The organism is Mesorhizobium sp. SEMIA396, from assembly GCF_024518615.1.
In the GTDB taxonomy this organism is placed as follows: domain Bacteria; phylum Pseudomonadota; class Alphaproteobacteria; order Rhizobiales; family Rhizobiaceae; genus Mesorhizobium.
This window is the reverse complement of record NZ_JANIFC010000001.1, coordinates 906,814-962,537: the sequence shown is the minus strand read 5'-3', so window position 1 is coordinate 962,537 and position 55,724 is coordinate 906,814. Positions and strand designations below refer to the sequence as shown.

Genomic DNA, 55,724 nt, shown 5'->3' with positions numbered 1-55,724 from the left:
CGAGTTCGGCAACCGAATCATTGGCGAAGGCGGGCGCGGGCGACAGGGCCAGCACGGCGGTCAGAATATATCGCAACATGGAAGCCCCTCGGCTGGAATGCTTGCAGGACCCTAGCGGTTTCAACGTGGCGTTCAAAGCCCTTCCGCATCCGCTAGCGCACCATAGGGAGCTGGACTACGGTCTGGACACGCGCCAGCGCGGTCTGGACTAACAGGTTCCGATCGGGCAGGAGTTCGCCCATGCGCAAGCTTCTCGTCATCGGCATCGGCGCCGGCAATCCCGACCACATGACCGTTCAGGCTATATCAGGCCTGAACCAGGCGGATGTGCTGTTCATTCCCGACAAGGGTGCGAAAAAAAATGAACTGGCCGAACTGCGCCGCCGGATATGCGACCGCTTCGTCACCAATCCGAAGTCGCGCCGCGTCGAATTCGACGTGCCGGTGCGCGACATGCCGGTAGAAGATGGGCCGGAGCCCTCCTACCGCGCGACCGTCGATGACTGGCACGAAGCCATCGCCGCCATTTACGAAGGCCTGATCCGCGACGAGATTGCAGGCGATGGCTGCGGCGCCTTCCTGATCTGGGGCGATCCTTCGCTCTACGACAGCGCGTTGCGCATCCTCGAGCGCGTGAGCCAGCGAGGCAATGTGGCGTTCGAACTTGAGGTGATCCCCGGCATTACCGCCGTCCAGGCGCTTGCCGCCAGCCACAAGATGGCGCTGAACCGCATCGGCGATTCCGTCCTCATCACCACCGGCCGCCGCCTGACCGAGGAAGGCATGCCGGACAATGCCGGCAGCGCGGTCGTCCTGCTGGACGGCAAATGCGCCTTCAACACGCTGGCCGACAAGGATGTCGTCATCCATTGGGGCGCCTATCTCGGAACGGAAGACGAGATTCTCATCTCTGGCCGTCTCAGTGATGTCGGCACCGAGATCGAGAGAACCCGTGAAGAAGCGCGCCGGAAAAAGGGCTGGATCATGGACACTTACCTGCTTCGCAAGCCAAGCGCAGAGGATTAGGCCCTACTGCCCTACTGCCCTACTGCCCTCACCCAGCATCAATCTCCGCCTGCAATGCCTCCATATGCGCCGCCGCCGCGGCCGAGGCTGCGCGCTCGATGGCGCGGAAGCGGCTGACCACAGCCAGGCCGACCGCCGTCAACTGTGCGCCGCCGCCCTTGCGGCCGCCGGTCTGTGCCGCCACCAGCGGTTTGCCGAACACCCGGTTCATGTCCTCGACCAGGTCCCAGGCGTGCTTATAGGACATCTCCATGCCGCGAGCGGCGGCCGAGATGGAGCCGAAGGCGGCGATCTGTTCCAGGAGTTCGATCTTGCCCGGCCCGACGCGCCCGTCGGGATCGAGATTTATCCGCAAGCTCAGCGACGGCATCTTTGCTCTCCGCGGTCACAACCCAACCTCATACTAGAAGCTCCCTGGCGAAACCGCTATTCCAAAAAGACATAGCGGGATCATCCATCCGCCTCGGCGGGCAGGCCGGCGCCGGTGTTTGCCCGATCGAAGCTCACCGTCTTGATCACCGCGAAAACCTTGCCGCCAAGATGAAGCTTCAGCGCCTGCCGCGACTGTTCGGTGATGCGGGCAAGCACGGTTGCGCCATTGCAGTCGATACCGACCTCGACCGCGGGCCCTTCGCCCGGGCTCATCGCGGTAATGGTCCCCGGCAGGATGTTGAGCGCGCTGAGACCCGTCGGCTTTTCGGTGGCGATCATCACATCGCGGGCGCGAATACGGATGCGCACCGGCGTACCTGCCTTCATCGCCAGCTGTGGCACCCGGAGCTCGCCCGCGGCCGAGCCGAGCACGGTCATGCCGAAAGCCTCGTCGTGATGCAGCACCCTGGTGTCCAGCACGGCGCCCCCCTCGCCGCGCTCCTCTGCCGGCAACAGGTCGAGCCTTTGCATCACCGCCTCGGTCGGCCCGCTGGCAACGACATTGCCCTGTGCCAGCATCACCACGTCGCTGGCCAGCCTCGCCACTTCGGCGACCGAATGACTGACATAGACGATCGGGATTTTCGTCTCGTCGCGCAGCCTTTCGACATAGGGCAGGATTTCGGCCTTGCGCGCTTCGTCGAGCGAGGCCAGCGGTTCGTCCATGAGCAGCAGTCTGGGGCTGGCAAGCAATGCCCGGCCGATCGCCACGCGCTGTTTCTCGCCGCCCGAGAGCTTTGCCGGCCGCCTGTTCATGAGCGGCCCGATGCCGAGCAGGTCGACGACGGCATCGATATCGGCGTAGCGCTCCGCCGGCGGCGTGAACCAGCGGCCGTAGCGAAGATTGCCGGCAACGCTCAAATGCGGAAACAGCCGTGCGTCCTGGAACACCATGCCGATGCGGCGCTTGTGCTTCGGCACGAAAATGCCGGCACCGGTATCGACCAGCACACGGCCGTCGACCTCGATGCGTCCCCTGTCGGGCCGGATCAGCCCGGCAATCATGTTGATCAGTGTCGTCTTGCCCGACCCAGACGCGCCGAACAGCGCCGTCAGCCGCCCGGCGCTTTCGAAGCGGGCGTCGATGGCGAAACCACCCAGCCGATGACTGATGTCGACGAGAACGCTCATTCGATGTCCAGTCGCCGGCCGACACGCCGCGCCAGCACCTCCGAAGCCACAAGTGCTGCCATGGAGATGACGATGGAGATCAGCGTCAGGCGGAGCGCCCCTTCATCGCCACCCGGCACCTGCGTGAAGGTGTAGATCGCCGACGGCAATGTCTGCGTCTCATTGGGAATGTTGGAGACGAAGGTGATGGTGGCGCCGAACTCGCCCATCGCCTTGGCGAAGGCCAGGATGGCGCCGGCGATCAGCCCGGGCAGGATCAGGGGCAGCGTGATGGTGACGAACACCCAGAGCGGATTGGCGCCGAGCGTTCCCGCCGCCGCTTCCATCTTGCGGTCCACCGCCTCGATCGACAGCCGGATCGCCCGCACCATCAGGGGAAAGCCCATGACGCCGCAGGCCAGCGCCGCACCTGTCCAGCGGAAGGAGAAGACAATGCCGAAATGCTCTGCCAGGAAGGCGCCGGCCGGGCCGCGCCGGCCGAAGGTCAGCAGCAGCAGGTAGCCGGTCACCACGGGCGGCAGGATCAGCGGGAGATGCACCAGCCCGTTGAGAACGGTCTTGCCCCAGAATTGTCCCCGGGCAAGCAGCAGCGCGATCAAGATGCCCGGCGGCAGGCTGGCAAGCATCGCCACCATTGCCACCTTGATGGACAGCCGGACCGCATTCCATTCGTCGGGAGTGAGGTCCAGCAGCCAGTTCATTGTGCCCCTTGGAACTCAGTTGCTCGGCGCGAGCACGGTAAATCCCTGATCCTTGAACAGCGCGGCCGCCTTGGCCGACTGCAGGCATTTCAGGAAAGCCCGCGTATCCTTGTCCTTCGAATCGGCGGTCTGGGCAACCGGATAGATGATCGGCGGATGCGAATCCTCCGGGAAGGTGCCGACCACCTTGACGCCCTTTTCGGCATGCGCGTCGGTGGCATAGACAATGCCAAGGGCGGCTTCGCCCGTCGAAACCAGCTTCAGCGCCGCGCGCACGTTTTCGGCCTGCGCCACCTTGCCCTCGACCGAGGACCAGACGCCGAGCGATTCAAGTGCGGCCTTGCCGTATTTGCCGGCCGGCACCGCCTTGAAATCGCCCATGGCGAGCTTGCCGTCGCCGATCAGCTTGGCGAGGTCGAAGCCCTTCTCGATCCTGGTGTCGACCGCCGAGTCCTTCGGCGCCACCAGCACGATCTGATTGCCGAGCAGCTTCACTTCGGTGTCCGGCTTGGTCAGCTTCTTGTCGGAGAGATATTTCATCCAGTCGAGGTCGGCCGAGATGAAGACGTCGGCAGGCGCCCCGCCCTCGATCTGCTTGGCCAGCGCCGAGCTCGCGGCATAGGAGACGGTCGCCGCCTCGCCGACATCGGCCTCGCAGGCCTTGTTCACGGCGTCGAGCGCATCCTTGAGGCTGGCCGCGGCAAACACCACCACCTTGTCTTCCGCATGTGCTGCCGGCACCGCCGCCATCAACATCGCCGCAAAACCCCCAATGGTGATCGCCCTCGATGCAAAACCTATGCGCGTCATGGAAGACTCTCCCTGGTTTGAAATCCGGCCGGCTCGAAGCCCGCTAACCGATATATCCGTATGAATATAACAAGGGAAGGCCCGGCGCCCCATGAAAGCGCCTGTACGACACCGATTGTTCTGATGAGACCGGCAAAGAAAACCCTGGAAAGGAAACTCCGATGAAGATCAGCGCCCGCAACGTCCTCAAGGGAACGATCGCCGAGATCGTCAAGGGAGCCACCACCTCGCATGTCAGGATCGACATCGGTGGCGGCGCCATCGTCACCGCCTCGATCACCAACGAGGCCGTCGCCGATCTCAAGCTCGAAAAGGGCAAGCAGGCCTATGCCGTGGTCAAGGCCTCGGACGTGATGGTCGGCATCGACTGAAATTTGCGGCCTTAGACCGCGATCGGCGCCTTGATCGACGCATCGGCGACGTAGTTTTCCAGCCGGAAATCCTCGAAGCGGAAGGCGAACAGATCCTTCACCTCCGGATTGATCCACATCGTCGGCAGCACCTTCGGCGTGCGCCGCAGTTGTTCGCGTGCTTGCTCGAAATGGTTCGAGTAGAGATGCGCATCACCGAGCGTGTGGACGAAATCGCCGGGTTTCAGCCCGGTGACCTGCGCCACCATCAAGGTCAGCAGGGCATAGGACGCGATGTTGAACGGCACGCCGAGGAAGATATCGGCGGAACGCTGGTAGAGTTGGCAGGAGAGCCGCCCTTCCGAAACATAGAACTGGAACAGGCAGTGGCAGGGCGGCAGCGCCATCGCTTCCACCTCGGCTGGATTCCATGCCGAAACGATCAGCCGCCGCGATTGAGGATTTTTGCGTATCTCCTTGAGAAGATTCGCGATCTGGTCGATCGAGCCGCCATGGCCATCCGGCCAGGAGCGCCATTGCTTGCCGTAGACCGGGCCGAGATCGCCATTCTCGTCGGCCCATTCGTCCCAGATCGAAACGCCGTTATCGGTGAGATATTTGACGTTGGTGTCGCCGGCCAGGAACCACAAAAGCTCATGGATGATCGACTTGAGATGCAGCTTCTTGGTCGTGGTGACCGGAAAGCCGCGCGCCAGGTCGAAACGCATCTGGTAGCCGAAGACGGAGCGCGTTCCGGTGCCGGTGCGGTCGCCGCGATCGGCGCCGTTGTCCAGCACGTGCTGCAGGAGGTCGAGATACTGGCGCATCGGTTCCGGCTCGATTCGGTTGTCCAGCCATCATAGCTGACGGACAGGCAATCGAACACCACAAAGCAGCGCAAGCCCTGCCCGAAGGCTGCCAGTCCCCAACAACATCAGGGCTGACGCATGGACCGCGCCAGCCCCTGCAAATTGACGTGCGGTCGTCAGAGGGAGCCGAGTTTACCCAGGTCCTTGGCAACCAGATAGTAGAAGGTAACCCGGTTCTTGGTACTGTCGGCGGCCATCGCCTTGCAGACCTTCTCGATCGAAGCGTCGGCCTTGTTGTCGTCCGATATGCCGAGCTTCTTCGCAACCCAGCCAGCCTTGACGCGCTCTAGCTCCTTCGGATCGGTGCAGGACACCAGCGAGGAATCGCGGTTCCGGAGCGCAATGCCAAGATGCTTCACGATTTTGTCGACCACGTCGGCACTCGCCGAGGCATCGTATTTCTTCACGTCTGCAAGATAGTCGGCCATCAAAATTCCCCTCGTCGGCGCCACGGATCCGATCGATGAGGGCTGTGGCGCGCTGCTGCAACATGTGCGCTAGGTCGGTAACTCCTCACCGGGGCAAAGCTTCGGTTGAGACCGCGCCCAAGTCAACCCTTTGGACTTGCGGTTTTGTCAGGGGGACAAAGTGCCATTGCGGCCTTCCATTTCTTGCGATGGCCCCCTATATTCGGTTTGTCGGCTTGACCGACTATGGCGATAAATGGGCGATGAAATAAGCCGTTCGGACCCGGGGGCGGTACCCGGCGCCTCCACCAAAAGCCGCTGCTGATGACAGAGCGGTTTTTGCTGGGGGCGAAATAGGATCGACGAAGGTGTAAAGATCGTACTTTTGCCCGGCATGGTACCACCGTCATCGGGCTAAACCTGTAGTTGCAAATGACAACTATGCGGAAGCACGTCTCGCCGCGTAAGCGGTGCGATAGCTTCAAATCAAGCCCTAGAGGTTCGCACTTCTAGGCGGGGTTCGGAGGTACCTGGCAACAGAAACCTCCACTTCTCCCCTCCTCCTCAACATGCGTTACGCACAACGGCAGCTCCCGCCGGCCAACTTCGCACGCCCTCGGCCGCGAAGCCGCCCTGCCGCGTGCCACCTCTCCAAAAGATGCAAGACGATTCCGATCGATTCTTCGTGCTGACCGGCGGTCCCGGCTCCGGCAAGACCACCCTGATCGAAGCCCTGCGCCGGGCAGGCTTTGCCACCTCGATCGAAGCCGGCCGCGGCATCATCCGCCACCAGTCCGATATAGGCGGACCCGCTTTGCCCTGGCATGATCGCGCCCTGTTCGCCGAGTTGATGCTGTCATGGGAGATGCGCTCGTATCAAATCGCGCAAGAACAGACCGGGCGTCCTGTTTTCTTCGATCGGGGCGTTCCGGACACGCTTGGCTACCTCAGGCTGAGCGGCCTGCCGCTACCCGAACACATCAACGCCGCCGCCAAGCGTTTCCGCTACAACCCCCGCATCTTCGTCGCCCCGCTTTGGCCGGAGATCTTCGCGCAGGACGAAGACGCAAGCAGACGCTCGACGAGGCCGAGCGTACCCACCATGCGCTGGTCGGCATCTACACGGAACTGGGCTATGAGATGATTCCGTTGCCGCTGGCACCCGTCGAGGCGCGGCTGCGCTTCGTGCTGGCCGAGACAGGATTGGCGTGAAAAAGGCCGGGATGAACCCCGGCCTTTTTCATTTGTTTTGGTTGCTTATTCCGCCGGCGCCTCGACGGCCTCGCGCGAGCGGCCGAGCGTGACCTTGGCCAGCGTGAAGGAAATCACCGCACAGAGCGTGATGCCGGCCACCATCGGCAGCGGCGTGCCGTCGAAGAACACGCCGGCAACACCCATGGCGAGTGCGCCGATGGCGAAATGCAGCGTGCCCATCAGCGCCGACGCCGTGCCGGCGATCTCGCCATGCTCTTCCATGGCCAGCACCGAGGTGGTCGGGATGACCAGGCCGAGAAAGCCGTAGCCGACGAACAGCAGGGCCGCCATCACGTCGAGCCGGTCGACGCCCGTCGCCATGATCGCCAACAGCACCACCATCGTCGAGGCATAGCCGGTCACCGCGACGCGCACCACGCGCCTCAGGCCGAAGCGCTCGGCCAGCAGCCCCGTCATCTGCGACATGCCGATGAAGGCGACCGCGTTGATCGAGAAGAACACGCTGTAGACCGAAGGCGACAGCCCGTAATGGTCGATCAGAATGAAGGACGAGCTCGACAGATAGACGAAGAAGCTCGCAATGCCGAAGCCGGCGATCGCCACCAGGCCAAGGAAATTGCGGTCGCCCATCAGGAAGCGATAGCCGGCAAGCGCGGTTCCGAAGGAGGAACCGACGCGTTCTTCAGCCGGCCGCGTCTCCTTGAGCGAGGTTGCGAGCAGCACCGTGGCAAGGGCGGCCGCGCCCGTCACCGTCCAGAACACGGCGCGCCAGCCGAAACTCTCGATGATCACGCTGCCGGTCAGCGGCGCCAGGATCGGCGACACCGAGAACACCAGCATCAGCAAGGACATCAGCTTGGCGGCCTCATTGCCGGTGTGCAGGTCGCGCACAATGGCGCGCGGAACGGCCATGCCGGCGCTGGCGCCAAGCCCTTGCAGGAAACGGAAAGCGATCAGCCATTCGATGGTCGGCGCCATTGCCGAACCGATGCCGCCAACCATGAACAGCGCAAGGCCGCCATAAAGCGGCAGCTTGCGGCCGACCATGTCGGAGATCGGCCCGACGACGATCTGGCCAAAACCCATCGACAGGAAGAAGATCAACAGGCTCATCTGCACGGCAGCGGTGCTGGCATGCAGATCCGCGCCGATCGACGGCAACGCGGGCAGATACATGTCGATGGCGAACGGGCCGATGGCGGACAACAAGCCGAGCACGACCGCGATGCGGAGGAATTTGGGACTCATGATAAAGGCTTCTTTCAAATCTGGTTGCCGCCGCCAGGCGACGTCTAACCTAGGACGTTCCATCCCGTGAGATTCCGACACCTCAAGAGCGAATCCTATTCGTCTCTCTCACGCGAAATCTCTTTATCTTGTGTCCACAAATTTAGACACTCTTGTCTAAATCGTCAATCACCTCTATATAGTTTTTTATGAAGCTGCACGTTTCTCCTGACATTTTCCCGCCACGCGGCCATGAGGCCAAGCGCCTCTCGATCGTCGACTCCGCCGCCACCGTGTTTTGCCGCGAAGGTTTCGCCGGCGCCAACATCGATCTGATCGCGGCCGAAGCCGGCGTTTCGCGCCAGACGATCTACAACCATCATGGCGACAAGGAGAAACTGTTCGTCGCCGTGGTCCGCGACCTCACCGAACGCTGCAATGCCGGCATCTTCGCCACCATTGCCACCTTCCCCGACCAGCCGGGGGATCTCGAAGCCGACCTGATCGGCTTTGCCGTGCGCCTGAACCAGAACTGCATCTGCAACCGCGACGGAAAATTCCTGCGCAAGCTGATCCAGACCGAAGGCGAGCGCTATCCCGAACTGTTTGCCGAATGGCGCGAACAGGGTCCGGGCAGGACATGGCCGGCAATCGCCGCCCGCTTCGCCCGCCTCGCCTATGGCGGCCATCTCACGATCGAGGATCCCGACGTGGCGGCACGCCAGTTCCTTGGCCTCGTCAATGCCGAACTGCAGACCACCTTCATGCTTGGCGGCTCGCCTCGCGAGGACGAGGTGCTGCAATCCGCGACCAATGGCGTGCGCACCTTCCTGCGCGCCTTCGGCAAGCGCCGGTCCGCGGCCTCGTCCGAAAAGCAAAGCGCGCTCACCAGCGCCTGAGCGATCAAATCGCTGGCAATAGTCTTCGCTTCCGCGCAAGGGTCATCTATATGCGGTTTACGCCGCCCTCAAGCTTGATTACAGCTATGCGGACGATTCAACGGAACCCGACCGCCACATGGCCGACGACCACATCCGCTACGACATTCTGGCCCAGGAGGCGTTGCGCGGCGTCATGCGCAAGGTCCTGGCCGAGGTCGCGCGCACCGGCCTCCCCGGCAACCACCACTTCTTCATCACCTTCCTGACCGGCGCGCCGGGCGTACGCGTGTCTTCGCGGCTGCGCGAGCGCTATCCCGAGCAGATGACCATCGTCATCCAGTTCCAGTATTGGGACCTGAAGGTGACCGATACCGGCTTCGAGGTTGGCCTGTCCTTCTCCGATGTTCCGGAAAAACTCGAAATCCCGTTCTCGGCCGTGCGCGGCTTCTATGATCCCTCGGTCAATTTCGAGCTCGAATTCGACGTCAAGACGGATGGCGCGGCAGCCGAGGAACCGGCTGCGCCAACTCCGGAGCCGCTGACCATCGTCTCCGAGAAAAAGCCGAAGGCCGAGAAGAAGGCCGCCGCCGAGGCGGAGAAGAAGCCTGCGGCCGCGGACGCCGCCACCAAGGGCGCCGAAGTGGTCTCGCTCGACGCCTTCCGCAAGAAATAGGCCGGCGACTTACGCCGTGGCCGAAATCGTCAATCTCCGCCAGGCCCGCAAGCAAAAGGCGCGGGACGAAAAGCTGCGCGCCGCCGAACAGAATCGCGCGCTGCACGGCCGCTCCAAGGCCGAAAAAGAACGCGACCGCATCGCCGCCGACAAGAGTGAAAAATTCGTTGCCGGGCATCGTCGTGAAAAGCCCGGCGACCCTGACCACCTATGAGCCCGGTCGAAAAGCGTTCGGTGACCATTCGCGGCCACCGCACCAGCTACTCGCTCGAAAAACCCTTCTATGACGACCTCGTCGCGATCGCGGCGACCAGAAAGCTGACGCTTGCCGCGCTTGTCGCCGAAGTCGACGTGACAAGGCCCCGCGACACCAACCTGTCCTCTGCGTTGAGGCTCCATGTCCTGGAGTGGGCGAAGCGCGGAACGGATTTCTAGAGGCCCTCGACCGCCGCTTCCTTCTTCCTGCGTCTGGTGCCGAAGCCAAGCAAGGTCGAACGTTCGCGCTCCTCGGCCTGTTTCCTGGACCGCACGCGCATCAAATCCTTCCAGCCGACATAGCCGACCAGCAAAGAGCCTTCGCGAGTGACGACGGGCAGATGAGAGACGTTGGCCGTCAGCAGCTTGTCGGAGAGGCCTTCGAGATATTCGTCCGGATAGGCCAGCGTCACCTTGCTGCCGGCCAGCAGTTCGCCAAGCGTGGTGGTGCGGTGCGTGCCGGCGCGTCTCCAGCGCAATATCGCCGGCGGATCGATGAGGCCCAGCACATGGCCGTGCTCATCGACCACCGGGAAACTCGGATGCCGTGTTTCCGGCGCTGTCAGGAATGCCGCAGCGCCATGCAGCGTCATCGTCGCCGGCACGCTTTCGACCTGTGGGGTCATCACCTCGCGCACCCTGGTCAGGGCGAAAGGGTCGACGCGGTATTCGCGAACCAGATGATGTCCCCTTCTGGCGATCTTTTCGGTCAGGATCGACCGCTTCATCAGAAGCACGGTGACGGCGTGCGCCGCGGCGCAGGCAGCAATCAGCGGCACCAGCATATGTGTGTTGCCGGTCAGTTCGACGGCGAAGAACGTGGCGGTCAGCGGCGCACGCATCGTGCCGCCCATCGTGGCGGCCATTGCCAGCAGCGCCCAGAAACCGGGATCCGCGGCAGGCAGAACGCCGGCGAGCACAGCGCCCATAGCCCCACCCATGATCAACAGCGGCGCCAGCACACCTCCCGACGTTCCCGAGCCGAGCGCTGCCGACCAGATGATCGCCTTGACCACCAGCAGCAGAAGGGCCGCTGTCGCGACGGTGCGGCCATCCAGCATGTCGGTGATGTTGTCATAGCCGACACCGAGCGCGTGCGGTTCGATCAGCCCGCCTATGCCGACCACCAGGCCGCCAAGCATCGGCCACCACATCCAGTGGATCGGCAGCTTCTGAAAACCGTCCTCGCAGGCATAGACCATCTGCGTCAGCAGTCCCGACAAAAGTCCTGCACAAACGCCGATCGCCACCCAGCCGGCAAGGCCGACAAAGGATACCTCCATGCCGCCCTGAAACGGAAAGATCGGCCCGGGCAGATGCAGCATGGTGCGCTCGACCTCGGCGATAACAGCCGCCACCGCCACCGGGATGAAGCTGCGCGGGGTCCATTCGAAAAGCAGCAGTTCGACCGCCAGCATGATGGCTGCAATCGGTGTTCCAAAAACCGTAGTCATGCCCGCTGCCGCACCAGCCACCAGCAGTGTCTTGCGCTCGTTGTCGCTGACCGGCAGCATCTGCGCGATCAGCGAGCCGATGGCGCCGCCAGTCATGATGATCGGGCCTTCGGCGCCGAACGGCCCGCCGGAGCCGATCGAGATCGCCGACGACAGCGGCTTCAGGATCGCCACCTTGGCGTCGAGTTTTGAGCGCCCGAGCAGGATCGCCTCGATGGCCTCGGGAATGCCATGGCCGCGGATCTTCTCGCTGCCGAAGCGCGCCATCAGGCCGATGATCAGCGCACCGATCACCGGGACGATGACGGCGGCAAGCCCAAGCGGTGTGTCCTCAAGCTTCAGGTCGGCAAGCGAGAACTGGCCGAAATAGGCGATGTTGGTGGCCAGCCGGATCAGCTTCAAAAGCGCGATGCCGGCAACCAGTCCGGCTGTCGCCACCACCACGGCAATGGCCGCGACGAGCAGCACCCTGGCGTCCGTGGTGAAATCACGCAGATGCTCCGGGTTCGAGTGAGGGGTCTTCATGGCGGGCTTTGCTTCCTGGCGGCGGGCCGAATGTGGATATGCGGCACGGTCGAAGCGGCCAGCCGGGCTTGTCGGTGGCTATGTATCGTAACACGATATAAATATTCAAGCCGGTTTCGCCCGAAATCCGTTTGAGCTTTCGCCGGAAAACGAACACATGTCTGATATGTCGCAGCCACAAAAACCACGCCCCGCCATCAGCCAGGCCGATTACCAGCGACTGTCGGAGTTTCGCTATCTGATCCGCCGCTTCCTCGAATTCAGCCAGGTCCAGGCGGAAGACGCCGGCCTGACCCCGCGCCAGCATCAGGCGCTGCTGGCGATCAAGGGATTCCCCGGCGGCGGCCCGGTGACGGTTGGCGACCTCGCCGAGCGCCTGCGCATCCGCCACCACAGCGCCGTCGAGCTGGTCAACCGCCTCGGCGAGGCGGGGCTGGTTACAAGGGATCAGGATAAGGACGACCACCGCCGCGTGCTGCTGCAGCTGACCGAGCGCGCCGACGATTGCCTGGCCGAACTGTCGGCGGTGCATCTCGACGAACTGTCGCGTATCGAACCGATGCTGCGGCGTCTGCTCGATCGAGATGGAGGGTAGTCGTATCGCCCAGAAAGCTCAGCCTACTGCAGTGACTTCAGCAGATTGTCGATCGTGAACGGATTGGACTTCGGCTTGGCCGGCGGCGGATTGTCGTTGGCTTCCGGCAGCGGCGCACGCTCCACTTTCGGAGGCTGCTGCGCGGCCTTGCGTTCGGCCTCAAGCCTTGCCTTTTCCTGCGCCGCGATGCGCACCGCCTCTTCCGCCTTCTGCCGCTCCTGCTTGTCGACCTGCGCCTTGGCCGCCTCGTCGGCGGCTTGCTGTTCGGCAGCGGCCTTGGCGTCGGCGTCCGCCTTGGCTTTGGCATCGGCGTCCGCCTTTGCTTTCGCCTCCGCGTCGGCCTGAGCCTTGGCATCGGCATCGGCTTTCGCCTGGGCATCCGCTTCGGCCTTGGCCTTGGCGTCAGCCTCGGCTTTCAGCCGTGCTGCTTCCTCCTGCTTGCGCAATTCCTCGGCGGCCTTATCCCGTTCGGTCTTCAACGCCGCGTAGTAGCGCACCTCGCGCCGAAGCCGCTGCTTTTCGAGCAGCGCGGCCTGCATCGCCTCGACGCGCTGCTGCTCTTTCTCCAGCGCGCGCTGGGTCAGGAACTGCGCCAGCGGCTCACTGTCGAATGCTCGTTTGACCGCGCCGAACGGCCCCTCGGCGGTGAAATTCACGACCGGCTCGGAGCCGACCAGTGCCTCGTCGCCAGGCCGATAGGTGATCGCACCCTTGGCCGACACCGTGGCCGCGTTGAGATCCGCCGTGACGTCGGCGGACAAGGTCGCCGCCGGATTTTCCAGGCTGACCGGTGGCGCCCGCAGCGTGCCGCCGGCAACCGTGAAAGCTATGTCGGCATCGCCAGCGGCAAAGCTGCCGTCAGCGGCGATGTCGGGCGCAAAGCCGGCGGTCTTGGCCGTATCGATATCGCGCCCGATCGCATCCGCCTTGGCGAGGAATGCACTGAACGCATCTGGATTGACGCCAGCAACTTTCACGCCCTTCAACGCCGCCGTGCCGGAGCCGGACAAGGCGGCCACCATCCCTTCGACCGATTTGCCGCTGCTTGACAGCGCCGTCGAGAAATCGCCGATGCCGCTGATGCCGGCATCCGGCAGCACGGTCGCCAGATCGGCGCCCGCCAGTTTCATCTGGCCAGAGAACAGGCCGGTTCCGTCATTGTTCTTCAGTTCGAACAGGCCGGTGAGCGCCCCGCTCAGCAATTTCGCCTTCAAATCCGAAACGCGGATGCCTTCCTGGTCGAGCTTGAGCGAAAAGGCGGCATCATAGGCGGTGGCGAACCGACCGGCGGCGAGCGCTGCCGTCGTCAGGTCTAGGTCGGCGGTGAACGGCAGGTTGGATTTCTGGCTGAACGGTGTCGCCGGCCACACGCCACCCTTGTTGGTTTCTTCCTTGTCGGCAAGAAAGGCGGAATCGCCGAACAGCGCCACCGCCATCGGATCGAGGTCGAGTTCGTCGAGCATCAGCGCCCCGGCCAGATGCGGCACGCCGGCCTTGCCGTCGACCCCCTCCTTTACATCGATATTGACGTCGCCGGACACCGCCGCTTCGTTGATAGCGCCGTTGAGTTCGTCCAGCACCAGCAGACCGTTGCCATAATCGCCCTGCGCCGAGAACGACGTCGACATGCCCGCCCCCATGCCCGGCAGGCCGATACCTGTCGTCATCAGCCATGGCTCGATGTCGGCGGCGTCGAGGCTGAGCTTGCCCTTGGCGGCGAAGCCTTGCGGCGTATCGGCGATCGTCCCCTCGAAACCCGCCTTGAAGTCGTTGCCGGCAAGGCTGAAATTCGTCGTCAGGCCGCCGCCGAGCGTACCCTTGGCCTGAATGTCGGTGCTCGCCTCGCCCAGCATGCCGAGCGGCAGTGCCGGCAGGCCGTAGAGGGCCAGCAGCGTGGTGGCATCAGGGTTTTTGGCATTGAAGGTAAGCGCCACCGGCGCTTCGAGAAGCTTGTCCACCGCCCCCTTTCCCGACAGCGATGCGGAAAAGGCCGAGCCGCCGGCCTTGCCTTGTCCGCTCACCGCCAGGCCCGTGGTGCCGTCGCCATTGTCGGCCGCACTCGCCACGAGGTCGACACGCGCATCCTGGAACAGCTCGGGATAGGCTGCGGCACGGCTCGCCAGTCCCTTGAGCACGGCGCTGTCGGGATAATGCCGGGCGGCGACGTCGATCAGCGGCTTCAGATCGACGGCAACCACCGATGCATCGAGCTTGCCGGTCGGGCTCGCCGGGAAATCCTTGATCCTGCCGGTGGCGCTGATCGAGGCGCCGGCCAGCCCGCCCACCGACAGCCGGTCGATTTCGAGCAGCCCGTCGCGCAGCCTGAGCGCCGTGTCGACGGTATCCGCGGTCAACCCGCCAGCGTTGACCGGCCCTGCCTTGATCTGGAAATCGAGGTCGCGGTCGGCAAAGCGATTGGCGCCCTTGTCGCTGACGAAGATCGAGGCGAAGGCCGCCAGCCCGTCGACATCGAGGTCGCCCCCTTCGAGACGCATCAGCACTGAGGGCTTGGCATCGTCGGGCTGGCTGGAATCGATGCGGCCGGAAAACTTCGCCTTGCCCAGGATCAATTCGAGATCGCTGAAGGCCTGGCGCTTCTGCGAGAGGTCGACCTTGGCCTTGAAGCCGGCGGCAGGGAGACGGCGGATCGCCTCGTCGACATCCTTCGACAGCCAGGCGGCAAAGCCGGAGGGTTGCGCCACGGCCAGCAGCAGCGAGCCGTTGAAGCCGAAATGACCCTCCAAATTGAGCACGAGCATGCCATCGGCTTCCAACGTGGTGCGGCCGGGCAAGGTCGCGGCAAGCGATTTCACCGACCAGCCGCCATCGACCGGCTCGGCGGAAAGATGCACGTCGCGCACCGTGGTGTCGCCGACCACCACCGCCGGCAGCTTGACCTCGACAGTGCCGGGAATGGTCGGCCTCGGCATGTCGAGCAGCGCCTGCTCAAACGCCGCGATGCGCTGATCCAGCGTCAGACCGGCGCCGGCTTCGGCGCCCACCGCCTCGTCGAACTGCACCTGCGCGCCATTGGCCTCGATGGCGAAACTCGGCTTCAGCCCGAGATCGACAGAAGCCTTGCCGTCGGCGGTGTAGGGGTTGTCGAGCGGCCCGGTCTCGAAGCGGAATTCGTCGACGCCGAGTTTCTGGTGGTCGAGCGAAAATTTGCCGTTCAGCCGAAAGCCCGGATCGGGCTTGCCGGCGGAAACCCTCACCGTCTCGCCATCGGTGCCGCGCAGCTCGGCGCTGTTCTTGTCGGCACCGGAGATCTTGAACTGGCCGGAATAGGCGGCAGCGCCATTGACGATGCCGGCATTGCCGTCGGTTTCGATGACCAGCGGATAGGCGTCCGGATCGGCCTTCAGCCGAAGCCGCATCTGCCCGTTGCCTTCGGCCTTGCCGGTGGAGGCAGTGACCGTGGTGCGAAGACCGTCGAGCCGCAGCGTGCCGTCCATGCGCCATGGCCCGGCCAGAGACTTGGCCGAGATGGTCGAATTGATCTCGGAAAACAGGTGGCTGCGCCCGCCGGCGGCATGGCGCAGTTCGATCTGCCCTTCCGTCACCGTCAGCTTCTCGATCGAGATCTGATTGAGGTCGAAGGGAGAGGACGGCCGCATCGCCCAGTCGACGGTGCCGTCATTGGCGATATCGATGGTCGCTTTCGGCCGCACCAGCCGCATGTCGAAGATCAGCACTTCGCCGCGCAGGAAGGGCGCCAGTTCCGCATCCATCGAAAACGTCTCGACGGTCATGGCCGGCTGGCCATTGGGGCCGCCGGCGACCGCGACGTTCGAGAAGGTCACCGAGGGAAACGGCAACAGCCTTGCCGTGGCGTCGCCCTGCACGGTCACCTTGCGGCCGAGGATGGCGCTGGCCTCGCGCTCGAATTGGGCGCGGTAGCCGGTCCAGTCGATAAAATACGGCACCACCAGCGCCGCACACAGCACCAGCACAAAAAGGCCACCGAAGATCACGAACAGGCGAGCGAGCATCAGCTCCGAATGGGTTGATTGAAATTCTGCCGCACTCTACCCGCATCCGCGTGTCGATAAAGAGGCAATTCATCCAGTGTTGCGCGATGTCTCATCCGCAGTTGCGTGATATCGGGCGATCTGAAACAAATCCCGGCGAAGCGGAGAATTCGGATGTCTGGAAAGAACTGGGATCGCGTGCCGATCGATGCGCAAAGTGTCGACGCCCCGCTGTCGCTTTCGGCGGTCTTTCTTGTCGTCACCGTCGCCAGCGGTCAGACCGCGCTCGCCAAGATAGCCTCCGTGCTCGGCGGCCTCGATGATCTCGTCAAAACCGTCGGGTTCCGCGATCTTTCCGGGCGGCTTTCGTGCATTGCCGGCATCGGCCGCGATCTCTGGGATCGTCTTTCCCCAGATCGGCGACCGCTGGAACTGAAACCGTTTGCGCCGATCAAGGGTGCCGTTCATTCGGCGCCTTCGACCGCCGGCGATCTTCTCTTCCACATCCGCTCCGAGCGGCCCGATATGTGCTTCGAGTTCGAGCGCATTCTGCTCGACAATCTCGGTGATGCCGTGAACGTCGTCGACGAGGTTTCCGGCTTTCGGTACTTCGATGCGCGTGACCTGCTCGGCTTCGTCGACGGCACGGCCAACCCGACCGGGCTGGACCTTCCGGCCTCGGCACTCGTCGGTGATGAGGACGCCGACTTCGCCGGCGGCAGCTATGTCGTCGTCCAGAAATACCTGCACGATCTCCAGGCCTGGGCGCGCATTCCGACGCCCGAGCAGGAAGCGATCATCGGCCGCACCAAGATCGACAACATCGAAATCGATGATGACGAGGCGCCGCGCAAATCACACAAGTCGCTGGCCACCATCGAGGATACCGATGGCAACGAGTACGACATATTGCGCGACAACATGCCGTTTGGCAGGCCGGGGCAAAAGGAGTTCGGCACCTACTTTATCGGCTACAGCAGGTATCTCTGGGTGATCGAGAGGATGCTGCAGCGAATGTACATCGGTGAGCCGCCGGGCGCTTACGACCGGCTGCTCGATTTCTCGACGCCGCACACCGGCACGACGTTCTTCGCGCCAACCCGCCCCATGCTGCAAACCCTTGTTGAGGACGCATAGAAGACGCCTGCGGCCGCACGGCAGGCCGGCGCCCCAACGATTTCACCCGGCGATTGTCAGAACCCTCAGCGTGCGTCGCGCTTTGCTTGCGCCACCTTGGCCGCCTTGCGCTGCCGGCCAAGCTCCATCGGTCGGACGAGGTCTTGCGCCCTCTGGTTTGCCACCGACCGCATCCCCTTGCGCGCGGTGCGCGAATTGAAAGCAGGGCCTTCCGGCGTCGCCCCTTGCTTCATGACAAATGCCTTGCGCGCGTTTTCGATCAGCGAAACGCTGGCCGCCAGCTGCCGGCGCCGCTCGGCCTCGCCATTCAGCCGCCGCATGGCCATGGCCAGCACCGCAAGCTTTGTCTGCGAACCGCCATCGGACTTTGAGGGCGCAGCGCCTTTCGGCGCTCCTTTGCCGCGTATCTCACGCTGGCGGCGGTGTGCTTGGGTTTGGGCCTTGTCGCGCCGCTCCCGCAACAGCTTGACCAGGCCGGCAAGATCGGCGTCGGAAAGCTCCTGCACCGCCGGATGGTGCGATTTCTCCACCAGTTCCTGTTCGTCCGCGCTCAGCGCACGCGCCGCTTCCTTGCGTGAAATCGCCATGGCATTCCTCCTCCGCTGGCACGCCTGTCTGTTTCAGGCCATTCGCATGAGTTTCTGCCCCAAAACCGCGTCGGTCAAGAATAGCCCTGCTGACGATGCCGGATGGTCGAATACCGAGCCGCTCAGCCTGTGCATCGGCTGCGCAGATAGGCGCAGACCAGCTCGATGAGTTCCGCTCGCAATTCCGGCGATTGCAGTTCGCCATGTCGCGCTGCGGCATGCACGACCCCTTCGACCGCACCCGACAGCACACGTCCGGCAATGTCGTCGCGCTTGGGATCGGGCTTGCCCGAGGCAGATGCGATCACGGCTTGGTAGCGGCGCAGATACTCCGCCTCGAACTGATCCTGTGTCGAGCGTGCGGCAAGCGGCACCTCGTCGAGCAGGACGCGATGCAGTTCCTGATCGACGCTGTGGGCGGCGACGACGCCATCGACAAGCTTCGCCGCCCGCTGTTCCACCGTGATCACTGCGTCACGCTCATCCGAACCGGATATGGCCGCGAGCACCGCGTCGAGATGGCGTTTTCGGATCTCCTCCGCCAAGGCCAGCTTGTTGGGAAAATACTGGTAGATCGAGCCGACGCTGACACCAGCCGCCGAAGCCGTCTCGTTGGTGGTGAAATGCGCCCACCCACGCCGAGCCAGAACGCGAGCCGCGGCTTCGACAATCGTATCCACGGTTGCGCGGGAACGCTGTTGCCGTGGCGCTTTGCGCACGCTTCCATGCTCTGAGGGAACGCGAGTAGCCATATCAGGGCCTTTTCACCAAAATGCGAGTGTCCGCTCACATTTATCGAGCCAAGCCTGCCACGCAAGTCAATGAGAGGTCGCTATGAGCAACAAGACACTGCTTTTATCCCTGTTCCGCTACAAATCCTGGGCCGACAATGAACTCCTCGCTCTTTTGGCAGAGATCGAAAACGAGACAACCGAGAAGCAGCTTGGCGCGATCCTTGAGACCGTCAATCACGCGCATGTCGTCGACCGGATCTTTGCGTCGAACCTCCAGCAGCAGAAGCACTCCTATCGAGACACGGGCACGAGCAGCACACCGACGCTCGCGGAGCTGTCCAAGGCGATCAAGGAAACCGACCGGTGGTACCTCCGCTACGTCGAACAGGTCGACCCCGAAGAACTGGCGGAGGCGATCCGTTTTGCCTTTACGGACGGCGCCCCCGGGCAGATGTCACGAGAGGAGATGCTGGCACATGTCATCACCCATGGCGGCTATCATCGCGGTGAGGTCGGACGCATAGTGACACAATTGTCGAAGCCATCGTCGCCCGACACCTTCACGGGTTATCTCCATCAGGCAGAGCCCGCCCGCCGAGCACCGGTGTAATCGGAAACCTTACATTGGAGATGCCGGTCCGGCTCCTTCATTGCTGTGGCGGGATAATCCCTACCCTGCTGGCAAGATCTTGCCCGGGTTCATGATATCAAGCGGATCCAGCGCCTGCTTGATCGTGCGCATGATGTCGACGCCGTGGCCGAGCTCGTGGCGCAGGAAACCGATCTTGCCCTGGCCGATGCCGTGCTCGCCGGTGCAGGTGCCGTCCATGGCGATCGCCCGCATGTTGAGCCGCGCGACGAACTTTTCCGACAACGCGATCTCCCTGGGATCGTTGACATCCATCAGCACCAGCACGTGAAAATTGCCGTCGCCGGCGTGGCCGACGATCGGCGCGATCAGACCCATCTCTTCTATGTCGGCTTCGGTTTCCATGACGCATTCGGCAAAGCGCGAGATCGGCACGCAGACATCGGTCGACAGCCCCTTGGCGCCCGGCCGCAGTGTCAGCGACGACCAGTAGGCGTCATGCCTGGCCTTCCACAGTTTGGTGCGCTCCTCGGCGACGCTGGTCCACAGGAACGGCCCGCCGCCATTCTCTTCCGCGATCATGCCAAAGGTCTCGGCCTGTTCGGCAACACCGGCATCGCTACCATGAAACTCGACGAACAGGCACGGGCTCTCGGGATAGTCGAGCTTGGAATAGTTCTTCATCGCCCGCATCTGCAGCGCGTTGACCAGTTCGATGCGCGCCACAGGAATGCCCATCTGGATCGTGGCGATGACCGCGTTGCAGGCCGCCTCGACGCTCGGAAACGGGCAGACGCCGCCCGAAATCGCCTGCGGGATGCCTTGCAGCTTCAAGGTCAGCGAGGTGATGATGCCGAGCGTGCCTTCCGAGCCGACCAGCAGCCGCGTCAGATCATAGCCGGCCGAGCTCTTTTTCGCCCGCTTGCCGGTCGTCACGGTTTCGCCGTCAGCCATGACGGCGGTCAGCGACAGCACGTTCTCGCGCATCGTGCCGTAGCGCACCGCATTGGTGCCGGAGGCCCGCGTCGCGGCCATGCCGCCCAGCGAGGCATTGGCGCCGGGGTCGATCGGAAAGAACAGTCCGGTGTCGCGCAGATGCCGGTTCAAATCCTCGCGGGTGACGCCGGGTTCGACCGTGCAGTCGAGATCCTGTGGATTGACCGCCAGGATACGGTTCATGCGCGATGTGTCGACCGATATGCCGCCGCCCGGTGCGTTGGTGTGGCCTTCCAGCGAGGAGCCGACGCCAAAGGCGATCACCGGCACGCGGTGCGCGGCACAGGCCCGCACGATGTCCTGCACCTCGGCGGTCGTCTCGGGAAAGGCGACGCCGTCCGGCGCCTGCGTCGGAATATAGGTGGTGGTGTGGGCATGCTGCGAGCGGATCGCCTGGCCGGTCTGGAATCGCTCGCCGAGCCGTTGCTTGAGGATGCCGAGCACCGCCGCGATGCCTTCCTCGTTACGTTCGACCGGGTTGAGGTCGCTCAGAGCCATGAATTCCTCCGCGAATGGACCAGCGTCCACGCTTGTTATGCGTCTATGGATGCGTAAAGCAATTCCAGGAAAAGTGTGAAGCGGTTTTCCGTCCGGAATGCGTCAGAACAAATAGAGTCTCCGGAGCCAAGCTCTGTCCAGCGCCAGAACAAGGAAGTTTCGATGCCCATCCCCACTCCCTTCGTCTCGAAACCCATGGACATCGAGAAGGACTGGATCGACTACAACGGCCATCTCAACATGGCCTATTACAACGTGCTGTTCGACCGCTGCTCGGACGACGCCTTCGAGGCAATGGGCATGGGACCGAACTATGCCAGGGATCGCCGCCTCACCATCTACACGGCCGAAGTCCATGTCTGCTACGTGCAGGAGCTGCACCTCGAGCACAAGGTCACGGTCTCCTTCCAGCTCATCGACCACGACGACAAGCGGCTGCGGGCCTACCAGGAAATCCGCCATGTCGACGGCTGGCTGGCCGCGACTTCCGAATCGCTGTCGCTGCATGTCGACATGTCCGGGCCGAAGGTCTCACCCTTCCCCGCCGATGTGCTGGCCAGGGTCGAAGCCATGCGCGCCGCCCATTCGGCACTGCCGATGCCGGTACGGGCCGGCCGTTCGATCGGCATCAAACGCAAATAGGGCGAAGCCGACACCTTCTCGTTCCCGGCGTCAAAGCCACACCGGCAATCTAAAATCGCAGAACCCTCCCATCGGCCGGCAGCAGTGCTTGAAGCGGCGCGGCGCCCTCGTTAACCTTACCAAGGTTTTAACGGGAACAAGCCATCTGAGCCGTTGCGCGACTCAGCGGGTCGGTCGAAAACGATCCGCATCGAGGTAGCGACACGGGCGGCGCGGCGCCGGTTCGAGGAAAGTGCATGAAAACCGACATCAAGGTCGAGGTGGACAGGCTGGCTGCCGATCCGCGCATCACCGACTATGATTTCTGGCGCTCGCTCAAGAACGTCAACAACGAGATCTTCCACATCGCCAACAACAACGAGCCGATCCCGTTCGACATGATCCGCTGGCGCGCCATCCTGAAGCAGGCGCGCATGAAGCGCGGCCACGCATAGGTTCCTCTCCTGTAGGTCAAGCCTGGCGCCTCAACGCTCCCAGCGCCGAGCGCGCCACCACCGGCGACGACTGGATGATCGCCGTATTGGTCATCGCATAAGGAATGATGCGGTCGATCACCCGCTCGAGTTCGGCCACCGAGCCGACATGCGCCAGCGCGATGAAACAATCCTCTCCGGTCACCCGGTCGCATTGCACGATCTCCGGCAGTTCGCGGATGATCTCGGCCACGAGGGCCAGTTGCCCCGGCACCGGCCGGATGCGCAGCCACGCCGACAGCGGCAGGCCGAGTGCCGCCGGGTTGATCCTGACCGAATAGGCCTCGATGACGCCGCTTTCCTGCAGCCGCTTGATGCGCTCGGCCACGCTCGGCGCCGACAGACCGACTGAGCGTGCCAGCTCCGCCGTGCTGGTGCGCGCGTCCTTCTCCAGCAGACGCAGGATCTTCATGTCAGAGACATCGAGGTCGGCACTTTCAGTTCGAAGGCGCTTCATGGGAAATTCCTTGCTTCTGAGAGAAATCTCGCCAGACGAGCCCATCATCACTCATATAAACCGGCAAATATGCCTGCGATACTGAGCCGATGAATGATCAAACGCAAGCTCTTACGGCAGATCCTGCCCCCGGCAACCCCACCCTGGCCAGGCTGACGGAAAAATTGCCGCCGCATGTCTGGTTCGCCGTCAGCGCCGTCTTCCACTATCTCGGGCCGGCTTTCGCCGTGCTGCTTTTCCCGCATGTCGGCGTGCTCGGCATGGCGTGGCTGCGCATCGCCACGGCAGCACTCATCTTCGCACCCCTGACCCGTCCATGGCGAAGCTTCGCCCGCGCCGATCGCTCGACAAGGCTGCTGTTGCTGGCCTTCGGCGCCTGTCTGGCGGTGATGAACTGTTCGTTCTACCTGGCGCTCGACCGCCTGCCGATCTCGCTGGTGGCGGCGATCGAATTCGTCGGCACCATCGGCGTCGCGGCGATCGGCCTCAGGAGCCCGCGCAATCTTGCCGCCCTTGTCGTCGCCGTCGCTGGCACCTTGCTGCTCATCGACGTCAGATGGTCCGACAATCCCATCGGGCTGTGCTGGGCCTTCCTCAACGGCGCGCTGTTTGTCGGCTACATCGTGCTCGGCCACCGCGTCGCCGCGTCAGGCGTAGGCGCCGGCATCGCCGGCCTGGGTGCCGCCATGGCGATCGCCTTCATCGTCGTGCTGCCGATCGGCCTCACCGATGCGCTGCCGGCCTTTTTCTCACTGCCGCTGCTGTTCGCCGCCATCGGCGTCGGCATCTGCTCCTCTGTCATTCCCTGCATCTGCGACCAGCTCGCCATGTCGCGGCTGCCACGCGCCAGCTTCGCGCTGATGCTGTCGCTGCTGCCCGTCACCGCGACGCTGATCGGCGTCGTCGTGCTGCGCCAGATGCCAAGTTTTACCGATTGCCTCGGCATTGCGCTGGTGGTCGCCGGCGTCGCCTTCCACAAGCCGGCGAACACGGATTAGACGAACGCCCTATGCCAGTTTCTGCTTGAGGAAGGCGATCGTTCTGCCCCAGGCCAGGTCGGCCGCCTTCTTGTCGTAGCGCGCTGCCGACGTGTCGTTGTTGAAGGCATGGTTGGCGCCTTCATAGACATAGACCGTGTATTCGACATGCGCCGCGTCGAGTTCCTTCTTGAAGGCGTCGATGCCGGCATTGATGCGCTCGTCCAGTCCGCCATAGTGCAACAGCAAGGCCGCCTTGATCTTGGATACATCGGCGGCCTTCGGTTGCATGCCGTAATAGGCAACGCCGGCACTGAGATCGGGCGCGTTGATGGCCAGCATGTTGACCGTGCCGCCACCCCAGCAGAAGCCGATGGCGCCGACCTTGCCGTTGCCGTCCTTGTCGCTCTTGAGGAAAGCGACGGTCGCGACACCGTTGGCGATGGTCTGCGCCGGATCGAGCTTGGCGAACATGTCGCGCGCCTTGTCTTCATCGGTTGGCGTTCCGCCGAGCGGCGACAGAAAATCCGGCGCCAGCGCCACGAACCCCTCCAGCGCCACGCGTCGCGTCACATCGCGGATATGCGGGTTGAGCCCCCTGTTCTCATGCACGACGATCACCGTGCCGAGCTTGCCCGCCTTGTCCACCGGCTTGACCAGGTAGCCCTTCATTTCGCCGCTGCTGCCGGGATAGCTGATGTCCTCGCCCTTCACCCGCGGATCGTTGTCGGCGACAACAGCCGCTTGCGCCGAATTTGCCGCCAGAAGCGGCGCGATCGCGGCCGCCGCCGCACCCGATCCGGCAAGCCGGGTCAACTGCTCCATGAACCGGCGGCGATCGAGCGTCAGATGCGTGTATTCGTCATAGGCGTCGATCATCGCCTGGGTGATGGCGGGCTTGGCGTCGGGTTTCGTCATGGATAGGTCCTCTGCTTCGGGCTTTAATTCCCAGCTACATAGGGACCAAGCCGGCATGATCCAGTCGAGCACTCATCGCGGCCGCCGATTGCCTCAGGGCGCAGGGCGCCGGCCGCGCCCGAGCAGTAAAGCCGGCGCCATGCGCGGCCGTGTCATCACTTTTTGGTCATTGGCGATAAATCCTGCTGGCGCTGCCACAATCGTGAGGGAAGGTGGCTATCGCCCAGTATCTTGGCCGTGTGCCCACACGTCAGACCCAGAAGGAAGCGATGACCATGACCATGCCTTCCCCGATCCTCGCCAGCGCGCTCGTCCTTTCGGCGAGTGCCGCTTTGGCCCTGTGCTCGATGGTTCTGAACGCAGGCAGACGATCGTTGATCAGGGTCCGCACTGAGCGGAACCGCAACACGAAAACCCAGGGCTGAGTGACGCCATGAACGTCCAGGACATCGTCAACACCGTTTCGCAGAAGGCGGACCTCGACCAGGCGACGACGGAGAAAGTCGTCGGCACCATCTTCTCGGTGCTCGAACACGAGGCGGAAGGCACCAGCGCCTCGGCGTTCTTCGCCAGGATCCCCGGCGCCGACGACCTCGCCCATCAATATGACGTCATGGCTGCCGCTCCGGCCGGCGGCGGCGGTTTTTTGTCGTCGTTGCAGGGCGCGCTTGGCGGCGTTCTCGGCGAGAAGGCCGGCGCGCTGATCAACGGCGTCGCCGCGCTCAAGGCATCCGGGCTCGACATGGCGCAGATCCAGAAGGCCGGCGCGACGCTGATCCAGCAGGCCGAAGCCGCCGCCGGCCCCGACCTGACCAACAAGGTGCTCGGCTCGGTGCCCAGCCTGAAGGGCCATCTGGGGATTGGCTGATCGACAATCGGGCCGATCGGAAGATTTGCCGCCCCTCATCGCCCAGTCGGGCACTTTTCCCCGTCACTATGCGGGGAAAAGATACCGGCACAGATGATGGGCGGCGCGACCTCTGAGAGATCGCGCGCCCTGCGCCCCTACTTCGGCAGCGCGTAGGCGATCACATAGTCCCCGGGCTTGGTGCCGACCGAACCGTGGCCGCCGGCGACGATGACCACGAACTGGCGGCCGTCGGCCACCGTATAGGTCATCGGCGTCGATTGCCCGCCGGCCGGCAGCCGCGCCTGCCACAGCTGCTTGCCCGATGTCAGGTCGTAGGCGCGCAGATAGTCGTCGACCGCCGCCCCCAGGAAGGCGACGCCGCCAGCGGTGATCATCGGCCCGCCAATGCCCGGCACCCCGACCTTCAGCGGCAGCGGCAGCGGCGTCATATCGTAGACGGTGCCGTTGCGATGCATGTAGGCGATCTTGCCGGTCCTGAGATCGGCGCCGGCGACATAGCCCCAGGGCGGCGCCTGGCAAGGAATGCCGAGCGGCGACAGGAACGGTCCCATCACCACCGCATAGGGCGCGCCCTCGTTGCGGTTCAGCCCCTGCTCGCTGCCGCGCCCTTCGTCCGGTGGCGGCACCTGATCGCGCGGAATGAGCTCCGACTTGAACGCCAGATAGGTCGGCATGCCGAACAGCACCTGCCGGACCGGGTCGACGGCGACGCCACCCCAGTTGAAGGTGCCGAAGTTGCCGGGGTAGATCAGCGAGCCCTGGACGGAAGGCGGCGTATAGCGACCCTCATAGCGCAGGCCCTGGAATTCGATCCGGCAGGCCAACTGGTCGAACATGGTTAGGCCCCACATGTCGGCACCGGTGAGCGGCTTCGGCATGAAGGTAAGGTCGGAGACCGGCTGCGTTGGCGATGTGTGGTCACCTTCGATCGCGCCGCCGGGCGCCGGCACTTCGTTGACCGCAATGACCGGCTCGCCGGTGCGGCGGTCGAGCACATAGAGGTCGCCCTGCTTGGTCGGCCCGACCAGCGCCGGCACCACCGTGCCGTCGGGTTTGGTGATGTCGATCAGGCTCGGCTGCGCCGGCACGTCCATGTCCCAGAGATCGTGGTGCACGGTCTGCCGCACCCAGCGCACCTGCCCGGTGTTGAGGTCGAGCGCGGTGATCGACGACGAGAACTTCTCGACATTGGCGCTGCGCCCGGCGCCGAGCTGGTCCGGCGTCTGGTTGCCGAGCGGCACGTAGAGCAGGCCGAGCTTCTCGTCGGCGCTCGGCGTCGACCACATGTTGGGCGAGTTGGCGGTATAGGTCTGGCCGGCCGGCAGCGGCGTTATCTGGTCCGGATTGCCGGAATCCCAGTTCCACACCAGCGCGCCGGTGGCAGCGTCGTAGGCGCGGATGACGCCGGATGGCTCCTGCGTCGAATAATTGTCGTTGACCGCGCCGCCGACGATGATCTTGCCGGCTGAGATCAGCGGGGCCGAGGTCGAGTAATAATAGCCCGACTTCGGATAGGGCATGTTGGTCAGAAGGTTCAGCGTGCCGCCCTCGGCGAAAGCCGGGCAGATCTGCCCGTTGGCGGCATCGAGCGCGATCAGCCGCGCATCCGAGGTCGGCAGATAGACGCGGGTCGCACAGGGCTGCCCGGCGGCGCCGGCGGCATCGGCGTAATAGGCCACGCCGCGGCAGGTCTGGTGCTGGCGGTCCTTGTCGAGCTTGACCTTGGGATCGAAGCGCCATTTCTCCTTTCCGCTCGCGGCATCGATGGCGATGGCGAAATTATGCGGCGTGCAGATGTAGAGTGTGTCGCCGATCTTCAGCGGCGTCACCTGATAGGTGGTCTCGCCGACATCGTCGGGACCCTTCACATCGCCGGTCTGGTAGGTCCAGGCAGGCTGCAGCTTGGCGACATTGTCCGGTGTGATCTGGTCGAGCGGCGAATAGCGCTGGCCGAACTGCGTGCGGCCGTAATAGTGCCATTCGCCGGCCGGCACATCATTGCCGAGATTGGCGTTGGCGACCACCTTGTCGGTGCCGAGTTCGCCGGCAATATCCTTCGGATCCGAAGTCATCGAATAACCGGCGACGGCCAATGATGCCAGCACGGCAAGGATCAGCGGCGCGCGCCCGTCAGGGCCGACGAGACCCCGCCTCGCCCACGGCGTCAGCAGCCAAAAAGCGAGAAGCACGATGATGCCGCCGCGAGGCCCGAGTTCCCACCAGTCGAAGCCGGTTTCCCAGACCGCCCAGGCCAACGTGCCGAGCACGATCACCGCGTAGAGCCACAAAGCAGTCGACCTGCGCCGGTAAAGCAGCCAGGCGGCGATCAGGAAGGCAAGGCCGGCAACGACATAGTACCAGCTGCCGCCCAGCATCGCCAGGCGGATGCCGCCGCCGCCGAGTGCCAGGCCGATGAGGAAAAGAATGAGGGAGGTGATGGTGACAGCCAAGATGATACTCCTTCGACTGTTGCGCTTTGCGGCGCTGCCATGGCAACCCGGCATTGCGTCGCTGCCCGAAGCACAACTTTCTCCCGACGGTCCCGCCTGTCAAGCATGGGCCTCAAGCGCAGGCGGTAATGGTCCATCGCCATTGGGATAACATCGACCGCACTGGGAGCGTGGGCAGCAATCGGGCACTTTAGCGGAACAAAACGTAGACAGTTCTGGTCTTTCCCCACCGAATCACTACATTCGGGGCGATGTCCGGCTTTTCCGAAGACATGCCCTTTTTCGACGAACCCAATGCGCGGCCCACGGCCCCGTCGGGCATCGCCGCGCGCGCCATGGCTGCCCGCAGCGGACACAACAACGCACCCGACTATCTGAAGGGCCTCAACCCGGAGCAGCGGCTGGCGGTGGAAACCACCGAAGGCCCGGTTCTGGTGCTGGCCGGAGCCGGCACCGGCAAGACCCGCGTGCTCACCACCCGCATCGCTCACATCCTCGCCACCGGCAAGGCGTTCCCGTCGCAGATCCTCGCGGTGACCTTCACCAACAAGGCCGCGCGCGAGATGAAGATCCGCATCGGCGTCCTGATCGGCGAAGGCAACGTCGAGGGCATGCCATGGCTCGGCACCTTCCACTCGATTGGCGTGAAGCTGCTTCGCAGACATGCCGAACTCGCCGGTTTGCGCTCCGACTTCACCATCCTCGACACCGACGACGTCGTGCGGCTGATCAAGCAGCTGATCCAGGCCGAAGGTCTGGACGACAAGCGCTGGCCGGCCAAGCAGTTCGCCCAGATGATCGACGGCTGGAAGAACAAGGGACAAGGCCCGTCCGACATCACCGAGGGCGACGCCCGCGCCTTCGCCAACGGCAAGGGCCGCGAACTCTACAAGGCCTATCAGGAGCGGCTGAAGACGCTGAACGCCTGCGATTTCGGCGACCTGCTGTGCCACCCGATCCGCATCTTCCGCGCCAATCCGGACGTGCTCAAGGAATACCACAAGCGCTTCAAATACATCCTCGTCGACGAGTACCAGGACACCAACACCGCCCAGTACATGTGGCTGCGCCTCCTGGCGCAGCGGCCTCAAGGCAAGCCGATCTCCCCCCTTGAGGGGGAGATGTCCGGCAGGACAGAGGGGGGCGCCTCGCGCCGACAGGCTGGAGGGACAGCGCCCCCCTCTGTCGCCTCCGGCGACATCTCCCCCTCTAGGGGGGAGATTGGGCGCTCTTCGGCCGAAACCCGCGCCACCGTAAACATCTGCTGCGTCGGCGACGACGATCAGTCGATCTATGGCTGGCGCGGTGCCGAGATCGACAACATCCTGCGCTTCGACAAGGATTTTCCCGGCGCCACCATCATCCGGCTGGAGCGCAACTACCGCTCGACCGCGCACATCCTTGGCGCGGCCTCCCACCTCATCGCCCACAATGAGGGCCGCTTCGGCAAGACGCTGTTCACCGACCGGAACGATCCGGAGGACGGCAAGGTGCATGTCCACGCCGCCTGGGATTCCGAGGAAGAAGCGCGCGCCGTCGGCGATACCATCGAGACCTACCAGCGGCAAAAGCACAATCTCAACGACATGGCGATCCTGGTCCGCGCGTCCTTCCAGATGCGCGAATTCGAGGACCGTTTCGTCACACTCGGCCTCAACTACCGCGTCATCGGCGGCCCGCGCTTCTACGAGCGCATGGAAATCCGCGATGCGCTGGCCTTCTTCCGTGTCGTCGCCCAAGGCGCCGACGACCTCGCCTTCGAGCGCATCGTCAATGTGCCGAAGCGCGGCCTTGGCGAAGCCACCATCCGCCAGATCCACGACACCGCGCGTGCGCTGCGCATCCCGATGCTGGAGGCCGCCGCCAAGCTGGCCGAAAGCGACGAGTTGAAGCCGAAGCCGCGCGCTGCCTTGCGCGAGGTGTCGGCCAATTTCGAGCGCTGGCAAAAGGCGCTGGAAACCACGCCGCACACCGAGCTCGCCGAGACCATCTTGGAAGAGAGCGGCTACACCGACATGTGGAAAAACGACCGCTCGGTCGAAGCCCCCGGCCGGCTGGAGAATTTGAAAGAGCTGATCCGTTCGATGGAGGAGTACGAATCGCTGCGCTCCTTCCTTGAGCATGTCGCACTCGTCATGGACGCCGAGCAGAATGCCGGGCTCGACGCCGTCTCGATCATGACGCTGCATTCGGCCAAGGGCCTCGAATTCGAGACCGTCTTCCTGCCCGGCTGGGAGGAAGGCCTGTTCCCGCACCAGCGTGCGCTGGATGAAGGCGGCCGCTCCGGGCTGGAGGAAGAGCGCCGCCTTGCCTATGTCGGCCTGACTCGTGCCAAGAAGAACCTGCATCTTTGGTTCGTCTCCAACCGCCGCATCCACGGCCTGTGGCAGTCGACCATCCCGTCACGCTTCCTCGACGAACTGCCGGAAGCCCATGTCGAAGTCGCCGAAAGCGGTAACTCCTATGGCGGCTACGGCAATTCCTATGGCGGCGGTTCTTTTGCCTCCGGTCGCGGCGGCCAGGGCGCGGGACGGCAAAACCCCTATGGCGCCTCGCGCTTCGACAATGTCGGCGCCGATACCGAAAAATCCGGCGCCTTCTCCAACACCTATGCAACGCCGGGCTGGCAGCGCGCGCAGGCCAACCGCACCGAGGCGACCGACCGCAACTGGGGCTCGCGCTCCGGCCACCAGGTCGAGCGCATCGGCTATGGCGAGACGGACAGCGGCTACGGCGCCGGCCGCACCTCGGTCAAGGGCCGCACCATCGATGGCGAACTGGTCGCCAAATCCGTCGCCGACAAGCCATCGCCCTTCAACGTCGGCGACCGCGTCTTCCACCAGAAATTCGGCAACGGCAACATCTCGGCCATCGAAGGCAACAAATTGACCATCGACTTCGACAAGGCCGGCCAGAAACGCGTTCTGGACGGGTTTGTCGCGGCGGTGTGAAGATGGCGTTTTCCCGCGGACAGCTCCCACCTTCGTCATCCACGGGCGGAGCAGGAGCGAAGCGACGTCGCGGAGACCCGAGGATCCATGCCGTGACCTTGGCCGTGGAGTGCAGCGGAGCAGAATTCTGCACCGTAGTGACGCGTTGAAGTTGCGGCATGGATCCTCGGGTCTGCGCTGCGTCGCTACGCTCCTTGCTTCGCCCGTGGATGACGAAAACGATGAGCGCCGGCGCCAATCGTCAAGGCATGCGATCCTCCAACGAAACCCTCACCGATACCGCGCCTGGTTCCACTTATGACCGAGCAGCGACAGGATGATGATTAGGCCGTTGAAGAACTGCACGTAGAAGCCGCTCAATCCTGCCGCCACGACGCCGGTCTGGATGAAGGACACGGTGACAGCGCCGATGGCGCCTCCGACCACGGTGCCGATGCCGCCCCAGGTCGGCGTGCCGCCGACGAACACCGAGGCCAGCACCGGCAGCAGATAGCCATCACCGGCGGTCGGCCACCAGGTGAAGTTGATCATCACCGAGAAGGTGCCGGCGATCGCGGCCCCGATGCCGACGAAGACAAACACTTTCACCCGCACGCGCTTGACGTCGATGCCCATCTGCTGGGCGCTGTCGGGATTGTCACCGACCACCCTCACCTGCGCGCCGAAGCGGTGGCGGTTGTAGAGCATCGCCGACAGCACGACGAAGCCGATGGCCCAGAAGATCTGCACCGGAATGCCCAGGAGCTGGCTGGAGAAGATCGTATAGGCCCAGCTGTCGCTGAGGCTGGTCAGCGCCATCGACTTGCCTTCGTTGATGATCTGGATCAGGCCTCGCAGCAGGAAATTCATGCCGAGCGTCGCGATCAGCGACGACAGCCCGCCATAGACCACCAGCGACCCGACCAGGAAGCCGAGCAGCATGCCGGTGACGAGTGCGGCGGCGATGCCGAGGAACGGATTGTAGCCGGCCTGCACGACCAGCGCGAAGACCCATGAGGCAAAACCCATCGTCGCCGGAAACGACAGGTCGATCTCACCGCAGGTGACGACGAAGACCAGCGGCACCACCACGAACAGCGCAACGGGGAGCGTGGTCAGCACCGAGCGGTAGAGATACCAGGTGGTGAAGACGGTCGGGTTGGCGATCATGAACACCGTCATCATGACGATGAACACGGCGAGCGTGCCGAGCGCGGCACGGTTGTCGAGGATGAAGCCGCGCATCCAGTGATCGGAAGGGTGTTTCCACTCTTTCTGGGCACTGGGGCGGGCAATGCCGGCGGACGGCTCGTGCAGATCTGGCTCCATGGTCTTGCTCATCGTGCTCTCTGCTCCGCGTCGCCGGCATCGTGCAGTCCGGCCAATCCGCCGGGATGCGCGACCTCTTCCATGAAGTTGATGAGATCTTCGGCCGACTTGACCTCGCTGCGGTCGGTCGTCAGTGCGACCTTGCCGCGATCCAGCACGACGAAGCGATCGGCGATGTCGAAGACATGATGGATGTTGTGGCCGATGAACAGGATCGAGCGGCCGCTCGCCCGCACCTGGCGCACGAAATGGAACACCTTGGCGGTTTCGGTCAGCGACAGCGCCGTCGTCGGCTCGTCGAGGACGATCAGCTCGGCCTGCTTGTAGATGGCGCGGGCGATCGCCACGCCCTGGCGTTCGCCGCCCGAAAGCTGGCCGACGATCGACTGCGGCGTGAACACTTTCGAGGTGAAGCCGATCTCGCGCATCAGCCGGCTCGCTTCCTCGATCTCCTTGTTGACCCTGAGAAAGCCCATGAAGCCGGTCAGTTCGCGGCCCATGAAGATGTTGCGAACGATGGTCTGCTGCACGGCCAGCGCCCGGTCCTGGAACACCGTCTCGATGCCGGCCTCGCGCGAACGCGCCGCACTCCACCCGGTCACCGGCTTGCCGCGCACGAGGATTTCGCCGCTGGTCGGCTTGACCACGCCGGAGAGGATCTTGATCAGCGTCGACTTGCCGGCGCCATTGTCGCCGAGCAGGCCGACGACCTCGCCGCGGTCGACGCTGAGATTGACCCCGCCCAGCGCATAGACCTGGCCATAGGACTTGCTGATGTCGCGCAGTTCGATGAGGCGTTCTGCCATCGGATCCTCGCTTGATTGTCTGTTGCCGGCTTCGTCGCCAGCGGTCCCGCCGGCCGGGGCCTGAGATCCCGGCCGGCGGCTTGGGAGGTCAGCGCAGCGCCTGCTTGGCGAGCTCAGCGACGATCTCGTAATTTTCGGGCGTGACGAAACCGGCGCCGGTGTCGACATTCATCGGCGCCAGCCCCAGAACAACCTGCTGGCAGAGGCTGAGGATCGGCAGATAGCCCTGCAGGAACGGCTGCTGGTCGGCGGTCAATTGCACCCAGCCGCCCTTGAAGCCCTCGACGATCTGCGGGCTGGTGTCGAAGCCGAAATTGAATATCTCGCCCGCCTTGCGTCCGGCCGCCTGCATGTAGGTCGATACATTGCCGAGCATCTGCCCGCCGGGATAGCCGACCGCCTTGACGTCGGGATTGTTGAGCAGCGCCGCGGTAATCACCGGAATGGCCAGATTGGGATCGGACGCCCATTCGCCGCTCGGCGGAGAGGACAACTGGATGACCTCGACGCCAGCGTCCTTGAGCGCCGCCACCGTGCCGCGCTCGCGCGCGCCGCGGCTTTCGTTTTCGAACGGACCGATCATGATCGCCTTGTCGCCGGCCTTCAGCTTGCCCAGCTTGAACGCCTCGGCGCCGAGCGCGCGGCCCTGCTGCTCCTGCTGGGCGCCGACATAGCCGCCGCCGAATGCTTCCACCACCTTCGGCACCGGCACGTTCTGGTACATCATCTTGATGCCGTCCTTGTGCGCCTGTTCGGCCAGCGGCATGATCGACGCGTCGCCCGGGTGGCCCATCATGGCGATGCCGTTGGGCTTGACCGCGACGGCCTCACGCAGTTGCTGCACCATCTTTTCGATGTCCCACTGGGAGAAGATGTAGTCGACCTTCGGCCCGAGATCGGCCTCTGCCTGCTTGGCGCCATTGTAGACGATGGTGCCGAAAGCGTCGCCCTCGGCGCCGCCGACGAAGAAGCGGATGTGGACGTCCTTGCACCATTTGGCGTCGAGCGCCCGCGCGGGCAAGGTGGAGATCGCAGCGGCAAGCATCGTGGCGGCGGCCACGACGGTCGAGCGCAGAACTGTCCTTCTCATCGTCATGCTCATGCACTTATCCTCCCTTTTTGTCCTCGCAAGCGAGGAGTTCGACATTCGCTTCGGCAATGTGCGTTGCAGACATCCCGGCCGGCTCCTCCCGCCGGCCGATCCTCACATCGGGTTCGGCAGGTAGGTGGCCCCTCCTCTGCATTGCTTCAGATATTCCAGCGCCCGCACCTGGCCGGTGATCTCGAGATCGCCGCGATAGACCGGGTCGTGCCAGCCCTCGATGTCGATGGCGCCCTTGTAGCCGGCCAGCCGCAACTCGCTGATCACCCGCGTCCAGTCGCTGTCGCCAAAACCCGGCGTGCGCATCTGCACGAAGGGCAGTCGGCCGAACACGCCATGCTCGCGGATCACGTCCCAACGCACCGTCGCGTCCTTGCCGTGGACGTGGAAGATGCGCGGCGCCCATTTGCGGATCTGCGGCATCGGGTCGATCAGATAGACGAGTTGATGGCAGGGCTCCCATTCCAGCCCGAGATTGTCATCGGGCACTTCGTTGAATATCAGCTCCCAGGCGTCCGGATTGTGGGCGATGTTCCAGTCGCCGGCGGCCCAGTTGCCGTCCATGGCGCAGTTCTCGAACGCGATGCGGACGCCCTTGTCGGCGGCGCGTTTGGCCAGCGGTCCCCAGACCTTCTTGAAGCGCGGCAGGCTGTCCGGCAGAGGTTTGCCGCGCAGGCGGCCGGTGAAGCCGCTGACCATCGAGGTGCCGAACAGATGCGCGTTGTCGATCACGGTCTCCCAGGCCTTGAGCACGCCGCGATCGACCTCGCCGTCTTCCAGCGGATTGCCGAACACGCCGAGCGAGGACACGGTGACGTCGGCATCGCCGATCGCCTCGCGGATCTGGCCGGCGAGAAGCGCCAGGTCCTTGCCGCCAAGCGTCTGCCAGAAGAAGGGTTGGATGCTCTCGAAGCCGAGCGGCAGGATCTGTTTGACGTAAGCCGCCGGGTCGTCGAGATTGGCCCGCACCATGGTGCCGATCCGGATGTCGAGAAGCGGGTTCGGCGTCATTGTGCGTCCTCTGCGATTGTCACGCGGCGGCCGGTCTCGGCGCTTTCGATGGCGCCAAAAACCATGGCCAGGCTCTTGATGTTGTCGGCGCCGCGCGTTTCCGGCTCGGTGCCGGTCTGGATGGCGTGCACGAAATCCTGGAGAATGCCGAGATGGCCGCCGACGCGATCGGACGCATCGAGCGGCGGCACCGCGATCGGCTGGGTTTTGTCGAACATTCCGTCGCGGCCCGGCATCACTGCTTCTGCCCTCAGCTCGTCATTGCCGTCCCAGAGCAGGCTGCCGCGCTCGGCGACGATGCGCCATGTACTTTCCCAACTGGTGCGGAAGCCGGCGGCGCACCAGCTCCCGGCATAGGTGAAGACCTTGCCGCGGCCGAGATCGAAGACGGCGCTGGCCGACGATCCCTGCCGGTACCAGGAATTGGCCGGCTCCCATTCCTGGCAATAGACGCCGGCCGGCTCGCCGGCGACCATATAGCGGGCGGCGTCGAATGTGTGGATCGCCATGTCGAGCAACAGCACATGCGCCATCTCCTCGCGAAAGCCGCCGAAATGCGGTGCGACGAAAAAGTCGGCGTGGATGCTGGTAGGCGTGCCAATGGCGCCGGAGTCCAGGAACCTGCGGATGCGCCTGACATTGGCGACATAGCGGCGGTTCTGCACGACCGCATGGATGCGCCCGGCGCGGTGCGCGGCCTCGACGATGGCGCGCGCATTTTCCCGACTGTCGGCGAGCGGCTTTTCCGTCAGCAGATGGCAATTGTGGGCAAAGGCGGAAAAAGCGACTTCGCGCCGTGCAGCTGGAACCACCACGTCGAACACTGCTTGCGGTTTGGTCTGGTCGAGCACGGCGTCGAGATTGCTGCCGATGACGGCATTGGTGAGGTCGTATTCGCGCGCCCTCGCCCGTGCCCTGTCGGCATCGAGATCCACTAGGCCGATAAGGGTGAGCCCGTGGATCTGCCTGATGGCATCGAGCCAGGCCTTGCTCATCGCTCCGCAGCCGACCAGGACGACATCGATCATCCAGCGCTCCTCCTCCGCTCGGTCCCTCCAGACCGATCGTCACGGCATCCACGGCAGGACCGTAAACGTTTTTCCGTAAACGTTTACGAGAACACACCCGAAGGCGTAGAATGTCAATCGGCCCTTGGCGAAATTCGTCTTACCGCCTTGGCCTGAGCGGCTACCGGTGCTAGCCAAGCAAGGGGGAGAACAGTCTCTTGGCGTCCAGCATTCACGACCTTGCCCGTCACTTGAACATATCGATCGGCACGGTGTCGCGGGCGCTGAACGGCCGCGCCGACGTCAATGCCGACACGCGCCAGCGCGTGCTCGAGGCGGCCAGGACGCTGAACTATTCGCCGAACCAGTCCGGCCGCAGCCTGAGGCAAGGCGCCACCCGTTCGATCGCCTTCATGCTGCAGCCGCATCCCGGCGACCAGCAATATGGCGAGCCGTTCTTCATTCCGTTTCTGATCGGGCTGCAGGCCAGGCTTGCCGAAAGCGGGCTCGACCTGACCGTGGTCATGGGCGCGCCGGGCGACTACCAGCAGGAGCGCCTGCGCCGTGTCGTCGAGACGCGCCGCGCCGATGCCGTGCTGCTGGCCTGGACGCGGCGCGAGGACGAGCGCATCGACTATCTCACGCAAGCCGGCTTTCCGTTCGCCACGCTCGGCCGCAGTCGCTCCGGGGCCAAGTCCTATCCTTCCCTCGACCTCGATTTCGAGAAGGCCGGCGCCGACGCCGTCGACCGCCTTGTGGCGCGCGGTCACCGCCGTATCGCCGCTATCCGCCCGTCGCTCGACCTCAATTTCGGCTATCTGTTCCTCGCCGGCTACCGCAAGGCCTTGCGGCGGCACGGCATCGAGGTCGACCCGGAGCTGATCGCGTCCGGCTTCATCAACGAGGCCGGCGGCTACAAGGTGACGCCCCAGGTCATGCGCTCCAAGGCCCCGCCGACCGCCATCATCTTCAACAATGATGCAATGGCGCTGGGCGGCTGCAAGTCGCTGGCCGAGATGGGCATCAGGCCGGGCCAGGACATGGCGGTAACCGTCATCGTCGACACGCCGCTCTGCCGCTATTTTTCCCCGGCGTTGACCGCCTTCCGCCCGGCGCTGGAGCCAATGGGACAACGGCTTGCTGAAATGCTGCTGGCGTCGCTTCCCGCCTTCGCCGGCCCGGAGGGGCCGCGGATCATCCGCGAAGTCTGGCCGCTGGAACTGGTGGCGCGCGACAGCGATTGATGGTGGCAGCAGGGCCGCCGATGTCGTCTCCCCTCAAACAGCACACCGGTGCCGCAGTGCACCGGCCGCAACCTTGAATGCGCGGGAGGCGCTGCAGGTTCCGGATCGCGCCACAACCAGGGCGATCAGCGATAGCCGGCCTTAAGACACTGGCGCCGCTCCGCCCTCTGCCGTGCGCCGTGCGATAAACTCATCCAGCACGCCTGATGTGGCGGCAGCCGTTGCCGGCGGCGCGAAATCGGCAAGCACCCGCCTCCAGACACCGGTGGCGCGCTCGCTCGCTGTCTTCGAGCCGCTTTGCGTCCAGTTGCCGAAATTCGACCAGTCGGCCACCAGCGGTTCGTAGAAGGCGGTGCGGTAGCGCGCCATGGTGTGACCGGCCGAGAAGAAGTGGCCGCCCGGCTGCACCTCGGCGATCGCCTCGAAGCCGATCGTATCGGTGTCGCCGGGCGTCGCGGCACAAAGTTCAGCCACCGTCTGCAGCGCCTCGATGTCGGTGATCAGTTTCTCGAAGGAGACACTGAGGCCGCCCTCCAGCCAGCCGGCGGCATGGATGCACATCGTCGCCCCGGCCAGCACCGAGCCCCACAGCGCGAACTGCGTCTCGTGCGCGGCCTGCGCGTCTGAGATGTTGGCGGCACTGCCGCCGCCCGATCGCCACGGCAGTCCGGTGAAGCGCGCCAGCTGACCGGCGCCCAGCGTCGCCTTGACGTGCTCGGGCGTACCGAAGGCCGGCGCGCCGGATTTCATGTCGACATTGGAGGAGAACGAGCCATAGACGACCGGTGCGCCGGGCCGCACGATCTGCGCCAGCGTCAGCCCGGCGAGCGCCTCGGCATGCTGCAGCGTCAGCGCGCCGGCGACCGTGATCGGCGCCATCGCGCCAGCCAGGCAGAACGGCGTGATGACGGAGATTTGGCCCGCGCGGGCGAAATCGATGATGCCTTGCGCCATCGGGATGTCGAGCTGGCGCGGCGAGTTGGTGTTGATGACGGTGTAGCAATATGCATTTGCCAGAAACTCGTCCTGCGACAGGCCGCGCGCCAGACGAATCATCTCGAACCCGTCCTCGACCTGCGGCGTGCCGCGCGCGAAGACGAACGGGAGCTTGTCCGACAGCGTCAGCTGCGCGCGGTTGACGGCATAGTGGCGAAAGCGGTTGTCGACATCCTGCGGTTCGATGCAGGGCCCCAGCATATGCAGCACGTCGAAATGCTGCACCAGCCGCATGAGATCCTCGAAATCCGCCAGTGTTCCCGGCCGCCGGCCGCGCTCGAGATCGGTGACGTTCGGCGCCCCGCATCCGGCGAGGAAGGTCATCGAGCCGAGCTCCAGCGTCAGATCGCGGGCGCGCGAACCGGCGTGAGCGTGGATCGATCTCGGCGCCGAGGCGAGTGCCGCCGTCACCATGTCGCGGCCGATGCGCACCATGTCGGTGTCCGGATCGACCAGCGCGCCGGCGCTGGCGAAGTGCTCACGCGCCTGCGGCAGCAGCACCTTGATGCCGAGCTCTTCCAGCACCCGCAGCGCCGTTTCGTGAATCGCGGCCACCTGATCATCAGAAAAGATCGGCTGTGGCAGGAACGGGTTCTTCAGCGAATGGTAATTGGGACGGCGGCTGCTTTCGCTGCCGGCCTCGCCCGTGCGTCCACGCCGGCGCTCGCGCCTGCCGTCCCGTGCCGCGTCATCGACCATCGGAAATCCTCCTCATTGCCGCATTGCCTTGCCCAGGGGATCATAGGGCGAGGCCGCGACGACATGCGCCGGCCGTTCCTCCCCCACGACATGCACGGAGAGCGCGGTGCCCTCGCCCGCGAAATCGCGGTCGACCAGCGCCAGCGCCAGGCTCTTGCCGATCGTATAACCGTAACCGCCCGAGGTGACGAAGCCGACACGCCGGCCCTGATGCCAGACCGGCTCGAAGCCGCTGGCATCGGCGTCGAGCGCATCGATTTCCAGCGTCACCAGGCATTGGCCGCTGCCGGCCTCCCGCTGTTTCGACGCTGCTTCGCGGCCGATGAAGTCGCTCTTGCCGAAAGCGATGAAGCGGTCGAGACCGGTCTGGCCCGGCGTATAGCCTTGCGTGAATTCGCGCGACCAGATGCCGAAGCTCTTCTCCAGCCGCAGCGCATTGAGTGCATAGTAGCCGATTTCGGCAAGGCCCAAATCCTCGCCAGCGCCCAGCAGCGTGTCGCGCAGAGTGGCATGCATGGTCACGGGGCAACTGATTTCGAAGCCGAGCTCGCCTGATATAGACAGCCGCGCCACACGTGCCTGCACCATGCCGATGTCGAATGTGCCGCAGGCCATGAACGGCAGCGCTGCGCCGGACACATCCTGATGCGTCGTTCGCTCCAGTATTTTGCGCGCGTTCGGCCCGGTCAGCAGGAAGCCGCTCATCGTGTCGGAGAGGTCGCCGACGGTGACGCCTTCAGCCGCATGGCTCTCGAACCAGCGCATGTGGAATTCCCGGAGATAGTAGGAGCCCATCAGCCAATAGCTGCCGCCGCCCCAGTTGAAGACGGTGAGGTCGCCCTTCAGCCGTCCGTCATGACCGAGCATCGGCGCCAGGCCGGCCCGCCCCGGCTTCGGCAGCCTGCAGGCGAGCAGCCGGTCGAGCCAGGCTTCCGCACCTGGCCCCGCCACCGCATAGCGCGAATAGGCCGAGATATCGACGAGACCGGCGGCGCGCCGCACCTGCAGCGCCTCGTCGCCGACGATGTCGAAGGCGTTGGAGCGCCGCAGCGTCGTGTTCTCGGCAAATTCCATCGGCGCGAAATAGGCCGGGATTTCCAGTCCCCAGGAAGCCGTCCATTCGCATCCCGCCGCGCTCATGCCGTCATAGGCACCCGGACGTTTCAGCGGCCGGCCGGCGGGCAGTCGTTCATTGGGAAAGGTCATCACGAAGCGGCGCGAATAGAACTGGCGCGTCGTCTGCCTGAGATATTCCCGGTTGGCGGCGAAGGCGCCGTAGCGAGCGATGTCCATGCCGAAGATGTCGGCCTGCGGTTCGCCGAAAATCATCCACTCGGCCAGCGACTTGCCGACGCCGCCGCCCTGGCTGAAGCCGGCCATGACGCCGCAGGCAACCCAGTAGTTCCTCAGCCCGCGCACCGGCCCGACAATCGGATTGCCGTCCGGCGTGAAGGTGAAGGCGCCGTTGACCCATTTGCGGATGCCGGCCGTCGCCAGGCAAGGAAAGCGCTCATGCGCCTTGGCGAGTTCGGGGCTGATGCGGTCGATGTCTTCCGGGATCAGCTCGATGCCGTAGTCCCACGGCGCGCCATCCATGTTCCAGTGCTTCGGGTTCTGCTCGTAAACGCCGAGCAGCACGCCCTTGCGCTCCTGCCTGAGATACGAAAAGCCGTCGAGATCGACGGCGATGCCGATTTCCCTGTCCAGCGCCGCGATCTCGGGAATGTCCTCAGTGATGAAATAATGGTGCTCCATCGGCGTCACCGGCAGGTCGATGCCGGCCATGCGGCCGAGCTGCTTTGCCCACAGCCCGCCGGCATTGACGACATGCTCGGCGATAATGGTGCCCTGCTCCGTGACGACATCCCAGCGACCGTCGGCGCGCGGCTTCAACTCGACCACCCGGTTGCGCAGGATGATGTCGGCGCCGCGCTTTTTTGCAGCGCCGGCATAGGCGTGCGTCGTGCCGTACGGGTCGAGGTGCCCCTCGTTGGAATCATGCAGGCCGCCTAGCACGCCGGTGACGTCGACGATCGGGCAGATCGCCTTGATCTCGTCGGGCGTGACAAGGCGCGCGGTCTCGATGCCGACCGACTGAAACACCGCCCAGGCCGATTTCAGCCACTCCCAGCGCGCGGGATCGCTGGCGATGTTGACGCCGCCCGTCATGTGCAGGCCGATATCCCAGCCGGATTCGGCCGCGATCTCGCGGTAGAGATTGATGGTGTAGTCCTGCAGCGCCGCCACGTTGGGGTCGGCGTTGAGCGCATGGAAGCCTGCCGCCGCGTGCCAGGTCGAACCGGCTGTCAGTTCGGCGCGCTCGATCAGCGCCACATCGCTCCAGCCAAATCGCGTCAGGTGGTAGAGCACCGAGGCCCCGACCACGCCACCCCCGATGACGACTGCGCGGTAGTGCGACTTCAAGGCTTCCCCTCCACGGTTAGTCCGAAGGCTGGATCATATATGCACTGGACATAAGTGTCCAGTGCCGCGCGCGCATCGTTTTTCGTCGACCGCCGGCATGCACTGCGCGCTGTCACGCAAGCATCATGTTCGCGCCGTAGACCGCGTTTCGGGGAGGCTTGCGCGGCATCATCGATGTCGCACCTCTTTCAGTTTTTCGTCCCGCGGCCGCTCCGGCACATCCGTCACAAAGAGGATTATCCATGAAACACCTGTATCGAACCGCGTCGCTCGGCGTCGCGCTGGCCTTGTTCACCGCCTTGACGCCGGCGCTCGCCGACAGCACCGCGACCGTCGGCGGCACGAGCTTTGTCAACAAAGGGCTGGTCGGCGTCGGCCGCATCCCGGCCGCTCAGCGCGACAAGTTCGGCGAGACGTTTGGTTCGGGCTCGGGCATGTCGATCGACACATCAGGCTGGACGCATGAGGCCGCCGGCTACAAAGGTTCGCTCTGGCTGCTGCCGGATCGCGGCTACAATGTCGTCGGTACCACCGACTACCGGCCGCGCCTCAACACCGTCGCCATCGAGTTTACCCCGGTGGCACCAGGTGCGGCACCTGCTGCCGGCCAGCAGCAGACCGGCGTCAAGGCAACGCTCGCCGACACCATGCTTCTCACCGACGACAAGGGGGCTGATGCCACAGGCCTGGATCCGCTCAACGGCGTGCGCGCGGCAAGCGGCGACATGCCGATCCTGCCGCAAGCCGACAATGGCAAGCTGGCGCTCGACAACGAGGCGATCGTGCGACTGCCCGATGGTTCGATGTTCATCTCCGACGAATACGGCCCGAACATCTATCGGTTTTCCGCCGACGGGCATCTGCTGTCGGCAACCCAGCCACCGGCTGCGCTGGTGCCGATGCGCCACGGCACGCCGAACTTCGCCTCGGACAATCCGGGACCCGGTGCCGCCGAGCCCGATCCGAAGGATCCCGACACCGGCCGCCAGAACAATCAAGGCCTCGAAGGCATGGCGATGACGCCCGACGGCAAGTTCCTGATCGCCGTGCTGCAGTCGGCGGCCAGGCAGGACGGCGGCGATTCCGGCTCGACCCGCCAGAACACCAGGGCGCTGGTCTATGACACGTCCGACCTCGCCCATCTCAAATTGGCGCACGAATATGTCGTGCCGCTGCCGGTGTTCAAGGATGCCAAGGGCAAGACCAAGGTCGCCGCGCAGAGCGAGATCGTGGCACTCTCCGACAAGAGCTTCCTGATGCTGGCGCGCGACAGCGGCAACGGCCAGGGCCTGAAGGGCGACGCCTCGCTCTATCGCCAGGTCAACGTCGTCGACCTATCCACCGCGACCGACATCGCCGGCGGCGCCTTCGACGGCGCTGACAGGCCGGTCGCCCCCAAAGGCGTCGTCGACCCATCGGTGACACCGGCCAAGCTGACGCCATTCATCGACATCAACGACAGTGCCGAGCTCGGCCGCTTCGGCCTGCACAATGGCGCGCCCAATGACCAGGATAACCTGTCCGAGAAGTGGGAGGCGATGTCGGTGGTCAGCGTGCTCGATGCGAAGCTGCCCGACGACTACTTCCTGTTCGTCGCCAACGACAACGACTTCCTCGCCCAGGACGGTTTTCAGGTCGGCGCGCCCTACAAGGCCGAAGACGGCGCCAATGTCGACACCATGTTCCTAGTCTATCAGGTCACGCTGCCGGGTTTGGCCAAGAAGTAACGACCACTGCACGGACGGGCGCGCTTGGCGCGTCCGCCTGGATGGCACCATCAACCAAAAGGCCCGCTCCCGGAAACGGTAGAGCGGGCCTCCTACTTTTACGCGAGTTTTGGTTTTCCACTCAGGTATATTTTCTTGTAAGCCTCGAAAACCGTCTCTAGATCGAATTTATCTTCCAACGCTGGAACAAGATTCAGAAGAGACTTCATTCCTGACAGCAAAGAGAACGCCAGGATCGAGGCCGCCTCCTCAAGTTCGCTTTCGGTGATCGACGGTTCGATCTTCAGCTCAATCCAACCAGGTCGAATTTCATGGAGATGTCGAACGAGCGAGGTCCAGGTCACATGCGCCGCGTCAGCGGATATTTCCCGGTAGACATGGGTCTGCCTGGGAAAGGGCGTCTGTATGTCGGAAATTTGGAACCTCCCCTTTGCCCCGGCACTTCTCCTCAAGAACTCTTGCAAGTGCTTTTCCGCTTCTTTTGCAAGCTTTCCTCTGCCGTTCGCCATGAATTTCTTGGCACGTGATCGCCGACTGACCTCGTCGTCAGATCGCAAGAGATCGATGTATCCGTCCTCGGTCTCAGCCAGAAACAAATGCACCGAGCATTCGATCGCTGAGCGGCAGGTCGATCGAAATGCCAAATCTCTGCCAGCATCAACTAGAACTAATGCCGACTGCGTTTCGGAAAGCAGCCGAGCCAAGAGTGCCAGCGCTGCAGACTTTCTTTCAGCGTGCTCAGCGTCACACAAGTCGATCTTGTCGAGTTCCAACACATCGACGCTTCCTAGAAATTCGCCAAACCAATCGCGCCAAACCTTGCGTATTGGCATAGCCGTCCCCATCCCCATCTGCGGCACTAGCATAACCACATCGTGCCTTGCCTCTCATAGCTTGAGTTGCAGCAACCGGCCAACACATAGCAGGTTCATCCGAACGCCCCGTAGAATCCGCGTGCAGACAAAGCGACCTGATTGAGTCGCGCACAAGCCGCACTGAAATCTTGCGTCACAGTGAGGCTGTCGCAAAGCGACTTTCTCGATGGGCACGCCTGTCGCTACCATGGCGTAGCACTGTCGCTCGATGAATGAGATAGTAGCGACATGGAAAAGCAAATGACGATGTCGAACGGCGCCAAAATCAGGGAACTGCGGGAAGCGGCCGGCATGACCCAGGACAAGCTGGCCGCTATGAGCCGAGTCGACAGACGTACCGTCCAGCGTGCCGAGCAAGGAACACGGCTGCAGATGGAGACTCTGTCGAGCCTGGCTGCTGCACTGGGCGTGCTTGTCGCCAACATTATCGTCAACGGCGCCCGCCACGAAGACATCGACAATCTCGACGCAAAGAGCCTTGTGGTACTAAATCGGATCAGGTCCGGCATGATGTTGATGAATATTGTGCGTGACAGCTATGAGGGAACGATCTCGTGCGAAGCTGAGCCGACATCAGAGAACATCGAGGCCCTGTCAGCGGTCATCACGAAGCTCGAGTCGCTTATGCCTCAGCCTTGGGAACGGCCGCATCAGCGACTGTCATTTCCGCTGTCGGAAAGATTGAAGGCGGCAGTGGAGGTAGGCGAGCAGCTCAGACAACTCGAAGGATGGGGAATCGCTTTTTATGCGGGCACCTACACCGCCCGGACTCAAGTTCCGACGTGGGATGGTGATCACGGTGAAATGTTCATCTCCAGCCGGACCCCGTACGAGCTGGTCACTATCTGTCGCGTGATTGTAGCCCATTCCGGCCAGGGCGACCGGATCACGACTAAGGCCAATGACATCTTTGTCCCAACAAAGCCGCTCTCGGACGCGTCGACCGAAAACGACAAGAAGCCTTTGGACGACGAGATACCTTTTTAGTTCCAATCTAGCTGAGCTGGATTGAGGTATCATCAAACCTGGGACATCCACGAGCTCTCTCAAGCGCTAACGGCGGCGTAATACGAAATTAGGAAATGATTAACCAACACAGTCTATGGTCTCAGGCATGACGAAGAAAATCGTATCCTTTCGGCTCTCGGCACACGAGATCGAGCTCATCGAGAAAAGCGCGCGAAGATTCAAAGTGAGCCGTTCACAGGCTCTCAGCGCGGCCATTCGAGCGTTCGATCACAACTATATGGCCGAAGACGAAACGTTTGTTCAGCGCACTCCCTGGTGGTTCGAATCCCTTGACGGTGACACAAGATGAGCAAGCTGGATCCGAATAAACTTATGATGGTTCTCGCGGTGATCACCCTCGTGGTTATTGCCGCGATGTCGGGATACCGGCTGCAGATCGGCCCGAGCGGACTGACATTTGAGCACAGCGGAGATGCCGATGCTGCTGCAAACTCGAAGCTGATCTCTCCGCCTCCATCCCATTGAGGAATGCAGCCGGCTCTTTGGAGCAAGATAGCTTATCCTCCCTCGGAAAGGTTCGGTCTTGGAGGGGTAGTGTACTGACCGCACGTCGGTGTTTGTCGAATGGTGAGCTGCTTCGCCGCAGTCCACAATTCGTGCAGACTTACTGCAACATCTCCGCGTCCCTCGGCACGCCCGCGTCGATCGGCTCGGCGGTTCTGCTCGACACGGCCATGATCTTGCCGGCAGCCGACAGGTTGGGACGCACGAAGACCTGGGCGGGGCCGTTGACGCGGCTGTAAAGGTCAATGATGTCCTGGTTCATGAAGCGCACACAGCCCGACGATGCGTTCTTGCCGATGGAATCCCACTCCGGCGTGCCGTGCAGTCGGTACATCGTGTCCTTGCCATCGCGGAACAGATACAGCGCGCGGGCGCCCAGCGGGCTCTGCGGGCCGGGCGGCATGCCGTCCTTGTATTTCGCCAATTCCGGCCGGCGCTGGATCATTTCCGGTGGCGGCGTCCAGACCGGCCACTTCTTCCTCGCCTGGACCACGGCGCTGCCGGTCCATCCGAAACCGGCTTTGCCAAGGCTGACGCCATAGCGGATAGCTGTGCCGCCGTCGCGCACCAGATAGAGGAAGTGCTCAGACGTATCGACGACAATCGTGCCGGGTTTCTCTCCGGTCGGGTCAGTCACGATCTGGCGCACGAACTTCGGATCGACCTTGGCGACCGGGATTGCCGGCAGTTGATAGCCCTCGTCGACACGCGCCGCATACATGCTCGCGGCATCGCCGAAAGCCGGATCGCTCGGCGGTGCTGCAACCGGCGGCGGCGGCGCCATGTCTGTTGTGGTGCACGCCGAAAGAGCCAGGGCACCCAAGGCGGATGCACCGAGGAACGCGCGCCTGTTCAGGCGCTCAAAAAATAGCGGAATATCGGACATGACCCCCCCGGCTTATCCAAGAACTGTAGGAATGCGGCCCCACGCATCGAGGATCAATATCCCATTCCGGAAGCTTTGAGAACATGATTAGATCACGGCATGACCTGTCCCGTTGAATCGGCAATCATCGCGCACGCGACTTGAAACGAACCTTCGCCGAGCTGCCCGCCATGGACGAAAAAAATCCCCCGCGCCGGCGCACCGGCGACCTGACCAGCGGCCCGATCCCGCGCACGCTTCTGCTGTTCGCCCTGCCGGTGCTCGGCTCCAACGTGCTCCAGTCGCTCAACGGTTCGATCAACGCCGTCTGGGTCGGCCGTTTCCTCGGCGAATCGGCGTTGACCGCCACCTCCAACGCCAACCTCGTCCTGTTCCTGATCCTCGGCACCGTGTTCGGCATCGGCATGGCGGCCACCATCCTGGTGGCCCAGTCGGTCGGTGCCCGCGACCTGCCCGAGGCGCGCCGCATCGTCGGCACCAGCGCGACGTTCTTCTTCCTCGTTTCTGTTATCCTCGCGGTCTGCGGCTGGATCTGGGTCGACGCCATTCTCAACACGCTCGGCACACCGGCCGATGCCTTGCCGCTCGCCCGCTCCTATCTGCGCATCATCTTCGTCGCCGTGCCGATGATGAACCTTCTGTCCTTCGTCATGACCGTGCTGCGCGGTGCCGGCGATTCACGCACGCCCTTCTTCTTCATGGCTCTGGCCGTCGTCCTCGACATCGTGCTCAACCAATTGCTCATCCGCGGCATCGGACCGTTTCCCGAACTCGGCATCGCGGGCTCCGCCACGTCCACGCTGATCGGCCAGACGGTAAGCGTGATCGCCATCCTGATCGTGCTCTATGTGCGCAGGCATCCGCTGCGGCTGGCCGGCGCCAACCTCGCCCTGCTGCGGCCCGATCCCACCTTGCTTCGCATCGTCGTCGTCAAGGGCGTGCCGATGGGTCTGCAGATGATCGTCATTTCGGCGGCGGCACTGACGGTGATGGGCATCGTCAATTCCTACGGCTCACAGGTCGCCGCCGCCTACGGCATCGCCGCCCAGCTGTGGACCTATATCCAGATGCCGGCGCTCGCCATCGGCGCCGCGGTGTCCTCGATGGCGGCGCAAAATGTCGGCGCCGGGCGCTGGGACCGGATCGGCCGCATCGCCGCCTCCGGTGTCGGCTTCAACCTGGTCCTGACCGGCGCACTGGTTGCAGTGCTGTCGGTTTTCGACCGTTCGGTGCTGAGCCTGTTCCTGAGCAGCGACAGCGCGGCGATCGACATCGCCGTCCACATTAACAATGTCGCCTCGTGGTCGTTCATTCTGTTCGGCATAACCATCGTGCTGTTTGCCACCGTACGAGCCACGGGTGCCGTGATGCCGCCGTTGATCATCCTGGTCATTTCGGTGCTGGTCGTGCGCACCGGCTTCGCCTATTTCATGCGTGGCGTGATCGGCGAGGAAGCGCTGTGGTGGAGTTTCCCGGTGGGTTCGATCAGCTCGCTTGTACTGGCGGCGGCCTACTACCGTTTCGGCCGCTGGCGCACCACGCACATGATCGAGAACAGACCGGCAGCCGGCGAGCCGCCGGACACCGGTCTTGGCGTGCCACGCGGACGCGCGCATCTTTCGCCTGAAACACCGAACGGCTGAAGTACCCGTCAGGCCATGGACATGGCGGCAGGGCCGCAATTGATTTGCCGCACTGCCCGTCACGCCAGACCCGGCGCAAATGAACCTATTTGCAGGAGAAGCCGGGCGCGATCTTGCACTTGCCGGGACGTGGCCTGTGCGGCCGATGGTGCGGAGGACGGTGCGGCTTGTGCCAGTGTGGCGGCCGATGCGGCGGACGCACGATGATGATTGGCGGGCGAACGATTTGGGAGCGTTCGAGATAGCCGGAGCTGGCCCAGCCGCTCACGCCGCCGCCATGGATTCTGCACCAGCCCGGCTGGCAGCCGGTGACATTGACCCTGAAGCCGCCGGGCAGCGTTCCGACCCTGGCATATCCCGCTCCCGGCCCGCTACGGACATTAAGATTGGTCGTGGTGTGGGCGCTGTAAGCGAAGGCTGCGGCGGACGTCCCGAAGACCGCGGCCATTATGGTCGCGAACACAAGCAGAAAACGCAATCTCATCAGTCCCTCCATTCGAATCCGGCCGTTCATCTGCTTCGGCCAAGACTGCCCTGCAAGAGGGAGCGGCCAAGCCAAGAAAAGTCAACAGGTGGGCGGCGTAACCGTTCTGGCCAGCGGGACTGATGCCGGATTTTTCTTGGACATGGTTGAGGAATTTCCCGGTTGCCGCCTATTGCTCTTCAACACCCGCTGACGTTTACTGTCTTTCGACAATCACCGCGGGCAAAGGTGGATCCATGGGCAAAGGCAGGGTCGAGGCATTCACCGACGGCGCATCGCTTTCAGTTTTTCCGCCACCGATGCGGCAAGGTCGGCATAGCGCTCCTCCAGCCGTTCCGCGGCCTTGATGATCGAGAAATCATGGCCGAACTTTTCCAGCGCCATACGCAGCTTCTCGACGAACTCGGCTTGTTTCTCCAGGGCGGAAAAGAGCGTCCTCACCTGCGTTTCGCTGATGTCGGGGTTGGCCAGCATCTGCGGCACCTCGCGGCCCATCTGGTCGCCAATGGCGGTCTGTTCTTTCAGGATTGCAACCCAGTCCGTCAATCAGGAAATCTCCGTTTGTCCCGAGGCTAAAGTTTGTTTTGTCCCCAAGGCAAAATCTCTTTTGCGGAGGCAAAGGGCAACATGCGCAGCCTCGACCGAACTGGTCAACCCGACAAGGCGGGCAGAGGCTTGCGCCGGCCGGTTCCGGCGCTAAGTTCGGCGCCATCGAACAAGGAACCCATCGCCCATGATCACCGACGCCGAGATCCAGACCGCCCTGCCCGCGCTTGCCCCAGGCAATGCCGCCGTTATCACCGGCGCCGCCAGCGGCATCGGTCTGGCGGCCGCCAAGCGGCTTGCACTGATGGGCATGAAGATCGTGCTGGCCGATATTGGCGGCGCGCGGCTGGACGACGCCTCGCGCGCCGTTTCCGCGATTGCCGGCGACGATGCCGTGCTTGCCGTCGCCGCCGACGTTTCGAAGGCGGATGAGGTACACCGCCTCGCCGAAAGGGCGTTCGGCGCCTTCGGCGGCGTGTCGCTGCTGATGAACAATGCCGGTATCGGCGACAATCCCGGAAAGCCATGGGAAAACGGCGATGCCTGGAAGCGGCTGCTGGACATCAATTTCTGGGGCGTCGTGCATGGCGTCGAGGCCTTCGCGCCGCGCATGCTGGCCTCGGCCAGCCCGGGTTTGATCGTCAACACCGGCTCCAAGCAAGGCATCACCACGCCGCCCGGCAATCTTGCCTACAATGTCTCCAAGGCTGGGGTGAAAACCTTCACCGAGGGCCTGTCGCATGCGTTGCGCAACGAACCCGGCGCCCATGTCGCTGCCCATCTTCTGATCCCCGGCTTCACCTTTACCGGCCTGACCGAGGGCGCGACGGAAAAACCGGCCGCCGCCTGGACCGGCGAACAGGTTGTGGATTTCATGCTGGAATCCCTGACCAGAGGCGATTTCTACATCCTGTGCCCGGACAATGAGGCGGCCCGCCCGCTGGATGAAAAGCGCATGGCCTGGGCGATCGGCGATATCATCGAGAACCGCCCAGCCCTGTCGCGCTGGCACCCGGACCACAAGGACAGTTTCGCGGCGTTCATGAAAGGCTGATTTTCAGGCCGCCTGCTTTTTCGACCCGCGCTTCCTCGCCACAGCCTTCTTCGCCGCCGTGTCGGCGATCTGTTCGTCATGCCGCTTTGCCGCACGCTCGCATTTGGCGCGGATTTCCTCGACTTCGGATTCGGTCAGATGTTCGATGCCGATGAAGTGGTTGTGGCCCTTGCCGACCCGGATCAGTTCGTCGAGCTTGGCCTGGATTGCCGCGCCATCGCGGTTCTGAGTGTTCTGGATCAGGAAGACCATCAGGAAAGTGATGATGGTCGTGCCCGTGTTGATGACGAGCTGCCAGGTGTCCGAAAAGCCGAAGAACGGGCCGCTCACCCCCCATACGATGACGATCAGGCAACAGACGGCGAATGTCGGCGGCAGGCCGGCTATGCGGGCGACCCAGTTGGCGACCTTTGTGAAATGTTTTTCCATCTATCGAAATCCTCGACGCTGCGGCGCGATGAGAAACAACCAGCGACCGTTTCAGGTTCCCGAGGCAGACAAATACCCAGCTGCAATTGAATACACGCGTAGGGAGAATAGTCAGGAAAACACACCTTATGGGTTCAATGCCACAGTGATCCTGCAGGCAAGAGTGCCTGTTCCTTCCGCTTCACAGCGGTTTACCTCCAGCCCCTTCCGCTGCGCCACCCCCGCATGGCGGAAGGGGTTTCAGTCCGGCGGGCCTTGAAGCGCGTCGCCCGACTCCGTCTCAACGCTACGCACTTGAACTGGTCAGACGGCGTCGTTTTCCCAGCGATCGAGGAACGTTTCGATCGGCATGGCCTGCATGTCGGGAACCGCTCTGGCCAGCTTTTCGACCGGCCAGTCCCACCAGGCGAGAGCTTCGATCCGCGCCGCGATATCCGGAGTGAAGCGTGGCCGGAGAGCCTTCGCCGGCACGCCGGCGACGATCGCATAGGACGGCACGTCACGCGTCACCACGGCGTTGGCGCCGATGACGGCACCGTTGCCGATGGCGATCCCAGGCATGATCACCGCGCCGTGGCCGATCCAGACATCATGGCCGATGGTCACGGCTTTCGCCTGCCGCCGCTCGCGGAAGGCGGCATCGACGCCCAGCCAGCGAAAATACTCGTTCGGCCGGTAGCTGAGCTTATGCTGGGTCAGCCGCTCTATGGGATGCTCCAGCGCATTGATACGGCTGTTGGCGGCGATCGAGCAGAATTTCCCGATCGTCGTGTAGATCGCTTCACAGTGGCGTTCAAAATAAGAGAAGTCGCCGACATTCACCTCGCGCAGCACCACCCGCTCGCCGATCGAGGCATAGCGGCCGAGCTTGCACGTCTTCAGCTCCGCGGTCGGATGGATACGCGGCTCGGGGTCTTTCGGGACGAGGTTTTCGGAACGCTCCATGCCGGCGGCTTTACGCCTAGGCGATTGGTCCCGCAAGCGGAACCAATCGTCCCTCAGATCGTCTCCCAGCAAGGATTCGCCGAGCGAATGGTCCCGCAAGCGGGACCATTCGTCCGTCCGGCTCCCGAAGGAACTAAGCAGCCTATTGCGGCTTGCCTTTGCTCCACACCACGTTCTGGCCGTAGAGCGGCACGGTGGTGACCGACATTTTGGCCGAGCCGTTCTGCACCTGGCGCGAATGCGAGAGATAGATCAGCGTCTCATTGGGCTTGTCGTAGATGCGGTTCACCACCTGCTTCTTCCAGATCAGGCTGATGCCTTGCTTGAACACCTCCTCGCCGCCCTCGCTCATGTCGATGTCGCCGATCGTGATCGGGCCGGTCTGGCGGCAGGAGATGGAGGAATCGGACGGATCCTCGAACCAGTTGCCCTTGTGCAGGCGATCGATGATGCCGCGATCGAAATAGGAGACGTGGCAGGTCACGCCTTCCACTTTCGGATCCTTGATCGCTTCGACGATGATGTCATTGCCGAGCCAGTCGACGCCGACCTTGCCGACTTCCTCGGCGACTGCGGCACCGGCGCCAACGACAACACACGCGGCCAACGCGCCGCCGATCAGTTTTCGCCCAATCAGTCCGTGCCCAATCAGTCGTGGCAAGGGAGCCTCCTGCGGTTCGAGTTGCCGGTCACAGGTGGGGCGAGCAGCCCGGCTTTGCAAGCAGATAGGTCGACACCACTGCGGTTGCGGCAACGCGGCACTTTGCCTGTGCGAGGCCGAACCGCTAAGACTGTCGCACAGGCGCGGCATTGAGCCGGCGCGGCGATTTCTGCAGACGGACTTTTCTGATGATGCGTTCTATCCTGGTCGGCATTCTCGTCCTGATGGCCGCCGGTATCGGCTGGCTGACTTTCGACTGGTATCGCGGCCATTATGGCGGCGAGCCCTTCGGCGCTGCCTTCACCCTGGTCGACCAGAAAGGCGCGCCGATCACCGAGGCTGCCTTCAGGGGTCAGCCCAGCGTCGTCTTCTTCGGCTTCACCCATTGCCCCGAGGTCTGCCCGACCACGCTGTTCGAACTGGCCGGCTGGCTGAAGACGCTCGGCGACGACGGCAAGAACCTGCACGCCTATTTCGTATCGGTCGATCCCGAGCGCGACACGCCGGAAGTGATGAACGCCTATGTCAGCAATTTCTCCGACCGCATCATCGGCATCACGGGCGATCCCGACAAGGTCCACGCCATGGCCAAGTCGTTCGGCATCTACTGGAAGAAGGTCGACACCGGCGACGGCGACTACACGATGGACCACACCGCCTCGGTGCTGCTGCTCAACGCCAATGGCGACTTTGCCGGCACCATCGCCTACGGTGAAAGCGCCGATACGGCCATCGCCAAGCTGAAGCGGCTGGCGGCGAAAGGCTAGAGCTTGATCCCGAAAAGTGGGAACCGGTTTTCGGGCAAGATCATGCTCAAAAAGAAACAGATTTCATGACCCAGACGCGCCTTTACTTCACCACCGGAAAGACCGAGTCCGTCAGCATTTTCGCGGCGCTTGAGGCAGCCTTCGAGGAAGAAGGGCTGCCGATCGCCGTCCTGGAGGTCGACGAGGACAAGGACATCCACGAAGTGTCGCTCTATGCCGATGGCGACGTCGATGCGGTCGAGACCCGCTTGAACGACATCCTTGCCGGCCTTTCCCTGTCGAAGCCGATCGAGCGCGAGGCCCTGCCCGACATCGACTGGGTGGCGCATTCGCTGGAAGAGCTGAAGCCGGTGCGTGCCGGACGTTTCTTCGTCCACGGCGCGCATGACCGCCGCAAGCGCCACAGCGGCGAGATCGCCATCGAGATCGAGGCTGGCCTTGCCTTCGGCACCGGCCACCACGGCACCACCGCCGGCTGCCTGGAAATGCTTGAAAGAGTGGTTCGGCGCGAGCATCCGCGCAATGCGCTCGACCTCGGCACCGGCAGCGCGGTGCTGGCGATTGCAGTCGCCAAGCTGGCGCATATTCCTGTGCTGGCCACCGACATCGATCCGGTGGCGGTGCGGGTGGCTGCCGCCAATGCGCGGCTCAATCACGTCAAGGCACTGGTGGAAACGGTGACCGCGCCGGGCTTTCACCACCCGGTCTTCGGCAAGCGCGCGCCCTTCGATCTCATCGTCGCCAACATATTGGCACGGCCGCTGATGCGGCTGGCGCCGCAAATGGCTGGCCACATCGCGCTCGGCGGCTCGATCGTGCTGTCAGGCATCCTCGACCGCCAGCGCGACGCCGTCATCTCGGCCTATGTCGGCCAGAATTTTCGCCACGTCAGAACCTTGCACCGCGAGGGCTGGGTGACGATCCACCTCAAGCATTGAGCCCGGGACCGACCGAGCTTGGACCAAGTTCCGCCGGTTGTCAGTCAAGCGATGCTGTAGCAGGTTGCGCGCAGCCGGAAATCGATTCCGATTTCCGTGACCGTACGCTACGGTTGCGCTGACCGCAGGAGGCCCACAATGTTCCAGACCTTCGATTCCGCCGGCGACCCGGCCGTCGGCAAACCGCGCGTGGCGCTCCTGCGCCAATGGCTTGAAGCCAACGGGCTGGACGGCTTCATCGTGCCGCGTGCCGACGAGCATCAGGGCGAGTATGTCGCCGACCGCTCGGCGCGGCTGAAATGGCTGACCGGATTCAGCGGCTCGGCCGGCGTCGCCATCGTCCTGCGCGACCGCGCCTTCGTCTTTGTCGATGGGCGCTACACGCTGCAGGTGCGCAGCGAGGTCGACCTGGACGTCTTTTCGATCGAAAGCCTGGTCGACAATCCGCCGGCTGTCTGGCTGAAAGACAATCTTGGCAAGGGCGCACGGCTCGGCTTCGATCCATGGCTGCACACGATCAGCGAGGTCAAGGCGCTGCAGGCCTCGGCCGACAAATCAGGCGCCGTGCTGGTGCCGCTCGACAAGAACCCGATTGACATCATCTGGAAGGATCAGCCCGACGCGCCGGTGGCCCCGGTCGAACTTCACCCGATCGGCTTTGCCGGCGAGCTCGCCAAGGACAAGCTCGCGCGGTTGGCGGCGGCGATCGCAAAGGACGGCGCCACCCATGCGGTGCTGACCGACCCCTCCTCCATCGCCTGGGCCTTCAACATCCGCGGCGGCGACGTGCCGCACACGCCGCTGGCGCTCGGCTTCGCCATTCTTGCCGCCGATGGGTCGCACCAGCTTTTCATGGATAAGCGCAAATTCTCGCGCCAGGTCGCGGCCTATCTCACCCAGCTCGCCGAGCCGCATGGGCCCGGCGAATTCCAAGCCGCGATCGTCGCCCTTGCCAAGAGTGGCGCGAAAATCGCGCTCGACCCGGTGCTGGCGGCCGACCGGCTGCGCATGCTGGTCGAGGCCAATGGCGGCGCCGTCGTTGCAGCAGCAGACCCCGCCCGCATCCCGCGCGCCACCAAGAACCAGGCCGAGATCAACGGCTCGCGCGCCGCGCATCGGCGTGACGGTGCGGCCGTGGCGAAGCTTCTGTGCTGGCTGGAGCGGCAAAAACCCGGATCGCTCGATGAGATATCGGTGGTCACCCGGCTGGAGGAGACGCGACGGCAGACCGGCGAGGAAACGCAGATGCCGCTGCGCGATGTCTCCTTCGACACCATTTCGGGCGCCGGTCCGAACGGCGCCATCATGCATTACCGCGTGTCGCGCGCCACCAGCCGCAAGCTGCAGGCCGGCGAGTTGTTCCTGCTCGACTCCGGTGCGCAGTATCAGGACGGCACCACCGACATCACGCGCACCGTGCCTATCGGCCAGCCGACGCAGGAGATGCGCGAACGCTTCACCCTGGTGCTGAAAGGCATGATCGGCATTTCCACGCTGCGCTTTCCCGCCGGCACGCGCGGTTCGGAAATCGATGCCGTCGCGCGCATGGCGCTGTGGAAGCACGGCTGCGACTTCGCCCACGGCACCGGCCATGGCGTCGGCTCATATCTGGCGGTGCATGAAGGGCCGCAGCGTATCGCCCGCACCGGCACCGAAAAGCTGCTCGAAGGCATGATGCTGTCCAACGAGCCGGGCTACTACAAGGAAGGCGCCTACGGCATCCGCATCGAGAACCTGATCCTGGTGACACCGGCGCAAGAGATCGAGGGCGGAGACATCGCCATGCACGGCTTCGAGACGCTGACGCTGGCGCCGATCGATACCAGGCTGGTGCAGT

General features: G+C 63.7%; 54 protein-coding genes, 1 other RNA gene and 1 pseudogene (2 of these 56 only partly in view). 26 read left to right on the top strand and 30 right to left on the bottom strand.

The features are described from left to right. On the bottom strand, positions 1–79 hold the 5' portion of the coding sequence (locus NP503_RS04730; RefSeq protein ID WP_127271786.1) for a DUF4424 domain-containing protein. 923 nt of this gene lie to the left of the window's left edge; only the first 79 of its 1,002 coding nucleotides appear in the window; its start codon is at positions 77–79; its stop codon lies beyond the left edge, outside the window. Between the two features lie 161 nt (positions 80–240). On the opposite strand from NP503_RS04730, the gene cobF reads away from it, so the two are divergent. Continuing rightward, positions 241–1,026: a precorrin-6A synthase (deacetylating) gene (gene cobF, locus NP503_RS04725; protein ID WP_127271200.1), complete on the top strand. Its 786-nt coding sequence runs from the start codon at positions 241–243 to the stop codon at positions 1,024–1,026. A gap of 28 nt (positions 1,027–1,054) precedes the next feature. Here cobF and NP503_RS04720 read toward each other — a convergent pair whose 3' ends face one another. The 4 genes from NP503_RS04720 to modA all read right to left on the bottom strand — a co-directional run bounded on the left by NP503_RS04720 (position 1,055) and on the right by modA (position 4,100). Then, positions 1,055–1,396, bottom strand: a complete 342-nt coding sequence (locus NP503_RS04720; protein ID WP_127271788.1) for a winged helix-turn-helix domain-containing protein — start codon at positions 1,394–1,396, stop codon at positions 1,055–1,057. Positions 1,397–1,476: 80 nt separating this feature from the next. Beyond that, positions 1,477–2,589: a molybdenum ABC transporter ATP-binding protein gene (gene modC, locus NP503_RS04715; protein ID WP_127270937.1), complete on the bottom strand. Its 1,113-nt coding sequence runs from the start codon at positions 2,587–2,589 to the stop codon at positions 1,477–1,479. Continuing rightward, positions 2,586–3,290: a molybdate ABC transporter permease subunit gene (gene modB, locus NP503_RS04710; protein WP_127270935.1), complete on the bottom strand. Its 705-nt coding sequence runs from the start codon at positions 3,288–3,290 to the stop codon at positions 2,586–2,588. The genes modC and modB overlap by 4 nt, the downstream gene beginning before the upstream one ends. A gap of 15 nt (positions 3,291–3,305) precedes the next feature. Continuing rightward, a complete protein-coding gene (gene modA, locus NP503_RS04705) occupies positions 3,306–4,100 on the bottom strand; it encodes a molybdate ABC transporter substrate-binding protein (protein WP_127270933.1) in 795 nt (264 codons plus the stop codon). A gap of 161 nt (positions 4,101–4,261) precedes the next feature. Between modA and NP503_RS04700 the strand changes: the two genes are divergently transcribed. Further along, positions 4,262–4,471 carry a molybdopterin-binding protein gene (locus tag NP503_RS04700; RefSeq protein WP_024501417.1) on the top strand — a complete coding sequence of 70 codons (210 nt, stop codon included), beginning with the start codon at positions 4,262–4,264 and terminating at the stop codon, positions 4,469–4,471. An 11-nt stretch (positions 4,472–4,482) separates the two neighbouring features. On the opposite strand, the gene NP503_RS04695 is transcribed toward NP503_RS04700, so the two are convergent. Together NP503_RS04695 and NP503_RS04690 are read right to left on the bottom strand one after the other, a co-directional pair. Then, positions 4,483–5,277 carry a thymidylate synthase gene (locus NP503_RS04695; protein WP_127271791.1) on the bottom strand — a complete coding sequence of 265 codons (795 nt, stop codon included), beginning with the start codon at positions 5,275–5,277 and terminating at the stop codon, positions 4,483–4,485. Positions 5,278–5,435: 158 nt separating this feature from the next. Beyond that, entirely contained in the window at positions 5,436–5,747 is a 312-nt protein-coding gene (locus tag NP503_RS04690) for a DUF2853 family protein (protein ID WP_127271793.1), read from the bottom strand. Between the two features lie 170 nt (positions 5,748–5,917). Between NP503_RS04690 and ssrA the strand changes: the two genes are divergently transcribed. Continuing rightward, positions 5,918–6,277, top strand: a transfer-messenger RNA (tmRNA) gene (gene ssrA, locus NP503_RS04685). A 107-nt stretch (positions 6,278–6,384) separates the two neighbouring features. Then, a pseudogene (locus tag NP503_RS04680) lies at positions 6,385–6,938 on the top strand (AAA family ATPase). A 45-nt stretch (positions 6,939–6,983) separates the two neighbouring features. Here the strand turns inward: NP503_RS04680 and NP503_RS04675 are convergent. Then, positions 6,984–8,189, bottom strand: a complete 1,206-nt coding sequence (locus tag NP503_RS04675) for a multidrug effflux MFS transporter (RefSeq protein ID WP_127271795.1) — start codon at positions 8,187–8,189, stop codon at positions 6,984–6,986. Positions 8,190–8,377: 188 nt separating this feature from the next. Here NP503_RS04675 and NP503_RS04670 point away from each other — a divergent pair, with 188 nt between their 5' ends. The 4 genes from NP503_RS04670 to NP503_RS04655 all read left to right on the top strand — a co-directional run bounded on the left by NP503_RS04670 (position 8,378) and on the right by NP503_RS04655 (position 10,157). After that, a complete protein-coding gene (locus NP503_RS04670) occupies positions 8,378–9,067 on the top strand; it encodes a TetR/AcrR family transcriptional regulator (RefSeq protein ID WP_127271156.1) in 690 nt (229 codons plus the stop codon). A 118-nt stretch (positions 9,068–9,185) separates the two neighbouring features. Further along, entirely contained in the window at positions 9,186–9,722 is a 537-nt protein-coding gene (locus NP503_RS04665) for an SspB family protein (RefSeq protein ID WP_027160604.1), read from the top strand. 16 nt (positions 9,723–9,738) lie between these two features. After that, a complete protein-coding gene (locus NP503_RS04660; protein WP_127271798.1) occupies positions 9,739–9,936 on the top strand; it encodes a DUF4169 family protein in 198 nt (65 codons plus the stop codon). Further along, positions 9,933–10,157, top strand: a complete 225-nt coding sequence (locus NP503_RS04655; RefSeq protein ID WP_127271800.1) for a ribbon-helix-helix domain-containing protein — start codon at positions 9,933–9,935, stop codon at positions 10,155–10,157. The genes NP503_RS04660 and NP503_RS04655 overlap by 4 nt, the downstream gene beginning before the upstream one ends. On the opposite strand, the gene NP503_RS04650 is transcribed toward NP503_RS04655, so the two are convergent. Further along, positions 10,154–11,956, bottom strand: coding sequence for a chloride channel protein (locus NP503_RS04650; RefSeq protein ID WP_127372249.1), 1,803 nt, complete (start codon positions 11,954–11,956; stop codon positions 10,154–10,156). The genes NP503_RS04655 and NP503_RS04650 overlap by 4 nt on opposite strands. Positions 11,957–12,113: 157 nt before the next feature. On the opposite strand from NP503_RS04650, the gene NP503_RS04645 reads away from it, so the two are divergent. After that, positions 12,114–12,551 carry a MarR family winged helix-turn-helix transcriptional regulator gene (locus NP503_RS04645; protein ID WP_127271260.1) on the top strand — a complete coding sequence of 146 codons (438 nt, stop codon included), beginning with the start codon at positions 12,114–12,116 and terminating at the stop codon, positions 12,549–12,551. 23 nt (positions 12,552–12,574) lie between these two features. Here NP503_RS04645 and NP503_RS04640 read toward each other — a convergent pair whose 3' ends face one another. Next, complete coding sequence (locus tag NP503_RS04640; protein WP_127301809.1) at positions 12,575–16,543, bottom strand: AsmA family protein; 3,969 nt, start codon at positions 16,541–16,543, stop codon at positions 12,575–12,577. Between the two features lie 153 nt (positions 16,544–16,696). Here NP503_RS04640 and NP503_RS04635 point away from each other — a divergent pair, with 153 nt between their 5' ends. Continuing rightward, positions 16,697–17,659 (top strand): Dyp-type peroxidase, encoded by a 963-nt coding sequence (locus tag NP503_RS04635; protein WP_127273760.1) that lies wholly within the window; start codon positions 16,697–16,699, stop codon positions 17,657–17,659. 65 nt (positions 17,660–17,724) lie between these two features. On the opposite strand, the gene NP503_RS04630 is transcribed toward NP503_RS04635, so the two are convergent. Continuing rightward, positions 17,725–18,246, bottom strand: a complete 522-nt coding sequence (locus NP503_RS04630) for a hypothetical protein (protein WP_127269202.1) — start codon at positions 18,244–18,246, stop codon at positions 17,725–17,727. 122 nt (positions 18,247–18,368) lie between these two features. Next, a complete protein-coding gene (locus NP503_RS04625; RefSeq protein WP_206517183.1) occupies positions 18,369–18,965 on the bottom strand; it encodes a TetR/AcrR family transcriptional regulator in 597 nt (198 codons plus the stop codon). Between the two features lie 115 nt (positions 18,966–19,080). On the opposite strand from NP503_RS04625, the gene NP503_RS04620 reads away from it, so the two are divergent. Next, positions 19,081–19,590: a DinB family protein gene (locus NP503_RS04620; RefSeq protein ID WP_127269204.1), complete on the top strand. Its 510-nt coding sequence runs from the start codon at positions 19,081–19,083 to the stop codon at positions 19,588–19,590. 60 nt (positions 19,591–19,650) lie between these two features. Here the strand turns inward: NP503_RS04620 and NP503_RS04615 are convergent, their stop codons facing one another. Further along, a complete protein-coding gene (locus NP503_RS04615; RefSeq protein WP_127269205.1) occupies positions 19,651–21,063 on the bottom strand; it encodes an FAD-binding oxidoreductase in 1,413 nt (470 codons plus the stop codon). A gap of 162 nt (positions 21,064–21,225) precedes the next feature. Here NP503_RS04615 and NP503_RS04610 point away from each other — a divergent pair, with 162 nt between their 5' ends. Both NP503_RS04610 and NP503_RS04605 read left to right on the top strand, forming a co-directional pair. Beyond that, on the top strand, positions 21,226–21,705 hold the full coding sequence (locus NP503_RS04610) for a thioesterase family protein (protein ID WP_127269206.1): 480 nt from the start codon (positions 21,226–21,228) through the stop codon (positions 21,703–21,705). 236 nt (positions 21,706–21,941) lie between these two features. Continuing rightward, positions 21,942–22,139, top strand: a complete 198-nt coding sequence (locus tag NP503_RS04605) for a hypothetical protein (RefSeq protein ID WP_013531006.1) — start codon at positions 21,942–21,944, stop codon at positions 22,137–22,139. A 16-nt stretch (positions 22,140–22,155) separates the two neighbouring features. Here the strand turns inward: NP503_RS04605 and NP503_RS04600 are convergent, their stop codons facing one another. Continuing rightward, positions 22,156–22,635, bottom strand: coding sequence for an Lrp/AsnC family transcriptional regulator (locus tag NP503_RS04600; protein WP_127269207.1), 480 nt, complete (start codon positions 22,633–22,635; stop codon positions 22,156–22,158). A gap of 89 nt (positions 22,636–22,724) precedes the next feature. On the opposite strand from NP503_RS04600, the gene NP503_RS04595 reads away from it, so the two are divergent. Continuing rightward, positions 22,725–23,633, top strand: coding sequence for a DMT family transporter (locus NP503_RS04595; RefSeq protein WP_127272567.1), 909 nt, complete (start codon positions 22,725–22,727; stop codon positions 23,631–23,633). A 9-nt stretch (positions 23,634–23,642) separates the two neighbouring features. Here NP503_RS04595 and NP503_RS04590 read toward each other — a convergent pair whose 3' ends face one another. Then, positions 23,643–24,530: a dienelactone hydrolase family protein gene (locus NP503_RS04590; RefSeq protein ID WP_127272568.1), complete on the bottom strand. Its 888-nt coding sequence runs from the start codon at positions 24,528–24,530 to the stop codon at positions 23,643–23,645. A 433-nt stretch (positions 24,531–24,963) separates the two neighbouring features. Between NP503_RS04590 and NP503_RS04585 the strand changes: the two genes are divergently transcribed. Next, the gene (locus tag NP503_RS04585) at positions 24,964–25,398 is read left to right on the top strand and encodes a hypothetical protein (RefSeq protein WP_127271113.1); all 435 of its coding nucleotides are present in this window, start codon (positions 24,964–24,966) and stop codon (positions 25,396–25,398) included. Between the two features lie 137 nt (positions 25,399–25,535). Here the strand turns inward: NP503_RS04585 and NP503_RS04580 are convergent, their stop codons facing one another. After that, positions 25,536–27,851, bottom strand: a complete 2,316-nt coding sequence (locus NP503_RS04580) for a glucose/quinate/shikimate family membrane-bound PQQ-dependent dehydrogenase (RefSeq protein ID WP_127273330.1) — start codon at positions 27,849–27,851, stop codon at positions 25,536–25,538. Positions 27,852–28,102: 251 nt separating this feature from the next. On the opposite strand from NP503_RS04580, the gene NP503_RS04575 reads away from it, so the two are divergent. Further along, entirely contained in the window at positions 28,103–30,802 is a 2,700-nt protein-coding gene (locus tag NP503_RS04575; protein ID WP_127276953.1) for an ATP-dependent helicase, read from the top strand. A 270-nt stretch (positions 30,803–31,072) separates the two neighbouring features. Here NP503_RS04575 and NP503_RS04570 read toward each other — a convergent pair whose 3' ends face one another. The 5 genes from NP503_RS04570 to NP503_RS04550 form a co-directional block, all read right to left on the bottom strand. Continuing rightward, positions 31,073–32,122, bottom strand: a complete 1,050-nt coding sequence (locus NP503_RS04570; protein WP_127269008.1) for an ABC transporter permease — start codon at positions 32,120–32,122, stop codon at positions 31,073–31,075. Beyond that, positions 32,119–32,916 (bottom strand): ATP-binding cassette domain-containing protein, encoded by a 798-nt coding sequence (locus NP503_RS04565; RefSeq protein WP_013530993.1) that lies wholly within the window; start codon positions 32,914–32,916, stop codon positions 32,119–32,121. The genes NP503_RS04570 and NP503_RS04565 overlap by 4 nt, the downstream gene beginning before the upstream one ends. Before the next feature lie 88 nt (positions 32,917–33,004). Further along, positions 33,005–34,018 carry a substrate-binding domain-containing protein gene (locus NP503_RS04560; RefSeq protein WP_127269007.1) on the bottom strand — a complete coding sequence of 338 codons (1,014 nt, stop codon included), beginning with the start codon at positions 34,016–34,018 and terminating at the stop codon, positions 33,005–33,007. Positions 34,019–34,120: 102 nt separating this feature from the next. After that, entirely contained in the window at positions 34,121–35,029 is a 909-nt protein-coding gene (locus NP503_RS04555; protein ID WP_127269006.1) for a sugar phosphate isomerase/epimerase, read from the bottom strand. Further along, positions 35,026–36,057, bottom strand: a complete 1,032-nt coding sequence (locus tag NP503_RS04550; RefSeq protein ID WP_127272532.1) for a Gfo/Idh/MocA family protein — start codon at positions 36,055–36,057, stop codon at positions 35,026–35,028. The genes NP503_RS04555 and NP503_RS04550 overlap by 4 nt, the downstream gene beginning before the upstream one ends. A 197-nt stretch (positions 36,058–36,254) precedes the next feature. Between NP503_RS04550 and NP503_RS04545 the strand changes: the two genes are divergently transcribed. Beyond that, a complete protein-coding gene (locus tag NP503_RS04545; protein ID WP_127270067.1) occupies positions 36,255–37,280 on the top strand; it encodes a LacI family DNA-binding transcriptional regulator in 1,026 nt (341 codons plus the stop codon). Between the two features lie 141 nt (positions 37,281–37,421). On the opposite strand, the gene NP503_RS04540 is transcribed toward NP503_RS04545, so the two are convergent. Both NP503_RS04540 and NP503_RS04535 read right to left on the bottom strand, forming a co-directional pair. Beyond that, entirely contained in the window at positions 37,422–38,975 is a 1,554-nt protein-coding gene (locus NP503_RS04540) for a trimethylamine methyltransferase family protein (protein WP_127270069.1), read from the bottom strand. Positions 38,976–38,987: 12 nt separating this feature from the next. Continuing rightward, positions 38,988–41,399 (bottom strand): FAD-dependent oxidoreductase, encoded by a 2,412-nt coding sequence (locus NP503_RS04535; protein ID WP_127328265.1) that lies wholly within the window; start codon positions 41,397–41,399, stop codon positions 38,988–38,990. Positions 41,400–41,641: 242 nt separating this feature from the next. Here NP503_RS04535 and NP503_RS04530 point away from each other — a divergent pair, with 242 nt between their 5' ends. Further along, a complete protein-coding gene (locus NP503_RS04530; protein WP_127267976.1) occupies positions 41,642–43,126 on the top strand; it encodes an esterase-like activity of phytase family protein in 1,485 nt (494 codons plus the stop codon). 98 nt (positions 43,127–43,224) lie between these two features. Here NP503_RS04530 and NP503_RS04525 read toward each other — a convergent pair whose 3' ends face one another. Next, the gene (locus tag NP503_RS04525) at positions 43,225–43,959 is read right to left on the bottom strand and encodes a hypothetical protein (protein ID WP_127272720.1); all 735 of its coding nucleotides are present in this window, start codon (positions 43,957–43,959) and stop codon (positions 43,225–43,227) included. Between the two features lie 282 nt (positions 43,960–44,241). On the opposite strand from NP503_RS04525, the gene NP503_RS04520 reads away from it, so the two are divergent. From NP503_RS04520 to NP503_RS04510, 3 genes are all read left to right on the top strand, one after another. Then, the gene (locus NP503_RS04520) at positions 44,242–44,988 is read left to right on the top strand and encodes a helix-turn-helix transcriptional regulator (RefSeq protein WP_164748915.1); all 747 of its coding nucleotides are present in this window, start codon (positions 44,242–44,244) and stop codon (positions 44,986–44,988) included. A gap of 127 nt (positions 44,989–45,115) precedes the next feature. Next, positions 45,116–45,319, top strand: coding sequence for a hypothetical protein (locus tag NP503_RS04515; RefSeq protein ID WP_127267979.1), 204 nt, complete (start codon positions 45,116–45,118; stop codon positions 45,317–45,319). Beyond that, the gene (locus NP503_RS04510; protein ID WP_127267980.1) at positions 45,316–45,495 is read left to right on the top strand and encodes a hypothetical protein; all 180 of its coding nucleotides are present in this window, start codon (positions 45,316–45,318) and stop codon (positions 45,493–45,495) included. Before NP503_RS04515 ends, NP503_RS04510 begins: the two co-directional genes overlap by 4 nt. 139 nt (positions 45,496–45,634) lie before the next feature. Here the strand turns inward: NP503_RS04510 and NP503_RS04505 are convergent, their stop codons facing one another. Next, positions 45,635–46,420: a L,D-transpeptidase gene (locus NP503_RS04505; RefSeq protein WP_127267981.1), complete on the bottom strand. Its 786-nt coding sequence runs from the start codon at positions 46,418–46,420 to the stop codon at positions 45,635–45,637. A gap of 170 nt (positions 46,421–46,590) precedes the next feature. On the opposite strand from NP503_RS04505, the gene NP503_RS04500 reads away from it, so the two are divergent. After that, a complete protein-coding gene (locus NP503_RS04500; RefSeq protein WP_127267982.1) occupies positions 46,591–48,063 on the top strand; it encodes an MATE family efflux transporter in 1,473 nt (490 codons plus the stop codon). An 85-nt stretch (positions 48,064–48,148) separates the two neighbouring features. Here the strand turns inward: NP503_RS04500 and NP503_RS04495 are convergent, their stop codons facing one another. Both NP503_RS04495 and NP503_RS04490 read right to left on the bottom strand, forming a co-directional pair. Then, positions 48,149–48,547, bottom strand: a complete 399-nt coding sequence (locus NP503_RS04495; RefSeq protein ID WP_127267983.1) for an SH3 domain-containing protein — start codon at positions 48,545–48,547, stop codon at positions 48,149–48,151. 261 nt (positions 48,548–48,808) lie between these two features. Next, the gene (locus NP503_RS04490) at positions 48,809–49,093 is read right to left on the bottom strand and encodes a hypothetical protein (protein ID WP_127267984.1); all 285 of its coding nucleotides are present in this window, start codon (positions 49,091–49,093) and stop codon (positions 48,809–48,811) included. Positions 49,094–49,280: 187 nt separating this feature from the next. On the opposite strand from NP503_RS04490, the gene NP503_RS04485 reads away from it, so the two are divergent. Continuing rightward, positions 49,281–50,147: an SDR family NAD(P)-dependent oxidoreductase gene (locus NP503_RS04485; protein WP_127269257.1), complete on the top strand. Its 867-nt coding sequence runs from the start codon at positions 49,281–49,283 to the stop codon at positions 50,145–50,147. Between the two features lie 3 nt (positions 50,148–50,150). Here the strand turns inward: NP503_RS04485 and NP503_RS04480 are convergent, their stop codons facing one another. From NP503_RS04480 to NP503_RS04470, 3 genes are all read right to left on the bottom strand, one after another. Then, positions 50,151–50,576, bottom strand: coding sequence for a low affinity iron permease family protein (locus NP503_RS04480; RefSeq protein WP_127269256.1), 426 nt, complete (start codon positions 50,574–50,576; stop codon positions 50,151–50,153). Between the two features lie 303 nt (positions 50,577–50,879). After that, positions 50,880–51,521 (bottom strand): DapH/DapD/GlmU-related protein, encoded by a 642-nt coding sequence (locus tag NP503_RS04475; RefSeq protein WP_127269255.1) that lies wholly within the window; start codon positions 51,519–51,521, stop codon positions 50,880–50,882. A gap of 142 nt (positions 51,522–51,663) precedes the next feature. Further along, positions 51,664–52,182, bottom strand: a complete 519-nt coding sequence (locus NP503_RS04470) for a CreA family protein (RefSeq protein ID WP_127269254.1) — start codon at positions 52,180–52,182, stop codon at positions 51,664–51,666. Between the two features lie 188 nt (positions 52,183–52,370). On the opposite strand from NP503_RS04470, the gene NP503_RS04465 reads away from it, so the two are divergent. From NP503_RS04465 to NP503_RS04455, 3 genes are all read left to right on the top strand, one after another. Further along, the gene (locus NP503_RS04465; protein ID WP_127269253.1) at positions 52,371–52,949 is read left to right on the top strand and encodes an SCO family protein; all 579 of its coding nucleotides are present in this window, start codon (positions 52,371–52,373) and stop codon (positions 52,947–52,949) included. 65 nt (positions 52,950–53,014) lie between these two features. After that, the gene (locus tag NP503_RS04460) at positions 53,015–53,887 is read left to right on the top strand and encodes a 50S ribosomal protein L11 methyltransferase (protein WP_127269252.1); all 873 of its coding nucleotides are present in this window, start codon (positions 53,015–53,017) and stop codon (positions 53,885–53,887) included. A gap of 138 nt (positions 53,888–54,025) precedes the next feature. Then, positions 54,026–55,724, top strand: partial view of an aminopeptidase P family protein gene (locus NP503_RS04455; protein ID WP_127270952.1) — the 5' portion only. It continues 146 nt past the right edge of the window; the window shows 1,699 of its 1,845 coding nt (coding positions 1–1,699); its start codon is at positions 54,026–54,028; its stop codon lies beyond the right edge, outside the window.

What these genes read in the sequence shown, in the direction of transcription:
- NP503_RS04645 (WP_127271260.1), top strand. Translation starts at nt 12,114, where the DNA reads ATGTCTGATATGTCGCAGCCACAAAAACCACGCCCCGCCATCAGCCAG.
- modA (WP_127270933.1), bottom strand. Translation starts at nt 4,100, where the DNA reads ATGACGCGCATAGGTTTTGCATCGAGGGCGATCACCATTGGGGGTTTT.
- NP503_RS04520 (WP_164748915.1), top strand. Translation starts at nt 44,242, where the DNA reads ATGACGATGTCGAACGGCGCCAAAATCAGGGAACTGCGGGAAGCGGCC.
- NP503_RS04610 (WP_127269206.1), top strand. Translation starts at nt 21,226, where the DNA reads ATGCCCATCCCCACTCCCTTCGTCTCGAAACCCATGGACATCGAGAAG.
- NP503_RS04650 (WP_127372249.1), bottom strand. Translation starts at nt 11,956, where the DNA reads ATGAAGACCCCTCACTCGAACCCGGAGCATCTGCGTGATTTCACCACG.
- NP503_RS04670 (WP_127271156.1), top strand. Translation starts at nt 8,378, where the DNA reads ATGAAGCTGCACGTTTCTCCTGACATTTTCCCGCCACGCGGCCATGAG.
- cobF (WP_127271200.1), top strand. Translation starts at nt 241, where the DNA reads ATGCGCAAGCTTCTCGTCATCGGCATCGGCGCCGGCAATCCCGACCAC.
- NP503_RS04635 (WP_127273760.1), top strand. Translation starts at nt 16,697, where the DNA reads ATGTCTGGAAAGAACTGGGATCGCGTGCCGATCGATGCGCAAAGTGTC.
- NP503_RS04655 (WP_127271800.1), top strand. Translation starts at nt 9,933, where the DNA reads ATGAGCCCGGTCGAAAAGCGTTCGGTGACCATTCGCGGCCACCGCACC.
- NP503_RS04485 (WP_127269257.1), top strand. Translation starts at nt 49,281, where the DNA reads ATGATCACCGACGCCGAGATCCAGACCGCCCTGCCCGCGCTTGCCCCA.
- NP503_RS04575 (WP_127276953.1), top strand. Translation starts at nt 28,103, where the DNA reads ATGTCCGGCTTTTCCGAAGACATGCCCTTTTTCGACGAACCCAATGCG.
- NP503_RS04480 (WP_127269256.1), bottom strand. Translation starts at nt 50,576, where the DNA reads ATGGAAAAACATTTCACAAAGGTCGCCAACTGGGTCGCCCGCATAGCC.
- modC (WP_127270937.1), bottom strand. Translation starts at nt 2,589, where the DNA reads ATGAGCGTTCTCGTCGACATCAGTCATCGGCTGGGTGGTTTCGCCATC.
- NP503_RS04525 (WP_127272720.1), bottom strand. Translation starts at nt 43,959, where the DNA reads ATGCCAATACGCAAGGTTTGGCGCGATTGGTTTGGCGAATTTCTAGGA.
- NP503_RS04665 (WP_027160604.1), top strand. Translation starts at nt 9,186, where the DNA reads ATGGCCGACGACCACATCCGCTACGACATTCTGGCCCAGGAGGCGTTG.
- NP503_RS04460 (WP_127269252.1), top strand. Translation starts at nt 53,015, where the DNA reads ATGACCCAGACGCGCCTTTACTTCACCACCGGAAAGACCGAGTCCGTC.
- NP503_RS04630 (WP_127269202.1), bottom strand. Translation starts at nt 18,246, where the DNA reads ATGGCGATTTCACGCAAGGAAGCGGCGCGTGCGCTGAGCGCGGACGAA.
- NP503_RS04640 (WP_127301809.1), bottom strand. Translation starts at nt 16,543, where the DNA reads ATGCTCGCTCGCCTGTTCGTGATCTTCGGTGGCCTTTTTGTGCTGGTG.
- NP503_RS04505 (WP_127267981.1), bottom strand. Translation starts at nt 46,420, where the DNA reads ATGTCCGATATTCCGCTATTTTTTGAGCGCCTGAACAGGCGCGCGTTC.
- modB (WP_127270935.1), bottom strand. Translation starts at nt 3,290, where the DNA reads ATGAACTGGCTGCTGGACCTCACTCCCGACGAATGGAATGCGGTCCGG.
- NP503_RS04600 (WP_127269207.1), bottom strand. Translation starts at nt 22,635, where the DNA reads ATGAAGCGCCTTCGAACTGAAAGTGCCGACCTCGATGTCTCTGACATG.
- NP503_RS04530 (WP_127267976.1), top strand. Translation starts at nt 41,642, where the DNA reads ATGAAACACCTGTATCGAACCGCGTCGCTCGGCGTCGCGCTGGCCTTG.
- NP503_RS04555 (WP_127269006.1), bottom strand. Translation starts at nt 35,029, where the DNA reads ATGACGCCGAACCCGCTTCTCGACATCCGGATCGGCACCATGGTGCGG.
- NP503_RS04550 (WP_127272532.1), bottom strand. Translation starts at nt 36,057, where the DNA reads ATGATCGATGTCGTCCTGGTCGGCTGCGGAGCGATGAGCAAGGCCTGG.
- NP503_RS04475 (WP_127269255.1), bottom strand. Translation starts at nt 51,521, where the DNA reads ATGGAGCGTTCCGAAAACCTCGTCCCGAAAGACCCCGAGCCGCGTATC.
- NP503_RS04595 (WP_127272567.1), top strand. Translation starts at nt 22,725, where the DNA reads ATGAATGATCAAACGCAAGCTCTTACGGCAGATCCTGCCCCCGGCAAC.
- NP503_RS04675 (WP_127271795.1), bottom strand. Translation starts at nt 8,189, where the DNA reads ATGAGTCCCAAATTCCTCCGCATCGCGGTCGTGCTCGGCTTGTTGTCC.
- NP503_RS04570 (WP_127269008.1), bottom strand. Translation starts at nt 32,122, where the DNA reads ATGAGCAAGACCATGGAGCCAGATCTGCACGAGCCGTCCGCCGGCATT.
- NP503_RS04700 (WP_024501417.1), top strand. Translation starts at nt 4,262, where the DNA reads ATGAAGATCAGCGCCCGCAACGTCCTCAAGGGAACGATCGCCGAGATC.
- NP503_RS04695 (WP_127271791.1), bottom strand. Translation starts at nt 5,277, where the DNA reads ATGCGCCAGTATCTCGACCTCCTGCAGCACGTGCTGGACAACGGCGCC.
- NP503_RS04560 (WP_127269007.1), bottom strand. Translation starts at nt 34,018, where the DNA reads ATGAGCATGACGATGAGAAGGACAGTTCTGCGCTCGACCGTCGTGGCC.
- NP503_RS04720 (WP_127271788.1), bottom strand. Translation starts at nt 1,396, where the DNA reads ATGCCGTCGCTGAGCTTGCGGATAAATCTCGATCCCGACGGGCGCGTC.
- NP503_RS04620 (WP_127269204.1), top strand. Translation starts at nt 19,081, where the DNA reads ATGAGCAACAAGACACTGCTTTTATCCCTGTTCCGCTACAAATCCTGG.
- NP503_RS04605 (WP_013531006.1), top strand. Translation starts at nt 21,942, where the DNA reads ATGAAAACCGACATCAAGGTCGAGGTGGACAGGCTGGCTGCCGATCCG.
- NP503_RS04500 (WP_127267982.1), top strand. Translation starts at nt 46,591, where the DNA reads ATGGACGAAAAAAATCCCCCGCGCCGGCGCACCGGCGACCTGACCAGC.
- NP503_RS04540 (WP_127270069.1), bottom strand. Translation starts at nt 38,975, where the DNA reads ATGGTCGATGACGCGGCACGGGACGGCAGGCGCGAGCGCCGGCGTGGA.
- NP503_RS04615 (WP_127269205.1), bottom strand. Translation starts at nt 21,063, where the DNA reads ATGGCTCTGAGCGACCTCAACCCGGTCGAACGTAACGAGGAAGGCATC.
- NP503_RS04515 (WP_127267979.1), top strand. Translation starts at nt 45,116, where the DNA reads ATGACGAAGAAAATCGTATCCTTTCGGCTCTCGGCACACGAGATCGAG.
- NP503_RS04585 (WP_127271113.1), top strand. Translation starts at nt 24,964, where the DNA reads ATGAACGTCCAGGACATCGTCAACACCGTTTCGCAGAAGGCGGACCTC.
- NP503_RS04690 (WP_127271793.1), bottom strand. Translation starts at nt 5,747, where the DNA reads ATGGCCGACTATCTTGCAGACGTGAAGAAATACGATGCCTCGGCGAGT.
- NP503_RS04510 (WP_127267980.1), top strand. Translation starts at nt 45,316, where the DNA reads ATGAGCAAGCTGGATCCGAATAAACTTATGATGGTTCTCGCGGTGATC.
- NP503_RS04565 (WP_013530993.1), bottom strand. Translation starts at nt 32,916, where the DNA reads ATGGCAGAACGCCTCATCGAACTGCGCGACATCAGCAAGTCCTATGGC.
- NP503_RS04590 (WP_127272568.1), bottom strand. Translation starts at nt 24,530, where the DNA reads ATGACGAAACCCGACGCCAAGCCCGCCATCACCCAGGCGATGATCGAC.
- NP503_RS04465 (WP_127269253.1), top strand. Translation starts at nt 52,371, where the DNA reads ATGATGCGTTCTATCCTGGTCGGCATTCTCGTCCTGATGGCCGCCGGT.
- NP503_RS04495 (WP_127267983.1), bottom strand. Translation starts at nt 48,547, where the DNA reads ATGAGATTGCGTTTTCTGCTTGTGTTCGCGACCATAATGGCCGCGGTC.